Genomic DNA, 57,671 nt, shown 5'->3' with positions numbered 1-57,671 from the left:
AAATCGATTTCCTCATCGCCACTACCCTGCAGGATAATTCTGCGATGGGTTTTACGAAGCTTTTTCCAGGGTTTGTCGAGGTCGAATCCGTAATGTTCGGCGAGGGAGTCGAGCATATGGTAGTAATAGATATTGCGTCGGTCCCAGCCGCGAATGGCGCCCTCGGAGATACTGCTTTCCTGGTCGAGAATCACCTTGTCTTCATCGAAGAACTGCTTGACTCCCAGGCCGTCACAGCTGGGACAAGCACCGGCAGGATTGTTAAAGGAGAACAGGCGTGGCTCCAGCTCATCCAGTGAGTAGTCACATACTGGACAGGCATGGCGGGCTGAAAAGAGGCGGTCTTCCTGGTCACCATCCATAAAGCTGATGGAAGCGATACCATCAGTGAGATTTAAAGCGGTCTCGAAGGATTCAGCCAGGCGCAATTGCAGGTCTTCACGTACCTTAAAGCGATCTACCACCACCTCAATGGTGTGCTTGCGGCGCTTATCCAGCTTGGGGGTATCGTCCAGGTCGCAGATAAGCCCATCGATACGTGCACGTACAAATCCGTCTCGACGCAGCTGCTCGAACACATGTTGATGCTCGCCTTTGCGATCGCGAACCACAGGTGCCAATAACATGATCTTGCTGCCTTCTGGCAGGGCTAATACCTGGTCCACCATCTGGCTAACAGTTTGGGCCTGGAGTGGCTCATTGTGCTCCGGGCAGCGAGGCTCACCTACCCGGGCAAATAATAGCCTTAGATAGTCGTAAATTTCAGTGATGGTACCCACTGTAGAGCGCGGATTGTGGGAGGTGGACTTCTGCTCAATGGAGATGGCAGGAGACAGGCCCTCTACGGTATCCACGTCGGGCTTTTCCATCATCGATAGGAACTGACGCGCATAAGTGGAGAGAGACTCAACATAACGGCGCTGGCCCTCTGCGTAGAGAGTATCAAATGCCAGGGAGGATTTACCGGAACCAGACAGTCCGGTTATCACGATCAGCTTGTCGCGGGGAATGTCGAGATCGATATTCTTCAGGTTGTGGGTGCGCGCACCCCTTACATAAATCGTGTCCACGCTCTACCTATCTACTGATAATACTGGGCCGGACTTCGAACTTGTTACGCTCAGGGCGATCACAACTGCGGTGCCGGAAAAACAGCCAAGTATAAACTCGCTACCCGATGTGCCAAAATCGTCTGCCGCAAATATCCAACAGCCAAGCAGATTGAATTGATGATTCCCGTAATTCTCTGTGGCGGCACAGGTTCTCGTCTGTGGCCGCTCTCCCGTGAAGCCTACCCAAAGCAATTTTTACCTTTAATTGGTAGCGAGACCATGTTGCAGGCTACGGTGCGGCGCTTGGAGGGAATACAGCAGCTGCAGGCCCCCATTTTGGTGTGCAATGAGGAGCACCGCTTTGCAGCTGCAGAGCAATTACAGGAGATCGGCCATGGAACTCAGTCTATCCTGCTGGAGCCCTGTGCGCGCAATACGGCGCCGGCTATCGCTCTTGCGGCTTTAGCGGCTCTGGAGGGTGGTGATGACCCGTTGCTATTAGTATTGCCGGCGGATCATGCTGTGGCTGATGTCACGACTTTCCAAGAGGCTGTGCAATCGGCAAGTGCTTTGGCGGAGCAAGGGCACCTGGTAACATTTGGAATTGTGCCAACACGTGCTGAAACGGGATATGGCTATATTCGCCGTGGAGAGCTCTTGACAGCAAAGGCCTGGAAAGTGGCGGAATTTGTCGAGAAGCCTGACTCCGAGACGGCTGAGTCTTATCTGGCAGGAGGTGAGCATTGCTGGAACAGTGGCATGTTCTTATTTCGCGCTTCCCGTTACCTGGAAGAGCTGGGGCAGCACCGTGGAGATATACTCACCGCCTGCCGAGAAGCCTATAAAGGTGCTGTTAGGGATTTAGACTTTACACGTGTGAATAAAGTCGCTTTTGCTGCCTGTGCTGATGAGTCCGTGGATTATGCGGTGATGGAGCTCACTGAATCTGCCGCGGTGGTGCCAATGGATGCGGGCTGGAGCGACGTAGGTTCTTGGCTCGGACTCTGGGAACTGGCAGAACGGGATACCGATGACAATCTGCTACATGGAGATATCCTGCTGGAAGAGAGTGAGGGTTGCCTGGTGCGATCAGAGAGCCGTTTGGTAAGCCTGTTGGGAGTGAAGGATCTGATAGTTGTAGACACTGATGATGCTTTGCTGATCGCTGAAAAACAGCGGGTTCAGGAGGTTAAGAAGCTGGTTAACAGTCTCAAGCGCTCTGGCCGCAGCGAGGCCCAGCGCCATCGCAAAGTCTATCGTCCCTGGGGCTATTACGACTCTATTGATGCCGGACCGCGCTTCCAGGTCAAGCGTATTGTAGTTAAGCCGGGACAGCAGTTGTCCTTGCAGATGCACCACCACCGCGCCGAGCATTGGATCGTAGTGCGGGGTACCGCCAAGGTAACTCGTGGTGAAGAAGAGCTGTTGATCACAGAAAATCAGTCCACTTATATCCCCTTGGGGGTGGTGCACAGATTGGAAAACCCTGGAACCATTCCCCTGGAATTAATTGAAGTCCAATCCGGCAGTTATCTTGGAGAGGACGATATAGTCCGCTTTGATGATGACTATGGTCGCGGTTAGAAAAGCCCGAAAGTTGTACGCCTTCCACTACAGCCTGGCGGCTGCTCGCTGTACAATGCGCGCCCAATTTAACGCTGTTCCGGGAACTGCATGAATTCCACTGAGCGCCGGGCCCTGGGCGGGCTGGCTTCCCTTTATGTCTTTCGCATGCTCGGCCTGTTTATGGTATTGCCGGTTCTCACAATTTACGGTGAGGGTTATCGCGATAGCACACCGATGCTATTGGGATTGGCGATGGGTGCCTATGGGCTGAGCCAGGCACTGTTACAGATTCCTTTGGGCCTTCTGTCCGACCGCTGGGGACGTAAGCCGGTTATTTATACTGGCCTCGCGGTTTTTGCCTTAGGCAGTGTTATTGCCGCGCAGACAGACTCTGTTTATGGCCTGATTGTGGGTAGGATTCTACAGGGATGTGGAGCGATTGCCGCAGCAGTGATGGCGCTGGTTGCTGATCTCACCCGGGATGAGAAGCGAGGCATTGCCATGGCTATCATAGGGGCCTCTATAGGGGTGGCATTTATGCTGGCGGTAATATTGGGCCCTGCTCTCGCGGGAGCAGGGGGACTCCCGGTTATCTTCTGGGTGACAGCAGGGCTGGCAATTCTGGGGATGTTGCTGGTCTGGCGAGTGGTGCCCACTCCCCAGGTGGCAAGGCGCCCAGCGGTTTTCAGCGGTGGTTTTCGTAAGGTTTTGGTTAGTGGCCTTACCTGGAGATTGGTTTCAGGAGCGTTTTTTTCTCATCTCTTATTAACAGCTATGTTTGTCGCCCTTCCATTGGTGTTGGTCGACAGGCTTGGCTGGCCGGCGGGAGAGCATTGGAAACTATATGGCCCGCTGATGCTGGGTACTTTTATCCTGATGCTGCCTCTGATGCGGGCGGCAGAGCGCAGCGATAGAGTGGGGCTCGCTTTGAATTTTGCCTGTGTTGCCCTGGTGGGGGGGAGCGCGGCATTGCTGCCTATAAATGGCCCCGTAGCTGTTGTGCTGCTGCTAGGTATTTTCTTTACTGGTTTTAACCTGCTTGAAGCTCTGTTGCCAGCCCAGCTGACTCGCAAAGCTCCTGAGAATGCCCGTGGCGCAGCTTCAGGGCTCTATGCCACACTGCAGTTTTTCGGCACTTTTGTAGGCGGTAGTCTGGGGGGATACCTTTTTGGCCTTGGGGGTGCCAGTGCCGTAGCATGGCTCGGTTTTTCCGTTCTGTCTGTTTGGATTCTGCTTTGGTGGTTGTTGCGGGAGCGGGAGCCAAAAGCTCGAGAGGGTAGTGCTTACTAACTGGTAGTGTCTGTTGTATGCTGCTGGATAAAAATACACTGGTCGCCAATCTGGGCGGTCGCGCATTGTTGGTGTGAGTCATCTCACATCTTAAATATTGAATGATTATTGCCTGGGTAGGACCTGGGTCGAAGAGAGGAGAGGGCCATGGCCAGGGGGATCAACAAAGTAATTCTGATTGGTAATTTGGGTAATGATCCAGAGACCAAATATATGCCGAGTGGCGGTGCGGTCACTAATGTGAGCTTGGCAACCAGTGAGAGCTGGAAGGACAAGCAGACCGGTCAGCAGCAGGAGCGCACTGAGTGGCACCGGGTGGTATTCTTTAACCGCCTGGCCGAGATTGCCGGTGAGTACCTGCGCAAAGGCTCTAAGGTGTACATTGAGGGCTCTCTGCGCACCCGCAAATGGCAAGATAAGAATACTGGTCAGGACCGTTACACTACCGAGATTGTTGCCAGTGAAATGCAGATGCTCGACGGCCGTGGGGAGCAAGGAGGTTTCGGACAGGGTATGGGAGGTGCCGGAATGGGTGCTGCTGGCATGAGCGGCCAATCTATGGGCGGTAGCCAGGGTGGCTACGAGCAACAACAGAGTGGTTTCCAGGGCGGTTATCAGCAGGGAGGTCAGGATTCCTTTGCTCAGGGGCGCACAGCGCCATCACCAATGGCACCGTCCAGCAAACCGCAGCCGCAGCCTAACCAGGGGCCAGCGGGTGGTTTCGATAACAGCTTTGACGACGATATTCCCTTCTAAGCCCATCCAGTGTCTGATCTACATACCGGTTATAAGCCGGACACGGTAGCGGTCATTACTGCTGGTAACGATATCGACAGCGCTCTGCAGAAACGCCTGCAGCGCGCTGGCTTTCGTGTTCAACAGCTTTTACCCGCAGAGCTCGACCAGCTGCGATCAAGCTCGATTGTTATCAATGCCTCGGCCTGCGCAGACAGCCAGGGCATGCCAGAGTCTCTGCAGGTGGCTAAGCAGCTCGCGAGAGGACTCTGTCAACATGTTATTCACCTTTCCTCTTATCAGGTATTCGCTGGAGGTGAACAGCGGAGATATGATGAGGATGAAGTGGCGGATCCACAGGCTCGAAGTGGTCGCCAGTGGTTGGCTTGTGAGCGTGCCCTGAGTGGATTAGAAAACCTGACTATCCTGCGATTTGGCTGGATGGTGGATAGCAACCTGGAAGCCCTGCTTGCGCGGGTATTACGGGGCTTTATAACTGGTGAACCGCTCGAACTGGATGGTATCAATAACGGTAATCCGGTTACTGTTCTCGATTTGTCTCGTGTGACGGTAGCGATAGCACAACAGCTAGCCAGTGGTGCCTTTGCTCCAGGGGTTTATCATTACGGAAGTTCAGACAGCTGCACCGCTATAGAGTTTGCGTTAGAGGTTGTGGAGCGGGCACAGTCATTTCACGATGAAGAGCGGTTTGTGCAACTCAGTGCATTAGAGGATTCTGGTCAAAAGGATCGCAGTGTTGTGCTGGCCTGTGGAAAATTGAGGGATGTGTTTGGCATTCAGCAGCACAGCTGGCGCCAGGGGCTCACCCGACAGGTAGAGCTTTGGTTAGAACGTTTGGGTGCAGAAAAGTCTGGTTAGGTTTCTATCAGCAAAGATAAAAAAGGCGCCTATATGGCGCCTTTTTTTGTTTAGATCTTGTCGAATACTAGGCAGGCGTTAGTACCACCAAATCCAAAACTATTAGACATGGCCCGCTTGATCTCACTGTCGCGAACTTCGGTCACCAGATCCATACCCACAGCTGCAGGGTCCAGATTCTCTACATTGGCAGATGCAGCGATAAAGTTGTTTTGCATCATCAGTAGACTGTAAATCGCCTCTTGTACGCCAGCGGCGCCGAGGGAGTGGCCTGTAAGGGACTTGGTAGAGGCAAATGCTGGAACTGTGTCACCAAAGACTTCACGCATAGCCTTCAATTCAGCCACGTCTCCAACTGGGGTTGAGGTGCCGTGGGTATTAATGTAATCCACGTTACCTCTCAGTCCTTTGCCGTCCATTCCCGCTAACGCTTGTTGCATACAGCGGGTTGCACCCTCACCACTGGGGGCGACCATATCGTAACCATCAGAGGTTGCGCCGTAGCCGGTCAGCTCGGCATAGATGGTGGCTCCACGGGCTACAGCGTGTTCCATTTCTTCCAATATCAGGCAGCCGCCGCCACCGGCGATAACGAAGCCATCCCGGTCGGCATCGTAGGGACGTGAGGCCTTCGTTGGGGTATCGTTATATTTGCTCGATAGGGCGCCCATTGCATCAAAAAGGTGAGTCAAACTCCAGGCTAGCTCCTCACCACCACCTGCAAAGACAATGTCTTGCTTACCCATCTGGATCAGCTCGGCTCCATTCCCTATACAGTGCGCACTGGTGGCACAAGCGGAGGAAATGCTGTAGTTCACTCCCTTGATCTTAAATGGGGTGGCTAAACAAGCGGAAACGGTACTGTTCATTACCTGAGGCACCCGGTAGGCGCCCACGCGCCTTACGCCCTTTTCCTTGAGGGTATGGGCCGCATCAATAATTTGCTGGGTGGATGTGCCGCCTGAGCCCATCACAATACCTGTGCGCGGGTTGGATATCTGATCCTCCTGCAGGCCTGACATATCAATGGCCTCTTGCATGGCTATATATGCGTAGGCGGCTGCATCACCCATAAAGCGGAGCTGCTTTCTATCGATATGTTCCTTGAAGTCGATATCGACCTGGCCCGCTACCTGGCTGCGCAGGCCGAGCTCCCGGTACTCATCCTGAAAGCGGATTCCGCTGCGTCCTTCTCTCAACGAGGCGGTGACTTCTTTTGTATTGGTGCCGATACAGGATGTAATACCCATTCCGGTAATGACTACCCGACGCATAGTGGTCTCCAGCATAGCTTGTCGGTAGAGGACTACATGATTTCTACCGACAATGGTTTACGGTGTGTTTAAAAATTATCGGTACGGGTAAATAAGCCTACGCGAAGATCCTTAGCTGTGTAAATTTCACGGCCGTCTACAGCAACGGTACCATCGCCAATTCCCATAACAAGCCTGCGCTCAACAATGCGGCTCATCTGGATGTGATAGGTGACTTTCTTGCTGGTGGGCAAAATCTGACCGGTAAATTTGACCTCGCCACAGCCGAGTGCGCGACCGCGTCCAGGGTTACCTTTCCAGGCCAAAAAGTAGCCGAGTAGCTGCCACATTGCATCTAACCCGAGACAACCGGGCATTACCGGATCGCCTGGAAAGTGACAATCGAAAAACCAAAGGTCGGGGTGAATGTCCAGTTCCGCAATCAGTTCTCCCTTACCGAAGGCTCCGCCTTCCTTTGAGATATGTGTGATGCGATCCAGCATCAGCATATTGGGAGCGGGCAGTTGTGCATTGCCAGGGCCAAACATCTCGCCCCGGGAGCAGGTCAGTAGCTCCTCTCTGCTATAGGTGCTTTTTTGAACAAAATTACTCATTTTTTCCCCGTTGGTGGGTGGTTACGCAATCCATACTGGGCGTTTTTGTAAGAGCGGGCATTCTAAGGGCTCTGTGTCGCTTGTCTAGTCGGTCAGGGCTGTTTTTGTGACTGGCGCTGGAATTGCTTTCACAATCTTAGAGCATTCAGTAGTAGATTTTATGGTCCAATAGGGGATTTTAGCGTCATTATCTGTAAGTGAATGGCCCTAACAACTATGATAAGTTGCCGGCCAAGCACTGGGTGCGCTCGTTTCAAAATTATGGGGGAGCATAATGCTCAAGAAATGTTTATTCCCGGTTGCCGGTTACGGCACCCGCTTCTTACCTGCTACGAAAGCCATGCCCAAAGAGATGCTGCCTCTGGTGAATAAGCCACTGGTGCAGTATGGCGTAGAGGAAGCGATAGAAGCCGGGCTGACGGAAATCGGCTTTGTCACTGGTCGGGGCAAGCGCGCCATCGAAGATCATTTCGACACCAATTTTGAGTTGGAACACCAGATAGCGGGTACTGGTAAGGAACGATACCTTGATTCCGTTCGCAAAGTCATTGATAGCGCCAGTTTTTCCTATACGCGCCAGGGAGAAATGCGCGGTTTGGGGGACGCAATTCTTCAGGGGCGCCGCTTGGTAGGGGACGAACCATTCGCTGTAGTGCTGGCAGATGACCTGTGCCTGAATGAGGAGTTAGGCGTACTTGCGCAGATGGTGCAGTTATACAAGCAGTTTCGCTGCAGTATTGTTGCTGTCGAAGAGGTGCCTACTGAACATATCCACAAATTTGGTGTGATTGCGGGCAATGAGATCAAGCCCGGTTTGTACCAGGTTACCGATATGGTGGAAAAGCCGACGGCCGAAGAGGCGCCAAGCAATAATGCGATTATTGGTCGCTATATTCTGACTCCAGATATCTTTGACCTGATACGCGATACTCCTCCCGGCAAGAATGGAGAGGTACAGATTACCGATGCGCTGCTAGCCCAGGCCCGTCAGGGCTGCGTTTTGGCCTACGCATTTAAGGGGCGCCGATTTGATTGTGGTTCGGTTGAAGGCTTTATCGAAGCTACGAACCATGTCTATGAGAATGTTTACCTGCCCAAGCAGGCTGCCCAGGAGAAGAAGTAAGTGGCTGAGCTTACCTGTTTTAAGGCCTATGATTTACGCGGTCGTGTGCCGGAAGAGTTAAATCCAGATGTTGCGTATCGTGTGGGGCGTGCTTTTGCCCAATTCCTCGGAGCGCGACGGGTTGTAGTTGGGCATGATATTCGTTTGACCAGCCCTGAACTGACCGATGCTCTGGCGAATGGTTTACGCGATGCCGGTGCTGACGTATTTCATATTGGCGAGTGTGGCACTGAAGAAGTTTATTTTGCCACTTCCCATGGGGATTTTGATGGCGGCATCTGTGTAACCGCGAGTCATAACCCTATGGATTACAATGGTATGAAATTTGTCCGTGCAGGAAGTAGTCCAATTAGTGGCGATACTGGTCTGTTGGATATCAAGCGATTGGCAGAGCAAAATAACTTTGCCTCAGCACCAAGGCGAGGTGATCTATATCGCTTTGAACACCGTGTCGATTTTGTAAAACATTTGCTGTCTTATATCGATAGCACGGCTTTGAAGCCACTCAAGCTAGTGGTAAATGCTGGTAATGGCGGCGCTGGTGCAGTGGTTGATGCCTTGGCACCGCATCTGCCATTTGAATTTGTACGAGTACACCATCAGCCGGATGGTAACTTCCCCAATGGTATTCCCAATCCAATTTTGCCGGAAAACCGTGCAGCGACTGCGGAAGCTGTGAGAGAGTGTGGTGCCGATTTCGGGATTGCCTGGGATGGCGATTTCGACCGCTGTTTCTTCTTCGATGAAAAAGGTGAATTTATCGAAGGTTATTATGTGGTAGGCCTGCTTGCAGAGGCATTTTTGCTCAAAAATGATGGTGCGAAAATTGTTCATGATCCACGCCTGCTGTGGAATACCGAGGACATTGTCCATGCCGCTGGCGGGGAGCCCGTGCAGAGCAAGACCGGTCATGCATTTATCAAAGAGCGCATGCGTAAAGAAGACGCTATCTATGGCGGTGAAATGAGTGCGCACCACTATTTCCGTGACTTTGCTTACTGTGACAGCGGTATGATCCCCTGGCTTTTAGTGGCAGAGCTGGTAAGTCGCAGTGGTAAATCTTTGTCTCAGTTGGTGAGTGAGCGTATGGCTGCTTTCCCCTGTTCTGGGGAAATTAATTCTAAGGTGAAGGATGCCGCTGAATTACTAAAAATGGCCGAAGCAAAGTATGCTCCGGGAGCTGAGAGCGTTGAGCATGTAGATGGCTTGAGTGTGGCTTATCCCGATTGGCGCTTTAACTTGCGTATGTCCAATACCGAGCCCGTAGTACGCTTAAATGTTGAGTCCCGTGGGAATGAGGCGCTAATGCGTGAAAAAACTCAAGAGCTTCTTGATTTAATTCGCGCTTGAAAAAGATAGAGTAAATACAGTAGTTAAAATTTAAGAGACCTGTTTAAGGTCAGTCAAAAATTTGGCTGGCCTTCCCTGCCTAAATTAATAATATAATTACTAGTAAATAAAATTTCATATTTTAATCTGTTGTCCCGTAAGTCTAAAGCGGGCGGATATTTCTGGTAATAGAGTTTTGCATGGTATTTAAATATTGTGCATAAATTTTCCACCGTTCATGGACGCATGCAACAATTGCTGTCGCATAGACCAAATATTCATACTGATGCCTGTTCAATTTGAACCGTCCAAATGACCTTCTGACTTTACCAAAAAACCAAAGCTTCCTTTGTTGATTACAACTGTATCCAGTATTTTTTTGCAGCTATAGGGTCCTTAGTATACATAGAGGAATATTGTGTATTTGCAAAATTAAAAATTCCAGCTTATTGCTGCAAGGATTGTTGTCATGCAGGAATTTGTAATCCACTACGTATGATGAAGTTAATTCACCTCTAGTGATCACAAGGTTATTTTGTGGGAATATTTCAGGTGCTAATCTAAATTGATATAGGGCAGTGGATGGCCTCATAATTTTTCTTCTGGGTATTTTCCATTGGAGGAAACTTTGAAGCTGTTTTCCTTCAAACTGATGGTGCTAAAGTTTCGTTTGGTATTTATGGGCCAAAAATAATAAATGCCTAAATCTTTGATATGGCTAAGTTTTTGGTCCTGCTTATTTAATTTTTCGGATAAGTAGTGCAATAGCTTGGCTACAAATGGCGGTGTTGCATTTATAGGGAAGTAACCTGGCTCGATTTTTGTAAAACTGTGATTAAGAGTTATAGAGGCTGCAATTTGGAGGATGACTCTTTAATTCGCAACGTATTGTTACAAATATTGCCCACCTTGTAAGTGAGGGGAGTGCACTCAGGTATGGGGAGTACTTATGTTCCTGGAGGCGTATTTGAGTGATAGGGCCACTAACTAATATAGTTGGTGGCCCGGCTGCTGTGGCTAAAAGTGCTATACGCTTCTCTCTACGGCAAAGCTGGCCAGTTGTTGCAGAGCCAGCTTTTGTTCGCAGTTGGGTAGGAACTCCAGCTGCTCTTTAGCGTTGTTAACAGCGGCACGTGCACGCTCCATGGTGTAGTCCAGGGCGCCGCAGGCTTCAATCGCGTCGACTATCTCGGATAGTTTTTCCGCGCTGCGTTGCTCTATCGCTTCTTTTACCAATTGGGCCTGATCTTTGCTGCCATTGGCCATGGTATAGATTAGTGGCAGGGTTGGTTTGCCCTCCGCCAGGTCGTCACCTACATTTTTCCCAAGTTCTTCTGGGTTGCCACGATAGTCGAGAGCATCATCCACAAGTTGGAAGGCAAGGCCCAAGTGGCGGCCATAGAGTTTCAGGGCCGTTTGTTCCCCGTTGGTGCAGTTAGCCATTACGGCGGCAGTTTCACAGGCGGCTTCAAACAGGGCGCCGGTCTTCTTGTGGATAACCGTAAAGTAATTGTCCTCGCCCACCGCGGGATCACCAGCATTTACCAGCTGCTGAACCTCACCCTCAGCAATAGTATTGGTGGTGTCGGAGAGGATTGCCATGATATCCATATCCCTGAGGGCTACCATCATCTGGAAGGCGCGGGAATAGAGGAAGTCCCCCACTAGCACGCTAGGAGCATTGCCCCATTTTGCGTTAGCTGTGAGGCGGCCACGACGCATGTCGGATGTGTCCACCACATCATCGTGCAGTAATGTGGCGGTATGGATGAACTCGATGATAGTCGCGAGGTCAATGTGGCTCTCCCCCTTATAACCACAGGCACGTGCACAGAGAAGCACCAGAAGAGGGCGCAAGCGCTTGCCGCCGGCTTCGACCAGATAGTGCCCTATGTTTTCCACCAGAGGAACGTCCGAGTGCAGTTGATCGAGAATGCGCTGGTTGACCGCGGCAAAGTCTTCGGCGGCGACCCGGTGAAAAGGCAGCATGTGAGAGTTCCTTATACGACTAGACTGGCGCCCCCCGGGGCCCGGGCAGCAAAGGGGCGCTATTGTATCAACCCGACGAATTGATTAGAATCTGCGCCCCGTCAATTGCGGGCTTCATGTGGCTATTCAGCTGCTTTGGGGTCGTTTGGCGAATATAGATGTTAAACAACACGGCGCAAGCTCCCGAAATGCGGAGCAGTGACTCAATAGTCCTCCCGCTGCTTCGTGTCGTCCATATCGGAGCATAGAAATATGTACGCTGTTTTTGAGAGCGGTGGTAAGCAACACCGTGTAGAAGAGGGCGAAGTTCTTCGCCTGGAAAAGCTGGAAGTAGCTACCGGCGAAACCATTGATTTCGACAAAGTGCTGATGGTCGTTAATGGCGACAAGATTAACATCGGCGCTCCCGTTGTAGAGGGCGCTAAAGTATCGGCTGAAGTAGTGAGCCACGGCCGCGGCGAGAAGGTGAAAATCATCAAATTCCGTCGTCGCAAGCACTCCATGAAGCGCCAAGGCCACCGTCAGTGGTATACCGAAGTCAAAATCACTGGCATTAAGGCATAACAGAGGAGTAACGACTCATGGCACATAAGAAAGCTGGCGGTAGTACGCGAAATGGTCGCGATTCCGAGAGTAAACGCCTGGGCGTGAAGCGCTTTGGCGGCCAGTCTGTAGCAGCAGGCAATATCATCGTTCGTCAGCGTGGCACCAAATTCCACGCAGGTATTAACGTTGGTATGGGCAAAGACCACACCCTGTTCGCCACTGCGGACGGCGTTGTGAAGTTTGAAGTTAAGGGCCCCAACAACCGCAAGTTTGTTTCTATCGAAACTGCTTAAGCGGTCATTAGCCCAAGCTTCATAAAAAGCCCCGCTATTGCGGGGCTTTTTTGTTGGAAAAGTCGCAGAAAAGCGGCGGCGGGAAGTTAGGGTGGCAGGTGCCCACAGGGGGCGGCTTGTCGGCTGGTATGATGATAGGGGTGCGCGGATGCGCGTACCGGATAAGGCAACCGCTATAGCGGTGGAGAGATTATGAAGTTTGTCGATGAGGCGCCCATCGTTGTCCAGGCAGGTAAAGGCGGTAACGGTTGCTTGAGCTTCCGTCGGGAGAAGTTTGTAGAAAAAGGAGGCCCGGATGGCGGCGATGGCGGCGATGGCGGTTCCGTTTACCTGGAAGCCGATGATTCCCTCAATACCCTGGTAGATTACCGCTATCAACCTCGCTATGCAGCTGAAAGTGGACAGCCGGGCCGCGGGCGCAACTGTACGGGGGCCAAGGGAGAAGACCTGGTACTGAAAGTCCCCGTGGGAACCACTGTGATTGATGTGGATAGTGGCGAAGCGGTCGGCGACATGACTGAGGCCGGCGAGCGCCTTCTGGTTGCCCAGGGCGGCTTTCACGGTCTGGGTAATACTCGCTTTAAGTCCAGTACCAACCGCGCTCCCAGGCAGACAACAAATGGTACTGAGGGGGAGGTGCGCAGTCTCAAGCTGGAGCTGAAGGTTCTCGCCGATGTAGGCATGCTTGGACTCCCCAATGCGGGTAAATCCACCTTTATTCGTGCAGTTTCCGCAGCCAAGCCCAAAGTGGCCAATTATCCCTTTACTACCCTGGTACCTAACCTCGGTGTGGTACAGGTGCAGAAGCACCGAAGCTTCGTGATTGCCGATATTCCCGGCCTGATTGAGGGGGCAGCAGAGGGGGCGGGTCTTGGGATTCGCTTCCTCAAGCACTTGACCCGCTGTCGTGTGCTGTTGCACTTGGTGGATTTGGCACCATTTGATGGTTCTGATCCGGTGGAAAATGCCCGAGCTATTGAGCATGAGCTCTCCAGCTTCAGTAAGACACTGGCTGGACGTGAACGCTGGTTAGTACTGAACAAAACTGACTTGGTACCGGCGATAGAATTGGAGGAGCGTTGCCAGGCAATTGTAGATGCGCTGGGTTGGACCGGTCCTGTTTTCCGTGTGGCAGCAATCCGCAAAGAGGGCACTGATATCCTCAGTGGTCGTCTAATGGATTACCTCGAGGAGCGTCAGGAAGATGAGGACCGTGACCCTGAGTTGGCGCAGGCAGAACTGGAGTCTCAGCGCCAGATGCAGCGTGAGGCCCGTGAGCGTATTGAGGAGTTGCGTGAGAGCCATAGGGCTAAGCGCAAGGCAGCCAGGGAGCATGTGGATGATGATGAGGATTGGGATGACGATGAACACGATGTCGATATTGAGTATCGCCCCTGAGTTATCTCATTTGGCAAAGTCCCTCCTGAGCTGCCCCAGGTTCTAATTATTGTGGGCTTCTGAATAATTAAAATGGTTTAAATGACCCTTAGGGGCGATATCCAGGGGGGAGCATGGGCTCTAAATCAGATTCCCGTCGTGAGCTGGCGAATAGCCAGCGCTGGGTTGTCAAGATTGGTAGTGCCCTTTTGACCGATAACGGTCGAGGTGTAAATAGCGTGGCTATCTCTGCCTGGGTTGAGCAGATAGCCGAACTGCGACAGCGTGGTATTGAGGTGGTACTTGTATCTTCTGGCGCCGTCGCTGCAGGTATGGATCGTTTAGGTTGGGGGCGAAGACCGGAGTCTATTCATCAGTTGCAGGCCGCTGCGGCGGTGGGGCAAAGCCATTTGGTGCAGGTTTATGAGCAGGCTTTTGGGCGCTTTGATTTACGCAGTGCACAGATTCTGCTGGACCATGATGACCTTTCCAACCGTACCCGCTACCTCAATGCACGTAGCACCCTGAAAACCCTGCTTTCTTTGGGTGCCGTGCCCATTGTCAACGAAAACGATACGGTGGTCACCGATGAGATTCGTTTTGGTGATAACGATACGCTTGCTGCACTAGTCGCCAATCTAGTGGAGGCTGATACGCTGCTGATTCTGACGGATGCGGATGGGCTGTTTACTGAGGACCCCCGTGATAATCCCCAGGCGGAATTAATCGAGAAGGCCTCTGCCCTGGATCCTAGCTTGCTGGCTATGGCGGGGGATTCGCGCAGTGGGCTTGGGCGCGGTGGCATGACTACCAAGGTGCGCGCTGCGCAATTGGCGGCTCGCTCCGGTGCCTGTACCGTGATAGCTGGTGGGGCACAGGAAAAAGTAATCATGCGTACATGGGCAGGGGAGTCTCTGGGTACCCTGTTGTTGCCAGACGCTGATCCTTTAACAGCTCGCAAACGCTGGCTCGCCGGCCAGCTGCAGGTGCGCGGTACCCTGGTGCTCGACAGCGGGGCGGAAAAAGCTCTTTGTGAGAGTGGCGGCAGCTTACTGGCGGTGGGGGTGACTGAAGTGGAAGGGCGTTTCCAGCGGGGGGATCTGGTTTCCTGTCGCAGTGGTGAAGGGCGGGAAGTTGCCCGCGGGCTGGTCAATTACGATAGCAGTGAGAGTGCCAGGATTCTTGGCCGGGCATCGGAGAAGTTTGTTGAGTTACTCGGTTACCGCGATGATGATGAGTTAATTCACCGGGATAATCTGATCTTGCTTTAGAGTTAAATGGCAGACACAAAAAAGCCCCGCAACGCGGGGCTTTTTTGTGTCTGTTGCCTAAAGAATTAGGCTGCCAGAGCTTTAACCTGTGCGTTCAGGCGGCTCTTATGGCGAGCGGCTTTATTCTTGTGAATAATGCCTTTGTCTGCCATGCGGTCGATAACAGGTACCGCTTCTGCATATGCAGTTTTTGCTTTTTCAGCGTCGCCTGCATCGATGGCCGCAACTACCTTCTTGATGTAGGTGCGCACCATGGAGCGCAGACTGGCGTTATGCATGCGGCGCTTGTCGTTTTGGCGCGCGCGTTTCTTCGCTTGAGGTGAGTTGGCCACCGGTTGCTCCTGTCTGGAATCTGTAAATCTGTAACTAACAGGCCCTGGGGCCCGATCGGGACGCGACATTATCCCCACAGTTGGTTGTTTGTCAACCATAGCCGGTTGCGTCTTGTGGATATGGCTAGAAACTCTGATATGTGTCAGCGGTTTGGTAGCTTAAGGCTGAACTCTACGCCGCTGTTATCGGTGCGGTTGCGAGCCTGCAAGCGACCGCAATGATAGTCAGCGATTAGCTTGGCGATATGTAATCCGAGACCAAGGTGGCCTGCATTATCACCATCCTTGCGCACAGACACGAGGGAATCGAATAGTTTGTGTGCATAGCCGCTGGGTAGCAGTGGGCCATCATTGCTCACCGTGATCAGATAACTGTCATCATATGTGTGAGCGGACAAGTGGATATCACTGCCTTCCGGGGCGAAGCTACAGGCATTGTCTACCAGTTTGTCCAGTAGTTGCGCAAGTAACTCCGGGGCGCCGTGACAGTGTAACTCTCCCGGGGGCTTATCCAGCGTGAAGTGGTGTTTAGGGTGAGCATCGCCATAACACTGGACCATAACTTCAAGGAGGTCGGCGAGATCAAACGTTTCGCGCTCAGCTTGATGGATACTGGCCTCGAGGTTGCTCGCGGCAGAGAGGCTGTTGAGGATGCTGGAAAGGCGTTCACTGCCGTCTAATGCGCGCTCAGCGTAGCGGCGGCTGTGGGAATCCAGTTCGCCAGCAGTAAGGTTATCCAGGGAAGAGCGAACTACAGCCAGGGGTGTGCGCAGCTCATGTGAGAGCTTGCTGGCTAATGTGCGCAGGTACTGATGATATTGGTCCAGTTCACCGAGCAGGCTGGCAAAGGCGCGATTTAGGGCGCCCAGCTCATCGCTGGCCTTTGAATGAGGGAAGTTACCGCGCAACTTGCCGCTTGCGTCTACGGCGTGGCGTGCGGCGCGGTTCAGTTTGCGTATACGCCAGGATAGCCAGCTGGCATAGCCAAGTAGAAACATCAATGCAGTGGCTGCGGCAGCACAGCTAATCAGCCAAAGCCGGTGGGCAGCGCCCTCTGTCATGGACTGTATGGCTTCGCCGGATTGAAGCACCAATACCCGACCTAGCATTGGTCGCTCGATTACTTCGTCGGCTCGAGTGACAACCGGGACGCTGACAACACCAATGCGTGACTGTAGGGGACCGCCAAACCACTGCTCTTCGATATCGCGGTTAGGTGCATGACTCAATGGCAACCTATCCACAGGTAGTGGCGGTAAAGTTTCCCGCGCCAATAACTTGCGGTAAATCCAGCTGCGCAACCAGGGAGTGGTGGTTACCTTCTCGGAGGGCTCTGGCTGCAGCTGCCCGCTGCTTGCGAGAAGGAATCCTTCGTTATCCACTACGGCTAGGCGCAGACTCGGGCGGGCAAAATGATCCAGCTCGGCCTGTAGTTGAGGCAGGGGGGCTGTCAGGCGACCGGGCTGTCCATCGGAGGGCAATGTGCTGGAACTGCGAACAGGCGCTACACCGTCACTGCGGTTGCGATCCAGGATGCGAATTGAAAGGCCTCCCTGAGTTAGATCGTAGGGAAGGGTTAATTCGAGCTGGTAGCCATCAGGAGAGGAGGTCCAGCGTCCGCGCAGGCGCAGCTCACGTTCGTATCGCCCCTCTCTTGGATTATGCCACATGGCGCTTGTGGTGCCCCGGCTTGCCACTGGCAATATGTAATGCCGGCCACCAGTGAATAGTTCGACAGTATCACCACCGGCCAGCAGGCCGGTTCGGGGGTCGCGGTAAGCCGGCGTGGAGTCACTGACAGTCAGAAGCATGAAAACCTGTTCGCTATATTGCCCGAAGGTTACCTGTGCCAGCGGGTTAAGCTTTTCGTCGAGTAGCTCTCTGGGTTTCAGGCCCAAGGGGCGCCAGTCATCGCCATAGCCATCGACCATAGGGGGCTGTGAAAGCGGGTTTAGGTAGAGTTGAGCGCCAGGAGGGCGAGCGTGGCGCAGGGGATCAGGGGCAATCAACTGCGGTGCACTGGCTAAACGGGCGGCAATTGCCGCGGCGGTCGCTTCTAGTGCCTGTAACTGTCCCTGCGCCAGGGCCGCATCCACTTGGCGCAGATACTGGCAGCCGGCCCATGGAAGGGCCAGGGCGACAAGGCTGACAAGCAGGAGTTGGCGGCGAAGCTTCATGGGCGGTGCTCTTTAAATCTTATGCGCCGAGGCCAAAATTATTAAAGTTGCCAGCGATAACCCATACCGTAGGCAGTGCCAATGGAGTTGAACTCTCCGTCCAGGGTCTGGAACTTGCGGCGAATACGCTTCACATGAGACGTGATGGTGTTGTCATCCAGAACCACTCGCGCAGCTTCCATAAGTTGGTTGCGCGACTTGACGTGCCCGGGTCTCTTAGCCAGTGCATGGACTATCCAGAATTCAGTAACGGTCAGGTCTACTGGCTGTCCATCCCAGTGGCAGTGAAGCCTGGATATATCCAGATCCAATTTACCTTGGGTCAGGCTCTCCCCTTGATCACCTTGGTCTCGCAGAACACTCACCCGGCGTAGCAGCGCGTTGATGCGTGCCTGCATGTGCGGCAGAGAAATATCCTTGGTCAGGTAATCGTCGGCACCGAGGCGCAGCCCGGAGATAATATCCAGCTCCGAATCTCTGGCTGTAAGAAACAGGATTGGCAGGCTAGGTGCCATGGCTCGTAACTCGCGGCACAGTTCGAACCCACCCTCCACTTCGCTGCCTAGGCCGACATCGATCACAGCGAGGTCCGGCAAACGCTGGCGAAAGGCATCCATAGCCTCAGCTCTCGCACTATAGAGATCGACCCGATAACCGCTGCGGCGCAGAGCGTCGCGATAATTTTCGGCGATAACGCGTTCGTCTTCGACAATGGCGATAGTTGCACTCATGGCTGATTCCGGCTGCTTCCTTTTTATGGTTGAGAATCATGCACGAAATTGCGGGTTATTGGCAAAAAGGCGGGCGTAGATCGCCCGCAAGCACAACAGGGTTTCTTTGGAGGGGGGGCAGGTGAGCGTATTTGTAATCCGCCCACCTGATACCAGTGCATTTTATATCTTGACTTACGATAGCGGATTTACAGTCCGCTAGGGCCCGCCGATGCAGGTTCAGAAACTGCCGGCAACAGATTCCGGCATAGAGAAACGGATGTCTACCCGGCGTTCCATCGCATAGGCATCTACATCGCCACGAGTCGCCTGGGAATAAGTGGAGCCCATAGCGCGGCGATTTATACGGGAGGCGTCGATACCCAGAGATACCAGAGCCTGTTCCACACTCAGGGCGCGCTGGTCTGACAGCACGTTGTTGTAGCCATCACTACCCCGAGGGTCGGCATGGCCCTCCAGTTGAATTTGCAGGTGCGGGTGGCGCTTGAGGAAATCGGCCATGGCACCCAATTGTTGGAGTTGGCCCTCCTGAAGCTCGTCTTCTCCGGTGGTAAACAGCATTTGGAATTGGAGGGAATCCAGTGCCAGTTGGCTGGCATCGTTCGCGGACAGTCGAGCCGCATCCAATTGCTGTGCCAGGTTGCTGAGCCCTGCACGGCTCTCTGTCAGTTGTGTTGCCAGCATATCTGCCTCGTCTGCTTGCTTGATCTGCTCGCCGAGCCAAGCCCCGCCGAGTGCTCCAGCGATAAATCCAACCGGTCCACCAACGGCTGCGCCGGCAACCGCTGCTGAAGTAAAGACCGTGGCCTGTTTGGCCGGGGTCAGATTTGATTCATTGTGTTCCTTTGCCTGGGCACCGGAAGCGATCAGGGAAGTCAGGGCTGCTACCAATAACGCTTTTTTCATTGCTTTTCTCCTTGGGGGCTTTTTTTCTTACTCGTTGGGGTCGGGGTGTTCCCGGCCCGTTTGAGTGTTATTAAAAAGCCTCATGGAGGCGCTGGCGTGGCGCTGCAGTGGCAAACTGCAGAGCAAATATGGCGAAATGTGGCAGGTGGCCAAGTGGCCAGTTACAGCAGGCGACGGTAGCGCCGGTCGCGAGGTGAATCCACTCGAACTCGGACTCGCCGGGGACGGGGACCGCGCATCACTGCTATATAGAGCACAATCGCCAGTGCCAGAGCAATAATTAAAGCGTTAATGGTCATCCTTTATCTCCCCGCGCCACCTGATCCGTGGGACGCGTGACTAGCTCATTGCTAGTATAGGCTCGCAGGCACTATGTCGTAGGGCCGCGGACTCCTCCTGATCTTCCAAAGTTACTGTTGAATTGCGGTAGACTTGCCGTCCAAATGATCCTACCTATTGCCAGGAGTTGAAGTTTTGTCCCAGCAGCCCCCTGTTCAGCAGCAACCCGTTGAAAAATCTGGCGCCTCGCGACTGCTGCGTGGTAGCTCAGTGGTTGGCGCTGCGACAATGCTGTCACGGATTGCCGGTCTGGCGCGGGATATGGCTCTGGCCCGCTTTGCTGGGGCGGGAGATGCCGCCGATGCCTTCTTTGTCGCTTTCAAAATTCCCAACTTCTTTCGTCGCCTGTTTGCTGAGGGGGCATTTGCCCAGGCGTTTGTGCCAGTACTAGCTGAATACCGCCAAAAAGGGGGAGTAGCGGCGGCAAGGGAGCTGAACGACAGGGTTGCCGGTGCTCTGGGTGGAGTGCTGCTGCTAGTGACCCTGTTTGGGGTGCTGTTCGCGCCAATAGTGACGGGTATTTTTGCTTTTGGTTGGTGGTGGGACGGCAGTGAACGGGAGAAGTTCGATCTAGCTGCAGATATGTTACAGATTACTTTTCCCTACCTGATGCTGATTTCCCTCGCCGGATTTACCGGCGCAATCCTGAATACCTTTGACCGTTTTGCGATTCCAGCACTGACTCCGGTAATGTTGAATTTGGTATTGATCGGGGCTGCGACGGTGGCCACTTCCTGGTTTGATCCGCAAATCTTGGCGCTTGCCTGGGGGGTGTTTGTGGCTGGAGTTGTGCAACTACTGTTCCAGTTGCCTTTTCTGGCCCGAGAGGGTTTGCTGCCAAGACCCAAATGGGGTTGGAGTCATCCCGGGGTGCGCAAGGTCCTGCGCCTAATGGCTCCGGCCATATTTGGGGTTTCGGTTACCCAGATCAGTTTGGTTTTGGATACACTGCTGGCGTCATTCCTTCCCAGTGGCAGTGTATCCTGGTTGTACTTTTCTGACCGCCTTACAGAATTGCCTCTAGGAGTATTTGGGGTTGCCGTGGCCACGGTGATACTGCCGAATCTCTCTCGCCAGCACAGTGATGGGGACCCTCGCCGTTTTCGACACACCCTCGACTGGGCATTACGCAGCGTCACTCTGATCTCCCTGCCTGCGGCAGTAGCCCTGATTGTACTGGCTGAGCCCTTGCTGACCACGCTGTTCCAATACGGAGAGATGCAACCGCGAGATATGCAGATGGCGGCTTGGTCCCTGCGCGCCTATGCCATGGGGCTCTTGGCCTTTATGTTGATTAAAGTTTTGGCACCCGGCTACTTTGCACGCCAGGATACTTATACTCCAGTTCGTTTTGGGTTAATTGCGATTTCGGCCAAGATGGTTTTGAGCCTCTTATTTGTCATTCCGCTGAATCACTATTTCAAGCTGGGTCATATGGGGCTGGCTCTTGCCACTGCCTGCCAGGCGGCTATTAATGCTTGGCTATTGTACAAGGGGCTGCGCAGGGATGACGTCTATACCCCTGAAGCCGGTTGGGTGGGTTATTTGTTGCGCCTTGTAGTAGCGAATCTGCTCATGGTGGCAGTATTGCTCGGGGTGCTGCATTTCTGGAGCGATTGGAGTGAGTGGGGTTGGTTTACTAGGGCTTGGCGTATGGGCCTGCTGGTTGCGGCTGGAGGCCTGACTTACCTCCTGGTGCTGCTTGCATCGGGCTTGCGCCCGCGCCATTTCCGCGCGACGAGTTAAGGTCTTCAGGCGTAAATGTCTTTGTCCGGCGGTAAATATGAGCGACCACTGGCCGCCAAGTGGGAATCCGCTATACTGTGCGGCTCGATTTTGTGAGGATGGGAAGATCGTTTTGGCCCAGGAGCGCGAACTAATCCGCGGGTTGCACAACCTGCGCCCCCGCCACCGGGGAAGCGTGGCGACGATCGGCTCGTTCGACGGTGTGCATCTCGGTCACCAGGCAATAATTTCGCAGTTAGGGCAGCGTGCGCTGGAACAAGGTCTGCCCTCAGTGGCGATTATTTTCGAGCCTCAACCCCACGAATTTTTTTCTAGCGATAAAGCCCCCGCGCGACTGATGCGTTTTAAGGAAAAAGTGCTGGCGCTATTCGAGGCTGGTGTCGACCGAGTTTTGTGTCTTCAGTTTAATGAAACCCTGCGCAACCTCAGCGCCGAGGCATTTGTCCGGCGTATACTGCTCGACGGACTGGACATTCGCCACCTGGTAGTTGGCGATGATTTCCGTTTTGGCTGCGATCGCAGTGGCGATTATGTTCTGTTACAAAAAATGGGGGAGCAGCACGGGTTTACCGTTGAAGATACGGCAACCTTGGAAATACGTGGGGCCCGGGTTAGCAGCACCCGCATCCGTGAGGCCCTGCAGCGGGGGGATTTTGAGCTGGCACAGGCACTACTGGGCAAACCCTACCGGATTACCGGCCGGGTTGCCCCAGGTCGCGCCCTGGGACGTCAGTTGGGCGCGCCTACAGCCAATGTCCGCTTGCGCCGCTACCGCTCCCCATTGGTGGGAGTTTATACGGTTCGTACCACTGCCACTGACGGTAGAGATATGGCCTGTGGATATACGGAACTGGATGGCGTAGCGAACGTAGGCTTCCGCCCGACAGTCGAAGGTGAAGGTGCCAGGCCGCTACTGGAGGTTAACCTGTTCGACTTTAGTGGCGATCTATATGGTCGTGAATTGGCGGTAGAGTTCTGCCATAAATTGCGCGATGAGGAAAAATTTGCCTCTCTGGATATCCTCAAGGCCCGCATTGCCGAGGATATTGATAATGCCAAGTGTTGGTTCGAGCAAAACCCCCGAAAAACTGACAAGAAATAATTTATTTTCTACTAGAGCTGAAGTAGACACCCAATGACTGATTATAAAGCGACCCTGAATTTGCCTGAGACCGACTTTCCCATGCGTGGCAACCTGCCGCAGCGTGAGCCGGCAATTCTGAAAAAATGGCAGGACAATAAGCTCTATGAAAAAATTCGCGAGGCACGTGCCGGGCGTGAACAGTTTATTCTGCACGATGGCCCTCCCTATGCGAATGGTGACATCCATATTGGTCACTCAGTCAACAAAATTCTCAAAGACATTATTATCAAGTCGAAAACCTTGAGTGGTTTTGATGCTCCCTATGTTCCGGGGTGGGATTGTCACGGCCTGCCGATCGAGCACAGGGTAGAGAAAAAAATTGGTAAGGCCGGCACCAAGGTAGACTTTAAGACTTTCCGCCAAAAGTGCCGCGAGTACGCTGCCAAACAGGTGGAAGGGCAGAGGAAAGATTTCATTCGCCTGGGGGTGTTCGGCGAGTGGGATAACCCCTACCGCACTATGGATTTTCAATTTGAGGGCGATATTATCCGCGCCCTCGGACGTGTGGTGAAGAACGGCCATTTGGCACGCGGCTTCAAACCTGTCTACTGGAGTGTTGTGGGTGGCTCAGCCCTGGCAGAAGCGGAAGTGGAATACCAGGATAAAACTTCCTACTCCATTGATGTTTGCTACCCAGTGAGTGAGGAGGCCGCCCTGGCTATTGCGGACGCCGCCGGTGGCCATGCCGGTGACGGTCCTTTATCTGTGGTTATCTGGACAACGACACCTTGGACCCTGCCTTCGAGCCAGGCTGTTTCTGTGAATGGTGAGCTGGAATACGTGGTTGTTCAGACTGGCGATCGCCGTCTGCTGGTTGCTGAAGCCCTTCAGGAAACTGTACTGAGCCGTGCCGGTTTGAAGGGTGAGGTGGTTGGTCGTATCCGCGGTGCGGCTCTGGAGCACTTGAAAGTACATCACCCCTTTTACGATAAGTTACTGCCGATCGTCCTTGGTGATCATGTTACAACGGATGCCGGTACCGGCTGTGTACACACGGCACCGGATCACGGGCCGGACGACTTCCAGGTGGGTAAGCGCTATGGTATCGAGACTCTTAATTACATCGATAATAACGGTGTATATCGCGATAGTGTGCCGTTGTTTGCCGGTGAGCATGTCTACAAGGTTGACGATAAAATTGTCGCCCTTCTAAAGGAGCGTGGTGTACTACTACACCAGGATAAATTGGAGCACAGCTATCCGCACTGTTGGCGTACCAAGACCCCACTGATCTACCGCGCGACGCCCCAGTGGTTTATCAGTATGCAGCAAAACGATCTACTGGAGCAGGCACAAAAAGCGGCTGATGACGTGCAGTGGATACCCGGTTGGGGTAAAGCCCGTATAGACGCCATGCTGGACGGTAGCCCGGATTGGTGTATTTCCCGCCAGCGCACCTGGGGTGTGCCGATCGCGTTGTTTGTGAATAAAGAAACCCATGAGCTGCACCCAGATACCCCAGCACTAATGGACAAAGTCGCTGAGAAGGTAGATGTTGCAGGTATGGATGTCTGGTTTGACCTGGATCCCAGTGAACTGCTGGGTGATGACGCCGATCAATATGAGAAAGTGACAGACACTCTCGATGTGTGGTTCGATTCAGGTGTAACTCACTACGCTGTTTTGGAGCGCCGTGAAGGACTGCGTTTCCCTGCTGATCTGTATCTGGAGGGCTCTGACCAGCATCGCGGATGGTTCCAGTCCTCCCTCAAGACCTCTATCGCCATCAGCGATTGCGCCCCCTACAAGCAGGTGTTGACTCATGGTTTCACCGTGGATGCCCAGGGACGCAAAATGTCAAAATCTATTGGCAATACCGTTGCGCCCCTGGATGTGATTAACAAGCTGGGTGCTGATGTTCTACGACTGTGGGTGTCGGCCACGGATTTTAGTGGTGAAATGGCTGTCTCCGATGAGATTTTAAAACGCACAGCTGATTCCTATCGCCGTTTGCGCAATACGGCGCGCTTTTTCCTATCCAATCTGGCAGGTTTTGATCCGGCAAAAGATTTACTCCCTGAGGAAGAGCTATTGGCTCTGGACCGCTGGGCTCTCGACAAGGCAGCGCGCCTGCAGGATGAGATCCTGGTTGCCTATGACAACTACCAGTTCCACCAGATTTATCAGAAGTTGCATAACTTCTGCGTAGTGGATATGGGCGGTTTCTATCTGGATATCATCAAGGATCGCCAGTACACCACCAAGGAAGACAGTGCCGCGCGCCGCTCTGCTCAAACAGCCCTTTATCATATTGTGCAGGCTTTTGTACGTTGGATAGCCCCTATCCTTAGCTTTACTGCAGAAGAGCTTTGGCAATTCATTCCTGGTGCCAATGCCGATAGCGTATTTATCGAAGAGTGGTACCCATTGCCTAAACTGCCGGCTGAGGCAGGTAAGAGGGCGGATTATTGGGCTGCTATTGCCGAGGTAAAAACAGCGGTTAACAAGGTGCTGGAGGAACAGCGTGGGGCTGGCGCCATAGGTGGGTCCCTGCAGGCAGCGGTGACCCTCTATGCGAGTGATGACCTGCGCGAGAAATTACTGGAGTTGGAGAATGAGCTGCGTTTTGTGCTGATTTGTTCCTCTACTTCGGTTCAGCCTCTCAGTGATGCGGCCGGTGCTGAAGCCACCGAAATGGAGAGTTTAAAGGTTAGCGTAAGTAAGGTTGATCACCCCAAGTGTGCGCGCTGCTGGCATTACCGTGCTGATGTGGGCGGAAACAGTGATTACCCGGATATTTGTGGGCGCTGCGTGGAAAACGTAGCTGGCGAAGGTGAGGTGAGGCACTATGCCTAAGTCCAATCTTCTTCTAGGGCACCCCTGGCGTTGGTATTGGCTGGCGCTGGTGGTGGTGGCTCTGGATGTGGTTACTAAAGTATGGGCTGTGGATATGTTTATGCACGGCCCGGCGATGCAGATAATCCCGGGCTTACTGCAATTTACCTATGCAGAAAACTACGGTGCAGCTTTCAGTTTATTGGCTGACGCTGGAGGTTGGCAGCGCTGGTTCTTTGGCATTATCGCTTTGGGCTTTAGTGTTGTGGTTACTATCTGGTTATGGCGACTGCCCTCTAGGAAACGTTGGGAACCCTGTGCCCTAGCGCTGATCCTTGGCGGTGCTCTGGGTAATCTGTGGGACCGTATTTTATTGGGCTATGTGCGAGACTTTATTTCCGTTTATTACGGCAACTGGCACTTCCCAGTATTTAATGTAGCGGATATGGGTATCAGTATCGGCGCGGCCATGCTGGTTATCGAGCTGCTTTTTTTTGCGGAAAAAGACAGCGATAAAGCAAAAAATAATGCGGAAATTTAATAAACTATGAGCAATAGCGTTATCGGCGAACATAGCCGGGTAACCCTACATTTCAGCCTGAAGCTGGATGATGGCACCGAAGTGGACTCTACGTTTAAAGGCGATCCTGCTTCCTTTAGCGTTGGGGATGGGAGTCTTCTACCGGGTTTTGAGAAAGCCCTATTTGGCCTCAAGGAAGGCGATGAAGCTGAAATTGAGATTCCACCCGAGTTAGGGTTTGGCCAGCGTAACCCCGCGAATATGCAAAAGGTGCGTCGTGATAGCTTTTCCCCAGATATTGAGCTTGAAGCGGGTTTGGTTGTGTCTTTTGACAATGGCAGTGGTGAACTCCCCGGCGTTATTCGTGAGATTGGTGAAGACGAAGTGACAGTTGATTTTAATCATCCACTGGCAGGACAGACCCTTAATTTCCACGTAAAAATTATTGCGGTGGACTCAATCCAATAAATATTGGGCCGGGTTTCACGCTGAGCTGATTATCTAGAGAGTATTGAAGTAAAGATGCAAATCCGACTGGCTAATCCCCGCGGTTTCTGTGCCGGAGTCGATCGTGCGATAGATATCGTCAATCGAGCCCTGGATGTTTTTGGTGCGCCCATTTATGTTCGCCATGAAGTCGTACATAACAAGTTTGTGGTTGAAAGCCTGCGCGAGCGCGGTGCCGTGTTTGTGGATGAGCTGTCGGAAGTACCGGACGATGTTATCGTTATCTTCAGTGCCCATGGAGTATCCAAAGCGGTGCAGGGGGAAGCGGAAAGCCGTGGACTTCGCGTCTTTGACGCCACCTGCCCACTGGTTACTAAGGTGCATATTGAAGTCAGCAAGTTCAGCAGTGACGGTGCTGAGTGCATATTGATTGGCCATGCCGGACACCCGGAAGTTGAGGGCACCATGGGCCAGTATGATAATACGACCGGGGGTGCAATTTATTTGGTCGAAGATGAAGAGGATGTGGCCAGATTGCAGGTTAAAGATGAAAACAATCTTACCTATGTTACCCAAACAACACTCTCGATGGACGATACCGCAAGAGTAATTAACGCCCTGAGACTACGCTTCCCCAACATTCGTGGCCCACGTAAAGACGATATTTGCTATGCAACACAGAACCGCCAGGATGCAGTCAAACAACTGGCTCTGGAAAGTGACTTGGTGTTGGTGGTAGGAAGTCCCAACAGTTCTAATTCTAATCGCTTGCGTGAATTGGCTGAGCGATGTGGTGCTACTGCTAAGTTGATTGATGGAGCGGCAGATGTCGATGCCAATTGGCTTGTTGGTAAGCAATCCATTGGTATCACTGCCGGCGCCTCCGCTCCAGAGGTATTGGTACAAGAAGTGATCACGAGGCTGCAAGAACTTGGGGCTAATCTGCCCGAAGAGATGGATGGGTGCGAAGAGAACATCCGTTTTTCCCTTCCCAAAGAGCTGCGTTAATACGCAGCTCTTCCATTTCTCAGCCCTCTTGTTTTTAACTGCCCGCCCGTCGCTTTAGTGAAGCCGCCTGTCGGCAACTGACCAAACCCTCGACCCCATCGCTCAAAGCATAATGATAAATTGATATACATACGTTATAGATAGCGTTTAGCGATATTGATATCTGGCCGTCTAGCTTCTAAGCACCCCGTAAGGTAATACATGCCTAGAGTGGTGTAGCCGTGTGTAGTCGATGCGGTTTGTCTTTATTAATTGAAGCGAGCTACTGGTATTGAAATTATCGATTCTACTGGGCCACAAGCCTGTTTTTAAAGGTAAAGCAGCATGAATAATCCTGAAGGAATGCAGGGTTTCACCCTGATTGAGCTGATGGTTGTAGTTACTGTGCTAGGCATAATTGTCGCCGTTGGAGTTCCGTCCTTTAGCACGCTTATAGATAACAATCGTATGTCAACAATGACAAATGACTTGAGTAGTACTTTGCAATATGCACGTTCTGAAGCTGTGCGGCATAGAGGTGCAGTTCAGGTATCGGCAATTGATGGTGATGTAAAAGATGGCCTCAGAGTCTGGATTGATGTTGATGGGAATGGTGCTTTTGGCAGCGGTGACACGGAGTTGCGGGTTTTGGAAGTTGATCCAGCAATGATCACGCTTGCCGCAGAGTTAAATAGCGGTGCGTTGAAAAATGTAGCTTTTTCATTTAATGCCCGAGGTGAGAGTAGCTTGGTAAGCCCATTAATGCTTAGTCTTTGTGATGATCGAAAAGGAGATTATGGTCGCCAATTGGAGCTATTAGCTTCTGGGGCATTACGACTAATAAAGCCTGCTGACTGCAGCGGAGGGTCTGCCAATGCATAAACAAAACGGCGCAACATTAATTGAAGTTCTGGTATCTGTTTTAGTTCTCGCAATTGGTTTGTTGGGATTAGCCTCGACCCAAATGATGAGTCTAAAAAATGGTAATGGTTCGCATCATCGTTATATGGCAGCTCTGGCAGCACAGGAAATTATTGAGCGGATGAGAGCTAATCCCACCGGCTTTAAGTCGGGGGATTATGATAGTTCCGATATAGGTTCGAGTGTTGGTAGTTCCCCAGATTGCAGTAGTGGCTGTCAACCCTCACAGCTGGCAGGCTTGGATTTATATGAGTGGGGATTATTACTTTCCAATAACCTACCCAGCGCGACAGGGGAAATTGTAAGTAACGGGGGGCAAGTTACGGTAACTATCAACTGGAAGGAACAGCATACAGGGGAAGATTATGCTGGTAGTAAAGCTGATTTAGATGATGCGATTTTTGAAATGAGCGTGGAGCTGTAAATTATGAATTTATTTATATCGCAGCGAGGTCTTTCATTGATTGAGCTGATGATTGGTATTTTATTAGGCTCTTTATTACTACTTGGTGTCCTGCAGATCTTCCAGAGCAACAGCGATACATTGCGTATGCAGAATGGCTTTTCAAGAGTACAGGAAAGTGGGCGTTTTGCAGTTGATATGCTCAGCAAAGAAATTCGCCAAGCTGGTTTTTGGGGGTGTGCTGAAAATAAAAATATAGAAAATTTTTCTGCTCCTGCAGATAAATTTTATTCAAGTATTGGTGGGGATGATATTGGCGTGGCTGGTCAGGACAATGTTGCCACTAATACTAAGGTTGAAAAGACCGAAGTTATCGAGGGAACGGACATTTTGACCCTTAGTGGCGCTGAAGATGCATGTGCTGGAAAAGGGCGAATGCTAGATGGTACAGATAAAGGGGATATTGTTGTTAGTGATAGTTGCCCAATTAAAAATAACGATATCGTCATAGTGTCAAACTGTAAATCTGGAAGTGTATTTACTGTTACGAGTACTACTGAAACAGCTGGCCATAAAAAACTGAATTATCCAGCTGGAATAGTTTTCAAAGAAGAGTATGGGGTTGATTCAAAAATTCTTACCCCTTATGAAAAAGTGTTTTTTATCGCCTCAGGTGCTCAGGATACTAATTCTTTATTTATGAAGGATGAGGCTGGAAATGTTCAGGAACTCGTCCCCGGAATAGATGATATGCAGGTATCATATGGTGTAGATACGAATGGTAACGGTATCGTTAATCAGTGGCAGGCTGCTAATAATGTCATAAGCATGGCTGAAGTAACTGCAATAAAAATAGAGTTATTGGTATCTAGTGATAGTGTCGCTGGGGTCGATAAGCAGACTATTACACGCCTGGATGGTAGTAAAAAAGAATACGATGATGGTCTGCTGCGCAAATTGTATGTTGCTACGGTCAAGGTGCGTAATAGAGGAAGCATGTAATGGGGATAATAAAGAATCAGCAAGGTGCAGTGCTGATGGTCAGCCTGATTATTCTTTTAGTTTTAACGTTAATTGGTATTTCTGGAGCTCGTGGGGTTTTGATGGGGGAGCGAATGACCTCGGCTTCACGAGATGCGAAAGTCGCTCTGGAAGTTGCCGAATCCATGGCTCGTTTTGGCGAGCAAGAAATAAACGCGCTTGGTAAAAGTAGCGATTTTGGGGCAGCCGCCTGGCAGCATAATGAGGGTGAGGGCCCTGAAGATATATTTGCAGAGGAAACCTGGGAAAACAGTAATTCCATTGCCAGAGAAGTTTACATGCTTGATTCCAATGGAAAAAAAATGAAAGGGCGGATGTATATCGAAAGGTTCGGGTTGGCCTCAAGTGATAACGTTGGTGATATTAATATTGGTGTGGGGCAAACCGGTGGTGAGGAAACCATTGTCGAAGTATTTAAGATCGTCAGTCGCGGGGTAGGTAACAGCGGTACCGAGAGGATTATTGTTACTTTATATGGAAAAGAGTTTTGAGGACTTTGCTGTGAAAATAAAAAATCAAAAAAAACAATATTTCCCATTGCGTTCATTAAGTGCCGCCTTTTTTATGATATTGGCAACACATTCATCTGCTGCGCCAGGGGAGCTATCTGATGTGCCTTTGTACTCGCGGGGGTCGGCTGAGCCCAATATTATGTTTGTATTAGATTCCTCGGGATCTATGGAAGAAATGGTTCTTCCTGCAGATGGTTACAGCACCAGTAACCCTTCAAGTTTTAATTGTAATAATCCTGTCTCAACAGAATATACATATCGGCATAGTAATGGAAGTTATTCCACTCGACATTATGATGAGGTTGAATATCGTGTAAATGTAAGCAGTGGTAATGTTCAGTTTCGATTAGTAGAGCGATATAACGGTTCTGTAATCGCAACGGGTGATTGGCGTACGTGGGATACTAATGGCGATTGCTTTGATGAAGATGAGCAGTATACCGCATGGCTATATGCAGCTGGAGGAGGAAATAATAGTACTTATTTCAGTGTTGGTGTAGATGCTGCTGACTATAAGATTCCAAATGGGTTTAATAAAGATTATGCGAGTGGCCATTTTTTAAACTGGTTTTTTTCTGAAGACAGAGAAACTGGTGGTTTTACAGCTGCAAAATTTATCACTGATGATGGTGAGGCTAGACGGTCTAAATTAGATATACGCCGTACTGACATAATGAAGACTGCTGCTCAGAATCTAATTTCTGGGTTGGAAGGCGTGCGTATAGGTTTAATGCAGTTTAATGGAAACCATGGTGGAAAATTATTAATGGGGCTGACAAGCCTCACCGACGATAATAGCCAAGATATTCTTGATGTTGTGGCAGATGTTGGGGCGAGTGGGAATACACCTCTTGCCGAGACTTTTACGGGTGTGGGGCGATATTTTATATCTGGTTACGAAGGATCTGAATTATCTTATGAAGCTTCACCTGGTAATGTGAAGACAGCGTCGGCCTCAGATATTTTTTCTGGATCAACAAGTAATAATGGGAACACGAGTACGATTATAAACTGGAATGGAGTGGATAAACCTACTAATCAAGTAGAGAGTTCTGCTATCCAATACTATTGTCAAAAAAGTTTTATGGTCGCCCTTACTGATGGGGCACCGACTTCAGACAATAGTATTAGCTCTCATTTAAAAGATTATGATACAACTTGTACAGCTGAGACTTGTACAACATCGCAGCAAATGGATGACGTGGTCAAAGCCCTCTATGATATTGATCTGCGTCCGGATTTGATAAAGCCTGATGGCAAACCAGAGATAAATAATATCACAAGTTACTTGATAGGGTTTGCTAACCAAGGCTTGGATGACTCCAAAGAAATGATTAATTCAGGAAAATTAGGGAAAGGAGGGAAAGGAAAAGTCTACTCTGCAGATAATGCCGCCGAATTGCAACTTACATTTAACCAAATATTTAAAGATGTCCGCTCTATAGTTGGTAGCTCAAGTGCAGTAGCTTTGAATTCCACAGTTATTGAAAGTGGGTCCGCAGTATTTGGGGCTAAATATAATAGTGGAAAATGGAATGGAGAACTATCAGCCTGGGATATAGATACTTCTGGTAACTTATCAGATGATCCTATTTGGGAAGCCAGTTCCATTCTCGATTCGATTTCAGATATTAATACTAGAGTAATACTGACTTACCGAGACAACAAGGGTGTGCCTTTTACTGCTGCGGGAGTTGGCACCTCTGGTACAGATCACGCACTGGATCTAACCCTCAATAGTTACATTAGTGATGCTGTGGATGATGGCAGAGTCTCAGATAGAATTGATTACCTGCGTGGAGACCGCTCTAAGGAAGGTGTTGGGGAAGGAGACTTTAGAGAGCGAGATAGCCGCCTGGGGGATATTGTGAATTCCACCCCGGTTTATGTAGGGGCTCCTGATGGAAAGTGGTCCTATGCATCCTTCCCCGGAAAATCGGCTTATTCAGCATTTATTGCGGCCCATAAAAATCGTACACCAGTGGTATATGTAGGCGCTAATGATGGCTTTCTCCATGGCTTCAATGCTAGTGTGGATACTGTGAATATACCGGATGCAGGCAAGGAACTTATTGCATATTCTCCGTCAATTTTATTGAGTACAGATGATAATGAGGGCCTTCATCCGCTGACCTCTCAATATTATAACCACCGGTTTTATGTCGATGGCACTCCGACTGTTTCGGATGTATATATCAGTGACGGCGCTAGTGAGAGTTGGCAGACGGTCTTAGTAGGGGGCCTAGGCGCCGGTGGCAAAGGTTATTATGCGCTAAATGTAACTGACCCAAGTGCTTTCACAGAGCAAAATGCTGAGAAAATAGTGATGTGGGAGTTCTCAGATGAGGATGATAGTAATCTTGGCTATACCTATAGCCGTGCTCAAATAGGCAGGATGCCTAACGGTGAGTGGGCAGCTATATTTGGTAATGGTTACAATAGTGCGACAGGAGATGCGGGAATCTTTATTGTTTACCTTGATGGCCTAGATGGCCCTGGTAGCACAACCAGTAAATATGCTTACCTTTCTACGGGCTCAGGCTCAGTATCCGATATAAATGGTATGTCTACTCCAGCAATAATAGACACAAATTTGGACGGTACTGTAGACCGAATTTATGCCGGCGATCTACATGGGAATCTGTGGGCTTTTGACGTTTCAAGTTCAAATGAAAATTCGTGGTCAGTAGAAAAGGAGGGGGGAACACCAAAGCCACTATTTAGTGTAGCCCCTAGTACTAATGATCAACGAGAGGCGATAACCACTACACCGGTTGTGGCTAGAAACATCAAAGATGAGACAGGACCGGGATTACTGGTGGCATTCGGCACAGGACAATATTTGGTGGATACCGATACTGCTGACATTAATCCGGGTGGTTTTTATGCGGTGTCGGACAATGGTAAATATGGTCTTACCAAGTCAAATTTAATTGATCGTACTCTAAAAGAAGAGACTTTTGGTGGTATTCGTCAGCGTAAAATAGTTGGCGATGAAATTGACTGGGATAAAACATCAGGCTGGTACATTTCACTTGAGACTGGAAATAGTTTAGAAGGCGGGGAGCGAGTAATTGCCCAGCCCGCATTGCTGGGGCATGTAATCTTTTTCAATACGATGATTCCCAGCGGCCAAGTTTGTGCGGCGGGTGGTAGTGGCTGGTTGATGTCGGTTGACCTCTGGGGAGGCTTGGTCCCCCCTGAGGCGGTTTACGATGCTAATAATGATGGCGTTATTGACAAGAATGATTATGGGTACGCTGGTGAGTTCAGATCTAATGCGGCTCCTAATACATCTAGCTACATCCCAACTGGCGATGGGGTCCTTGAAATTACTCCGGATAGTAATGGTGACAATTATGTCCGACCAGTTGTGGCCTTGGGTGGTGGCCGCATTGGACGCTTGTCCTGGGAAGAAGTTACTCCCTTTTAAGGCTAATGACCAATTATGAGTGCGCCCCAGTACTGCCGGGAAAATTTAAATTATTATGGTAACTTGAAACTATGAAGAGACAGTCAGGGTTTACTCTTATTGAGTTGATGATTGTAGTGGCAATAATCGCGATATTAGCTGGAATTGCCTGGCCTTCTTATGTCGACCATGTTCGCACGGCCAGCAGGGCAGATGCGCAGGGTGCATTGATGGGGTTGGCACAGGCGATGGAGAAACACTATACCCAGAATGGAAGTTATGCCGGAGCTGCAAATGGTGGAGGAGATGATGGTACTCCAGGGATATTTCCCGCACAGGTACCTTTGGATGGGGGGAGCCCAAAGTATAACCTGACAATTACAGTTGGGACTGATCCGAGTACTTATATCCTTACGGCCACTCCCATATCTGGTCAAGCCGATGATGGAGTTCTATTGCTTAGCTCAAGTGGTCAAAGGACTTGGGATCGAGATAATGATGGGATTGACTCGAAAGATTCATGCTGGAGCAAAACCTGCTGATCAGTTTTGAGGGCAGGTCAGATTTTTCCTACTGCCATTTTCCACTATGCCATCGCCGTCCCTATCTTTTGCAAAATAGGGGCGGCCGATAGTATTGAGGATAATGATCCATCCATATTCTGCTCCACCGACGGCGGGGCAATAGGAGAAGTTTCCACTTTGAGAGGGTGTTTCGCCATTTGGTTTAAAGATTAGGTAGCCTTTATTGTTAAAGGCATTCCAGTTGAGCGAAGCTCCATTTTCTATAGGCTCATATCTCCTTTCAATGCTTTCCCCCTGATCTATGGAGCCATTGCCATTATGATCAGGAAACAATAACGCACCATTAGACCAATTATCGCCACATTCTTTACTTTGCCCAAGTGGGCAGAGCGTGTAGCTGATTTTCTCATAGTAGGCTTTAGAGCGCATTAATATCAATAGTTCAAATAATTCAAATTGTTTGGTTTTACTTTTATAGCGTTTTATAAAATCAGTAAATGAGGGGAGCGCCATTGTGGTAACAATAGCTAATATAGTCAGGGTAATGAGTAACTCTGAGAGGGTAAATCCCGCGGCCTTTTTCATGGTGCAAGCTTCTCGCTCTTGAGCTTGCACTAGAATACCGTGGAATAGATAAAAACCAATTACATTTGATTACAGCACGACCATTTAACTATTGAGAATTTAACTTTCAAGTCCGAGCTTTTTTAAACGATAGCGTAGAGATCTAAAGCTAATACCGAGTTTTTTTGCAGCAGCAGTCCGGTTCCAGCGAGTTTTTATCAAAGCTGTTTCAATAGCCTCTTTTTCAATGTTTTGAAGAAACTCATCTAGAGATGAGTAAAGACTAGGATTAAAGTATCCTGCGTTTTGAGGGGTGCCTGAGTTTTTAGGTGTCTCTAAATTGGCAGTGAAATCTTCATGTTTAGAGGCTTTTTTATCGTGTTCTAGGAATAAGTCACGGCTACAGATTTCCTGTTCATCACATAGTGCAAAAGCCCGTTCCAAGATATTTTCCAGTTGACGAACATTCCCAGGGAAGGTGTAACTCTGTAATAAAGCTATTGCTTCAGGGGCTACTTTTGGTTGGCGGATTCCAGAATCACTAGCAATGCGCTGCATTGTTACGTCTACTAGCAGCGGGATATCTTCTAAACGTTCTCTCAGGGGTGGCGTTGAGATTTCAATTACATTGATGCGATAGTATAAGTCGTTACGAAATCTTCCTTCATTTACTTCTTTGCCAAGGTCTTTATGAGTTGCACTGAGAATACGTACATCAATGGGAACTTCCTGGCTTGCACCAATAGGTCGAATGCGCTTTTCTTGTATCGCGCGCAGTAGTTTGACCTGCATTTCAAGTGGTAAGTCTGCAACCTCATCTAAAAATAAAGTACCACCTTGAGCACTTTGTAGTAGACCTAATTTATCTTTATGGGCTCCGGTGAAGCTGCCCTTCTTATGACCGAAAAACTCGCTCTCCATCAATTCTTTAGGTACAGCGCCACAGTTGATGGGTACAAACGGCTTATCTGCTCGAGCTCCTTGGGCATGAATTGCACGAGCAACCAGCTCTTTACCAGAACCAGATTCGCCACTGATGTAGACCGGTGCATCGCTACGAGCTACTTTAGCGATTTGCTCTCGTAGTCTACGCATATTCTCAGCTTCACCCAAAAGCAAGTGCTCGCTGACGTTATTTTGATTGGTGTTTCGTACCTGGTCCTGATTCAGTCGTAGGGCCAGTTGGGCGAGGTTACGCAGTCGTTCAAGGTCTACGGGCTTACTGACAAAGTCGAATGCCCCGAGTTTTAGTGCCTTGATTGCAGTATCCATGTTGCCATGTGCGGTGATAACGGCTACGGGCAATTCGCAGTGTATCCCAGTTTGAATATGCTCAACCAACTGTAGACCGTCACCGTCAGGTAGGCGAAGGTCTGTAAGGCAAAAATCGTAACGATTTTCTGTAAGTAATTTCTTTGCTTGCACGAGATTGGCTGCGGTATGGCAGTCCACGTTCATGCGCTGCAAAGTGAGGGTGAGCAGCTTGCAAATATCCGGTTCGTCATCGACAACCAGGGCCAGAGGTAGCATCAATTCCCTGTCTTTTCTTGTTTTGTTGATATTAGAGGCAAGGGCGCCGGTTCTGATTATGGCAGAAATTCTTTGCGAATAATCGTCGAAACTTTGGGAAAAAATTCTGAGTAAGATCAAGTCACACTTATTTAGTGAGCAAATTCAACTCTAAAGCAGCTCTTGTCGTCATCGCTGCGGCAATGATACAAGCTCGCCTTATTTGTCTCACACAGTTCTTTCGCAATATATAGTCCCAGTCCACTACCACCACTACCGTTGGTGAAGAATGGCTCGTAAATCTTTGATTTATGTTCTTCGGGCACACCTGGGCCACTGTCCTTAACATCTATTTGGGTACAGGCACGTTCTTGGTTGTATTGAGCACTGACTACTGCGAATCGCTTGCCGGTGGCTATTTGGGAGTGGTGAAGGGCATTATCTGTGAGGTTGGTCATCACCTGAGTAAGTTGAGCCGCGTCAAACCGCGCTGAAAGTGCTTGCTCAGGAAGCTCCAGCTGTACTTGGTCTCCACTTTTGGTACCGGCACTAAAGTCCTGGATAAACTGTTGCAACCAGGTAGCCAAGTTATGTTCTTGCGGTGCCCCTGCTTGCCTGCGTGATAGCTGCATTACATTTTCGATGATTTGGTTTACTCGCTGACTTTGCCGGCAAATGATGTCGGTCAGGTAATGGTCCTCTTCGCGCAATTGTGGGGACTCTGATAGCAACTGTGCTGCATGGCTGATGGCGGAGAGGGGGTTGCGCACCTCGTGAGCGATAGAAGCTGTAAGGTGTCCTAGAGAAGCGAGTTTGAGTTTTTGGGCAGCCTCGGCCAATTTGCGGTTGTCTTCAACGAATACCAGCGTACTGCAACCGCTGTCATGCTGAAGGTTGGTAAAATTGAGTTGTACTTCATTACCAGTTTCTGACTGCAGTAAAGTGCTACTGGTACTGCCATTGTTACGCCAGTCTCGGATCGCTTGGCGTAATGCATCAGATTTTTCCTTCTCTGAATGTAGGTGGCAGCCCAAAAGTTGACGTGCAGCCCTGTTAATAAGTTCGGGTTGGCTGGTGGGGCCCATCACCAGCACCCCTGTCCCCATGCGTTCGATAATCTGTTGTGCCAGCCGTTGCAGGTGTGCTGCTTGTCGGCTTTGCTGATCAGCGCGCAGATTGGCACTGCGTATGCGCGCGGAGAGATATTGGAGTGCGCTAACAGTCGCAAAAAGCAGTATGCCGAGGCCTCCCGCGGCGACAATATCTTTGGTTGTGCCTTGCCCGGACATTAGGTTGTAGAGTTGTAAACCCAATACCCCTAGGCTGGCGATTGCGGCGAAGAAGGCGCTCATTCGGCGGTCGAGAAGAATAGAGCCGATGGAGCAATTAACGAGTAGTAGATAACCGAGACCGGAGCTGAGACCGCCACTGGCCTCGATGAGCAACAAAAATACCAGGATATCGCAGCCAAGGATCATCTCAATCTGACCGACCCCTACTTGATAGGCTTTCTGGCGTAAGAAGACCAGCCAGCTGAAGTTGAGAAGGGTGTAGATCGCTATTGTGTAAAGAAATAGGCCTGGCAGATGAGCACCCAGCGCTCCGGCGCCAATATCAGAGTAGAAAACCCCCAGCAGCACAAGTGCAATTGCCAGGCGATAAATAGCGCAGATACGCAATAGCTCATGGTGCTGGAGGGTGAGAGTATTGCTGACGGAGGAGGGACTACTCAAAGTGATTTCCCGGTATTGTTGTTGTGTTGAGCCGCTGCTGTTGCTCCGCTACAGAGGTTACAATGGCGGCCTGTATTGTCCGAGGTTTAATAATGTCTACTTTGCAGCTAGTGCTGGCACAAATCAATTCTCTCGTAGGGGATATTCCCGGCAACACCGCAAATGTGATTGAGGTGGCACGTAAGGCTCATCGAGAGCTTGGGGCCGATCTGGTCCTATTTCCGGAGCTGACCTTATGCGGCTATTCACCAGAGGATTTACTTCTGCGCCCCAGCATGCAGATACGCATTGAGGCTGCGCTGGAACAACTGAAAACGGCCCAGCTGCCCTGTGCCATCTTGGTAGGTTATCCGCGATACCGGGATGGAAAGATATTTAATATGGCGGGCCTGGTTAGTCAGGGCGAAATTGTTGCGGAATATGCCAAGCAAAAGTTACCCAACTACCAAGTATTTGATGAGAAACGCTATTTCACCAAGGGCGATAAGCCATGTGTCGTTGAAATTGAGGGTATACCTGTTGGGGTCAGTATCTGTGAGGATATTTGGCACCCTGAACCGATTCAGCAGGCTGTTGAGGCAGGTGCAAAAGTGATGCTGAATATCAATGCGTCTCCTTTTCATCGTGGCAAAGCCCAGCAACGCTTGGAGTTGCTTTCCAAACAGGCGCGTGTGGCGCAGGTCCCAATCGTATACGTGAACTGGTGCGGTGGCCAGGATGAACTGGTGTTTGATGGTGGCTCAATAGCTATAGATTGTCGGGGAGAAGTCTGCGCCAGGGCTGAGGAGTTTGCGGAGCAGCTATTGCCGGTGTCGGTCTCCGAACAAAGTGGAAGGGTTACATTACTACCAGGAGATAATGCCCCCCCCCTGGATGATCTGGCAGCAGTCTATCAGGCCTTGGTACTTGGAGTGCGGGATTACGTCAATAAAAATGGCTTTAATGGCGTGGTACTGGGGCTCTCGGGGGGGATTGATTCAGCGCTGACTCTGGCGGTGGCAGTGGATGCCTTAGGTAAAGAGCGAGTGGAAGCGGTTATGATGCCTTTCCATTACACTTCTGATCTCAGTAAGAATGATGCTGCCGATCAGGCCCAGCGCCTTGGGGTGCATTACCGAGAGATCGGTATTGAGCCTATTTTCGACGCGTTTATGGGGGCTTTATCGGAAGAGTTTGCCGGTAGTGAGAGAGATACCACGGAGGAAAACCTGCAGGCTCGCTCCCGCGGTGTGCTGCTGATGGCCATTTCCAATAAGAAGGGGGCCATGGTGCTGACTACCGGCAATAAGAGTGAGATGGCCGTTGGGTATGCGACGCTGTATGGCGATATGGTTGGGGGCTTTAATGCCCTTAAAGACGTGCCCAAGGTGCTGGTATTTGAGCTTTCTCGCTATCGAAATACGGTATCAGAGGTGATACCAGAGACAGTGATCACGCGCCCACCCAGTGCAGAGCTGGCACCAGATCAGATAGACTCAGACAGCCTACCTCCTTATGAAGTCCTGGATCAGATTCTCAATCTGTATGTCGATCAGGATTTGAGTGCTGAGGAAATCATCCGTCGTGGTTTCCAACGGAGTGAAGTTGAGCGGGTTGTGCGCCTTGTAGCACGCAATGAGTACAAGCGCCGTCAGGCTGCTGTGGGGGTACGGATCTCGGAGCGAGGCTTTGGGCGGGATCGTCGCTATCCAATCACGAATGGCTGGAAGGCCGGCGAATAACTTGTTTTAGAAAGTAAAACGGCGCCGATTGGCGCCGTTCTTAGTTGTGGAGCATACCTACAGCAGCTCTGGAGGTAGGGGGGCCTCTCCACGATTGTATTCGGGGTTGTACATTTCGCGGCTATCAAAGCCCTCTGGGTCTGATTTCTCGAAAAGGCCCAGGGTTACCCGATGCACCAAGCTACGGCCACTAGCACCCTTGTAGAAGTTGTAGTTAAAGGAGCCATCTTCATTAAAGGCTGGGTGATCTGGGTAGTTGTTGCGCATAACGCTCAAGGCGTTGGCCTCTAACTCCGGCATCTCCATGAGGTTATACCCCTGTACCATCACCGCAAGGGCGTCCGGTACCGCAGGGGTCTGCTGGAAGTTTTCCACTACATAGCGGCCGCGGTTGGCGGCTGCGAGGTAGGCTCCACGCTTGAAATAATAGTTGGCTACATGGATTTCATAGCGAGCCAGCAGATTGCGCAGATGGATCATGCGTTTTTGCGCATCTGCGGCGTAGCGGCTCTCCGGATAACGGGCCATCAGCTGTGAGAAATAGGCGAAGGACTCACGTGCAGAGCCGGGGTCGCGATTGGTCAGGTCTGTCGGCATAAAGCGCTCGAACAGTCCGGTGCCCTCGGTAAAGGAAGATAGCCCCTTCATATAGTAGGCGTAATCGACATTGCGATGCTGGGGATGAAGGCGGATAAAGCGATCTGCGGCGGCGATAGCCGCATCGTTCTCATAATTGCGGTAGTAGGCGTAGATTAGCTCCAACTGGGCCTGTTCCGCATAGTTGCCGAAAGGGAAGTTATCTTCCAGGGCGCGCAGGTTCTTGATCGCCAGGTCCCACTGGCTGGTGCGCAGCTGCCGCTGCGCTGCCTCGTAGAAGGCCTGCTCTGTACGGTTGCCGCTAGGCAAGCCCTCTTCTGAGTCGTCAGTGCTGGCGCAGGCAACCAATATTGCGGACACCAAGGCCAGCCACAGCATTTTCCAGGTCTGCATAGCCCTTCGCTCTATCATTCTTACACTCTACCTTATTAAACTACCCGCCAAGATTAATCTGGCGCGTCGGACATTTAACCACAGTCGCGGTGCTGCCCAAAGTATTTGCAATTGTTTAATGAATGACCACCTAAACCTCGATATTGAAGTTCCGGCCAATTTGGCTGGTCGAAGATTAGACCAGATAGCAGCCGAATTAATTCCCGATTACTCCCGTGCGCGTTTGCAATCTTGGATTAAGGGCGGTCAACTCACCGTAAATGGTGCCCCTGCCAAGCCCAAGGATAAGCTATTTGGCGGTGAGCGGCTTAGTCTTCACGCTGAACTTGAGGTTCAAGGCGCCTGGAGCGCCGAACCCATGGATCTGAGCATTGTTTATGAAGATGACAGCCTTATGGTCATCAATAAGCCTGCAGGGATGGTAGTACATCCGGCTGCCGGAAATCCCGATGGCACCCTGTTAAACGGTCTTTTGCATCACTGTCCCTCTCAGGAGAGGATTCCCCGGGCGGGGATCGTGCATCGTCTCGACAAGGACACTAGTGGCTTGATGGTCGTGGCCAAGACCCTGTTGGCGCAAGCTAGCCTTGTAGACCAGCTAAAACAAAGAACGGTCAGTCGTCAATATGATGCTTTGGTGCAAGGAATAATTACCGGTGCGGGGCGTGTCGATGCTGCAATAGGACGCCACCGGCAAAACCGCCTGAAAATGGCTGTGCTGGACTTTGGTGGCAAGGAGGCCATTACCCATTACCAAATTCAGCAACGTTTCCGAGTGCATACACTATTGCGTTGCAAGCTGGAAACTGGACGCACCCATCAAATCCGGGTGCATATGGCTCATATTCGTCACCCACTGGTGGGTGACCCGCTATATGGGGGTAGGCCAAAGTTGCCACCAGAGGCGCCCACTGAGCTGATTGGCGCCTTACAGGGCTTTCCCCGACAGGCCCTGCACGCGGCGGAGCTCGCACTCATCCATCCCCAGTCGGGTGAGGAAATGCACTGGCGCGCCTCTATGCCTGAGGATATGCTGGCCCTACTCGACCTACTTGGACAGAATACTTACTAGGTCAGTAGCAGCACAAACTTCCACTAGAAAAGGAGTCGGGGCTTTAGAGTTCGGCTCCTATTGCCCAGGCAGAGCAGATATACCATGTCCAGTGATCATTACCTGAGTCCAGTATGGCCGGCCCCTGCCAGGGTGAGAGCATTCTCTACCTTGCGATCAGGTGGGTACAGTTCGGGGCCCCATACCTCTTTTAATCTTGCAGCGCATGTTGGTGACAGTGAGTCAGCAGTTTTGGCTAACCGCGGGCTACTGTGTGATCAGCTGGAGTTGCCGGGTGAACCACAATGGCTTGAACAAATCCACAGCGACAGGGTGGTAGACGCTCAGGGGGATGGGCTTGTGCGGACTGCCGATGCCAGCTTTAGCCTGAAAAGTGAAATTGTTTGTGCGGTGCTCACCGCCGACTGCCTTCCCGTACTTATCTGTGACAAAGCAGGCACCCGAGTGGCAGCGGCCCATGCAGGTTGGCGCGGGCTGGCTGGGGGCATTTTACGCAATACGATAACTGCCTTGGATTGCGATCCAGCAGAGCTATTGGTGTGGCTGGGGCCTGCGATTGGTCCTGAGGCCTTTGAGACTGGGGTGGATGTCCTGGAGGCCTTTTTTGAAAATGCCCAGGGTGGTGAGCATACCGAGGCTATTGCCCGCTGCTTTCAACCTCATGTAAAAAAGCCATTACATTTTCTTGCGGATATTTATGGTTTGGCTCGGGCTGAGCTAAAGGGGCTTGGTGTCGGGCATATCTACGGTGGTGAGCGCTGCACGGTGAAAGAACCTGAATACTTCTATTCCTATCGTAGGGAGAAGACTACCGGGCGTATGGCCTCACTAATCTGGCTGGCGGATAATTAATGCTGCTCATAACCTAAGGTGCAGCTAATTATTGGGCTGGCTAATATGAGGGTGCGCTTGGTTCTTTTCAAGGGATACCGACTGACAAATGCCGAGCTTACAAAGAAATAATTACTCCCCCTTAGGAAATGAATCGAAACTTCTTGCTGTTTGATTTAAATCATTGAAAACCTTTCCCTCGCCCCTATTTTAATAGCCAACACTACACTGAATGCGTAACGCCAAGCGGGCGTTATTGACGCAAAGCTATATAAGATCCCTAAGTAGGAGAGGTTGTATTCATGCGAATTGATCGGATGACAAACCCACTGCAAGCAGCTTTTGCTGATGCACAATCCATGGCTGTGGGACGGGACCACAACCAGATTTATCCGGAACATTTAATTCTTGCACTACTCAACCAGAATAATGGCAGTGTCCCGGCATTTTTATCCCAGGCCGGTTTTAACTTAAATGGCCTGCGCAATGACTTGGCCAAGAGACTGGATAATCTGCCAACTATCAGCTCCCCAACTGGGGATGTGGGCATGTCTCAGGAACTGATGCGCCTGATGAACCTAACCGATAAAAAGGCGCAACAAAATGGCGATACATTTATATCCAGTGAAACGGTCTTACTTGCAGCTTTCGACTCCGCTGCAGGGGAAATTTCTAAAATTCTCAATGCTAATGGCGACAAGAAACAGTTAGAGGCGGCGATTCAGAAAGTGCGCGGCGATGAAAAAGTGGATGATCCCAATGCGGAGGAGGCGCGCCAAGCGCTGGATAAATATACTCTCGACCTGACGGAGCGTGCACTGGCTGGCAAGCTTGATCCAGTAATTGGGCGCGATGATGAAATTCGTCGAACTATCCAGGTGTTACAGCGCCGCACCAAGAACAACCCGGTATTGATTGGTGAGCCTGGAGTAGGGAAAACGGCCATTGTGGAGGGGCTTGCACAGCGTATTGTAAATGGCGAAGTACCTGAGGGCCTGAAGGACAAGCGCCTGCTTTCCCTGGACTTGGGTGCACTGCTTGCGGGAGCCAAATTTCGCGGGGAGTTTGAGGAACGCCTCAAGGCCGTCCTGAATGAGCTATCCAAGCAGGAAGGGCGTATTATTTTATTTATTGATGAGTTGCACACCATGGTTGGCGCTGGAAAGGCAGAGGGCGCCATGGATGCCGGTAATATGCTCAAGCCGGCACTGGCTCGTGGTGAGCTGCATTGTGTCGGCGCCACCACCCTGGATGAATACCGTCAATACATTGAAAAAGATGCGGCGCTTGAGCGCCGTTTCCAGAAAGTATTGGTGGATGAGCCTACAGAGGAAGATACCATTGCAATTCTTCGTGGCCTGAAAGAACGCTATGAGGTGCATCACGGTGTCGATATTACTGACTCTGCAATTATTGCCGCGACCAAATTATCCCAGCGCTATATCACCGATCGCCAGTTACCAGACAAGGCGATCGATTTAGTAGATGAAGCGGCAAGTCGTATACGTATGGAAATTGATTCCAAGCCGGAGGCGATGGATAAGCTTGAGCGCCGTCTGATCCAGCTTAAGATTGAGCGTGAGGCGGTCAAAAAAGACAAGGGCGATGAGGCCACTAAAAAGCGCCTGGCAAAGCTGGAGGAAGAAATTCTTCAACTGGAGAAAGAATACTCCGACTTGGAGGAGGTGTGGAAAGCGGAAAAAGCCCAGCTCGCAGGTAGTCACGACCTTAAGGAAAAGCTAGAGCAGGCCAAGCAGGATATGGAGTCTGCACGACGTGCCGGTGATTTAACACGTATGTCGGAATTGCAGTACGGCGTGATTCCACAACTTGAACAACAGCTAAAGTCTGCTGCTACTCATGAGGCAGCAGAAGAGCCGCGCCTGCTACGCAACCGGGTTACCGATGAAGAAGTGGCTGAAGTGGTTTCACGCTGGACAGGTATTCCAGTTTCGAAAATGCTGGAGGGCGAACGGGAAAAACTGTTGCGCATGGAGGATGCGCTGCATAAACGGGTTATTGGACAAGCTGAAGCGGTAGATGCTGTCGCCAATGCGGTTCGCCGATCCCGCGCGGGCTTGGCGGATCCCAATCGCCCGAATGGTTCCTTCTTGTTCTTAGGGCCTACCGGGGTGGGTAAAACCGAACTCTGTAAAGCGCTGGCGCAATTTCTATTCGATACAGAGGATGCGATGGTGCGGATTGATATGTCGGAGTTTATGGAGAAACACTCCGTCGCACGCTTGATTGGTGCGCCTCCAGGTTATGTTGGCTATGAAGAGGGCGGTTATTTAACCGAGGCGGTGCGTCGTAAGCCTTATTCGGTGGTTCTGCTAGACGAGGTGGAGAAGGCTCATCCGGATGTATTTAATATTCTTCTTCAGGTCCTTGATGATGGTCGCCTGACCGATGGTCAGGGCCGCACTGTGGATTTTCGTAACACTGTGGTGGTGATGACCTCCAACCTGGGTTCTGACCTAATACAGAAGTATGCAACGGCTGAAAATGGCGACGACCTGGATGCGGAGATTCGCTATCGCCAGATGAAAAATGCAGTGATGGAGGTGGTTAGCAATCATTTCCGCCCAGAGTTCATCAACCGTATCGATGAGGTTGTGGTTTTCCACCCTCTCGATAAAGGGGAAGTACGTTCTATTGCGGAGATTCAGCTGAGGCAACTATGTCGCCGCCTCAGCGAGCGTGACTTGAAGCTGGAGGTATCCGAGGCGCTACTGGATAAACTGGCGGAAGTTGGTTTTGACCCGGTTTACGGTGCGCGTCCACTTAAGCGAGCTATCCAGATGTGGCTGGAAAATCCCCTGGCACAGGATGTATTGGCTGGAAAATTTGCGCCCGGTGCTACCATTCACGCTGATGTTGAGGGTGATAAGGCCGTCTTTCGTTAGTTATTTGATCGCGATGGCGCCAGCGATAGCTGGCGCCACATACTTACCGTGCAGCCTGACGTCTTTTCTCCTCTTTAAATTCTCTTAGGTTGTTTTCGCGTGCCATGAGGCGAGGGCCTAGCGGCACTTATCGTATTTTCTTTATAAACTAAACTTTGTGGTCCGATAAAGATCGGGGTTGTTCTCGCCTGAATTCTCCTGACTCATCGATCTATGGCATTTTCTGTTGAGTGATCGGGGGTACATTATCAGTAAACGCATGGTATTAATGCTGCTGGGATGCTTACTATTGTTTGGCGGTATTTTTGCTTATAAGTTTTTTGGCCGCTACATGATGAATCAGTTTCTCGACACCATGTCTCTACCGGTGGCTACCGTCACCTCCGCCACTGCACAAATCCAGAACTGGCGTGAGGATCTGAGTGGAGTTGGAACAGTTCGCGCGGTAAATGGCGTCGAAGTCACTACTGAGGCTGAGGGTGTCGTCAGCGCCATTCATTTTAAGTCAGGACAATTTGTGCATGGTGGAGATCTTCTGGTAGAAATTTTTGCTGAACCGGAAAAAGCTCAGTTACAGGTGCTGGATGCAGAGTTACGTCTTGCACGGCGTAATTATGTCCGTATTAAAACCTTAACCAAGCGTGGAGTTACTACTGAAGCAGATCTGGATAGTGCTCAGAGTACTTTGGATCAGGTAATTGCCAATATTCAAGTACAGCGAGCTAGGGTTGATCAGCGCCGTGTGGTGGCACCTTTCAGTGGTGTGCTCGGTATTCGCCGTATTGACTTGGGTGAAAATGTCAGTCCCGGTGAGGCGGTAGTTTCCCTGCAACAGCTGAATCCTATCTTTGTGGACTTTTCTCTGCCTGAGCAAAAATATTCAATGGTTAAGGCGGGGTTGCCGATTTACCTGACTACAGATGCATTCCCCGGTAATACCTATCGTGGGAAAATCACCGCTGTTGACCCTCGCGTAGATAATGCCAGCCGTAATTTCCTTATTCAGGCAACCCTAGACAATCCAAAAAAACACTTGCGCCCGGGTATGTTTGCCCAAGTCTCAGTAGAAATTGATGCGAGTCGACGGGTTTTGGCCGTACCGCGAACATCTTTGGTTTTTGCACCTTATGGGGTGTCAGTTTTTGTTTTGGAAAAAGATGATGCAAGCGGAGAGTTAATCGCGAATAAGCGCTTTGTGAAGACGGGTGAGGAGCGCGGAGATATGGTGGAAATTGTGCAGGGACTTCAAGAGGGAGATATTATCGCTAGTAGTGGTTTGCTAAAACTTCGCAATGGTAAACGGGCCAATATTAACAACGAAAATAAACCGCCGGAAAATTTACATCCAAAACCTGGCAACAGTTGATTCCCTCCGAGAGCAGCGGTGAATTTTACTGAGATTTTTATTCGTAAACCGGTACTGGCTTGTGTGGTCAGTCTTTTTATTTTTCTGTTGGGGTTGCGTTCAATTGCCGAGTTGAATGTGCGCCAATACCCCAAACTGGAAAATGCGGTCATCACAGTGACTACCGTATATGTGGGTGCTGATTCCGACCTAGTCCAGGGGTTTATCACCACGCCCTTGGAACAGGAAATTGCCACTGCAGATGGCATTGACTATATGGTGTCTACCAGTGTGCAGGGGCTTTCTACCATCAATGCCTATGTGCGCTTTGATTTTGACCCTAATGAGGTTTTGACCCAGATAGTTGCCAAGGTGAACAAACTGCGTAGCGATCTCCCTGATGAGTCGGAAGACTCCAGTGTGGAGATGCAGCAGGGGGAAACTACGGCGGCAATGTATCTGTCATTTTCCTCAAATATTCTTGCCAATAACCAGATCACCGATTATTTGACTCGGGTAGTGCAGCCAAAGCTGGCCACTATTGCCGGGGTGCAGCGTGCTAGATTACTCGGTGATAGCACTTTTGCCATGCGCGCCTGGCTAAAACCCAGGGAAATGGCAGCACTTGAGGTAACCCCGGCAGATATTGCCAATGCCTTGCGGGATAACAATGTTCTCTCTGCAGTGGGTGCGACTAAGGGTTCGCGGGTTGCCATGGAAATTCGAGCGGATACGGATATAGCCAAACAAATAGACTTTCGTCAGTTGGTGGTACGTGCATCCGGTGACCAGCTGGTGCGCCTTGGGGACGTGGCAGAAATAGAATTAGGTGCAGAATCCTATGACAGTTCGGTGACCTTTAACGGGCAGTCGGCCACCTTTATTGCAGTGGAGGTTGCGCCCAATGCAAACACTCTTGATGTTATTAAGCGAGTTAGAAAGAAGCTTGAAGGTGAGATTTTTCCGCAACTGCCGGAGGGGATGCTAGGAGAAATTCCCTATGACAGCACGGAGTATATTCAGGATTCAATTACTGAAGTGGTGGAGACCATCATTGAGGCTGTCATCATTGTTATCGTGGTGATCTATTTGTTTCTTGGTTCTTTACGCAGTGTTTTGATTCCAGCAGTGGCTCTGCCCCTATCTTTGGTAGGAGCAATGTTTCTCATGTTGTTGATGGGTTTTTCCATCAACTTATTGACGCTTCTCAGTATGGTTCTGGCTATAGGAATAGTGGTGGATGATGCCATTATCGTTCTAGAAAATGTCCACCGGCATATAGAGGAGGGATTATCGCCAAGGGAGGCGGCTATCGTTGGCGCACGTGAACTGGCCTGGCCAGTAGTTGCTATGACCACCACGCTGATTGCTGTTTATATCCCTATAGGTTTTCTTGGAGGGCTGACTGGCACTCTATTTATTGAATTTGCTTTTTCCCTTGCCGGTGCCGTGCTTTTGTCTGGAGTTGTGGCACTCACACTATCACCAATGATGGCTTCGAGAATATTAAAGCCCAGGGATGGAGGTGGGACTCGCTTGGAAGCTTGGTTAGAGCGACAATTTGGGCATTTACAAAAAGGATTTGAAAAGCGTTTGCATAACTCACTGGAAGAACGCGGAGTGATTTTGGTATTTGGCTTAATTGTTTTGGCAAGCTGTTACTTTCTATTCGTTACTTCACCGCGAGAATTGGAGCCAACAGAGGATCGTGGTCTTGTGCTCACTATTTCCACTGCCGATGCCTATGCAACTCTGGATTATGTAGAGCAATTCAGTGGGGAATTGGTGGATATTGCCGAGAGTTACAGTGAGGTCGAGAATATTTTTCTGCTTAATGGGGCCGGCACTTTTAGTAGCGGAGTCAATAATGCCACTGCGGGGTTTGTACTTGGTTCATGGGAAAAGCGCGATAAAGATACTGAGCAGATGCAGGAACTGATTAGTAAGGATGTAGCGCAAATTGCGGGCTTGAAAGTTGCTGTTGTAGTGCCGCCGAGCTTGCCCACTGCGGGGGGGCAATTACCGGTGGAATTCGTGATTGGTGCCACTGAGCCAATGGAAAACCTTGCGTCTGTTGCCAGCGAGATAATGACGCAAGCTCTCGAAAGCAGAAAATTTATTTTTCTCGATTCAGACCTGAAGATAGATAAACCAAAGATTGTGGTTGAAATAGACAGGGATAAGGCTGCCACTATGGGTGTAGAAATGGTGGACCTTGGGCGCGATCTGGGGGCCATGTTATCAGGTGCCTATATCAATCGCTTTTCCTTGGATAATCGCAGTTATAAAGTAATTCCTCAGGTGGAACGGATTGATCGTCTCACTGCAGAACAGCTGGGGCAGTATTATATCCGGGCGGTTAATGGTGACCTGGTTCCGGTTAGTACACTGGTCCGCCTTAAGGAAACAGTAGAGCCACAGCAGCTAAAACGTTTTCAGCAGCTCAATGCTGTGACTATTTCCGGAGTGCCACGCCCGGGGGTCACCCTGGGGGAGGCTTTATCGGTTTTGGATAACGCTGCTCAGGAAATATTACCAGAGGAGTATTCGGTGGATTACTCGGGCCAGTCCCGTCAATTTAAGACAGAGGGCTCGGACTTAGTAGTGACTTTTTTCTTTGCACTCGTTGTTATTTATCTGGTATTGGCAGCACAATTTGAGTCCTGGCGTGACCCACTGATTATGTTGGTTACTGTGCCTATGAGTGTTTGTGGGGCAATGATCTTTGTCAGCCTGGGACTTACTACATTGAATATTTATACCCAGGTGGGCTTGGTCACTTTGATCGGGGTTATTTCCAAGCACGGTATATTAATTGTGGAATTTGCCAATAAATTACAGATGGGGGGGATGGACAAGCGTACGGCTATTGAAGAGGCTACCTCTATTCGACTGCGGCCGGTATTGATGACTACGGCATCATTGGTTCTAGCTATGGTTCCCCTATTAATTGCTTCAGGCCCAGGTGGAGGAGCCCGCTTTGCAATGGGGTTAGTAGTCGCGACCGGAATGACTATCGGTACTCTATTTACCCTATTTGTGGTACCAGCCATGTACCTTTATCTGGGGCGGGATTATCGAGCAAAGGCGGAGGCTGTTGGAGTTATTAAAGGGTAGCTCGATAAATGGTTTCACGCATTAAGCGTGTCCCCTGAAGTATTACTGCGCCTGAACTCGCTGGGAGTAACACCTTCGTGCTTTTTAAAAAACCGGGTAAATACTGCACGTTCGGCAAAGTGCAGTTTAACCGCAATGCTCTCTACTGATTCGCTGCTGGATAACAACAGGCGCTTGGTGAGAGCTAGAGTGACACTATCTTTTAGCTGTTGAAAAGTTACCCCCTGTTCACGCAATCTCCGCTGCAGGGTACGACCGCTGGTACGGAAATGGGCGGCGGCTTGCTTGATCGTGATCTCTTCGCTCAGCAGGTGTTTTTCCAGCCAGGAACGCAGGCTCGCAGCTAGGTTGTAGCTCGACAAAGTACTGTGTAATACGGTTTTCAAAATATTGCGGCTCTGGCTGCGTAGTAGCTTGTGGTAGCTGGGAATAGGAAAGTCCAGGGTTTGAGGTCCCAGGATAATGGAGTTTTCCCTGCTGCCGAATTCGACCGGGCATTGGAAAATACGGGTATAGATAGTGTCGTCTTCTGGTTTTGTCCTGCGCAGTTTTACACCGCGAACTTCAGCGAACTGGGGGTTCAAGGTGCGTAATAACTCCACAGCGCGGGTCATCAACATTTCTGCGATAAATGCATTTACAGAATCACTGAATAACTCTTGGCGCCAGTTCAGGGTAAGAATTTCTGAATCTGTTTCTGTTCGTGTTTCAAAACGCAGTAGGGGGGCCAGGGTTTGTGACAGCACAATTTCGGCGGGACGCAGAATTTCCCGCGGGCGCCGTAGAGATGGCTGTGCCTCAATGATGGTTTCCTCAAGCCACAGAATGATTGGAAATCGGCTAAAGCTGAGTCCCGGTGAGGAGACTGGAGAAAGCGCTACCAGGTTATTCACTAGGGCATTGAATTCGCTATAGCTGAGCCGCTCGCTTTCGCGAGGATTCCAACTGAATGCAAATGGCAGGCGCTTGATCAGGGTCTCGGTTGGAATTCCGAGCCTGGCGGCAGCGACTACAAAGTAGGGGGCAAATATTTTGGGCACGCCGGCATGGCCGGACTTATTTTTATTTTGGTCTCTCATGACTCTTTGCCGTCCGGGTGGCGTTGGCAGGATCATAGCAAAGGCGTCCTAAACAACGAAAATAAAAATGCGGAATATGACGAGTCGGTCGCGTCAGGTGGCGTGCTTGGTCATCTTCTGGCGCCATTAATCCTATTACCAGCCCAGCGTCTGCGGCTAACGTGCAGGGGTCTGCAGCGAAAAGTAGAGAAAAATTCACGAAACCCTGCAGTCATAAATTTCTACTTATAAAACTATAAAGGCTAATAACAATGACACTGTCTAAACGACTGGGCGCAGGCCTGTCTGTTTTTTTCGCTGCGATGATGGGCGCTTCTTCAGCGGTAGCTGAGAACTGCTATATCCTGGTCCACGGACATGGAGTTGAAGGGCACACAACCAGCGTCAAAGCTGATGGGAGTTTAGTGCAGCCAGCACTGGACTATTGGAGTGAAACCTACTTTGACGAGTATAAAAACAGCAGTTTTATAGACCAGCTGGTAGCGAATGGCGGTAATTACGGTGTGGTAGGCTACAACTCCACCGATGAAGGTGAATTGCCTTATTGGCACGATCAGACTTCCGGGGAAATTGCCCGTCAAATTATTCAGATACGTAATGGGGAAGGTGATCGCTTCGAGCACGGTAACCAATGTGCTGCCAATGATACTTTCTGGATTGTTTCCCATAGCCAGGGCGCTGCACAAATGATGTATATAGCCGGGAATGCTGTGGTGGGCTCTCCTTACTACAATCGTGCTTATAAGCAGTACGATACCAACACTGAGATGCAAGAGGTTAAAAAATGCTCGACCACCTGGTATGGCAGCACCAGCTGTAAAAAGGTGACTGAAGAAGTACGAGTGGCCGGACTCAATGATAGTAATGCGATTGAAGTTGATTTCGACACTGCGATTAGTGGTGTAGCGGCGATTTTCACCACCGGAGGTGCGATCACCGGCACTGAGGGTGTGGATCGTATTTGTAATGGCTCCTGGTATGACGATGTTATCAATGATCTTTTCCTAGGCCGGGAGTGTTCTGCAGTACGCTATATGCAGACCAATGACATCTATACAGTGCGTAACTACGTGGGCACTAACCTGGGAGCACCTGTTTATACGATTGGTGGCTACGCCACTTTCCCAGGCGTAGAGAGTGCTTCCTCAGCCCTGCTGAATGGTGAAGATGATGGTTATATTAACCTTGCTTCGCAGATGAACTGCGCTGGCTCTGGTAAACGTAATCTCTGGTCCAACCTGAAGCAATACGACACCTTTATGGGTATTGCCTATGGTAGTGCGACTTTCTCATGCAATAACGACAACAAAGGTACTGCGCGCTCCTATAACCTCGCCAGCATTCATGTTGACCATGACGCCCAGCGCAATGGCGGTATCATGTCTCCAGGCTACGATGGTATCCCCGATGGCCTGGATTGTGGTGTGGGTAAAAATAGTGCCGGTCGTATCGCAGCTTGTACTCAATAAATATTTGTCAGGAGCGAGTAGATGTCCGTCAGCAGTAAACAACGTAACAAGAGGCGTACAGCCTTAGTTGTCAGTGTCCTATTTATTGCCGCTGCCATTTTTTTCTGGCGAGTGGGGAATAGTGGGGACCTGCCCACCGCGGTTGCTGCTGAAGCTAAAACAGTTTTTCCGTCCCTTCCCAAACAGGTGGAGATAAAAGAGTCTCAGGTGGAAAAGGAAGAGCTGGTTGATGATGAGTCCATCAAAGTTTGGCAAGAAATTCAGGCGCGTCCAGTAAAAACTGAATTACATCAGTCCCTGCTATCTGATCTAGCAAAGTTCCACCGTTACCCACCGGAGAACCGCGCTATCAAGAACCCCTCTCAGGATCCAATCACCCAGACCCATGCGCCAGATCAGCGCACCACTCATAGTGACAATGGTGATGCATTAACACTGTGGACTGAAAGAAAATTCTATTCCTATGGTGAAGTGCTGAGAGCTTATGCCTTCCAGACTGACAGCGACGGGGCTAAGGTGCCCGCAGATCTGACCGCGCTAATGGTTCTGGACGATCAGCAGGTAGTGGGAACCCTGACATTTAGCGATACAAATGGTGATTTAATTTACGAGGTGGAAATGGAGGCTGGCTCCTATCAGGGGCAGCCTCTGCCAGCTGGCATCTACAAAATCATTGTGGATACGGATATTGACGGTCTGCGTGATGCAGCCGCTTTTACTCTGTCGGAGGATACCGGGAGCTATACCGGGAACCTAAGGGATTCATTGACCTCCGAGGGCAATCTGCTTATCGAGGCTGAGGTGGAAATCCTTGAGCAGGGCCGCTTTTATTTCCGCGCCTCCCTTTATAATGATGAGCAGTCATCTATTGGCACAACCCAGAACGCCCTGCAGCTTCCTCCAGGACGCCACTGGATACCCTTCGACTTTTATGGCCTCATGATCCGCGATGCCGATCAGGATGGCCCCTACCTCGTGAAGCAGTTAAGTATTTCCAGAGTCACAGTGCCTCGAACGGAAAGGCTTTTCGAGCCAGGATACTACACCGAACGCTACAGCCTGGAGCAGTTCAACGATACTCCCTATAAAGAGCTGTAGCGGCAATTATTCGCGGGAATTAGCAGTTCTCGCGAATGCTCTTTTGTTCTTGGTTAATACGTTGCTGCCTCTCATCCTCACCGAGCACGCGGTGATTGCCGTTCTCGTCGACTTCCCTAACGCGTGCATGGCTGGTCAGCGCCTTTAAGTTATCCTGCGAATTTTGACAGCGTTGCGCGCGTGCGGCTGCTTGGGCACGGGCAACCTGCTCGTCTACTTCTGAAGGTTGTTGAGGAGTGGGCTGGCCTTGAGGCTGAGTTTCAATTGCAGGTTTGGTGGTTTTTGCTTCTTTCGCAGCTCGGGTCGCTTGTTGCTCCGCTTCCCACTGCTTGTAACGCTCTGATTTAGGTTTCTTGATTACCTCTACTTCGGTACTGCTAGGTGGCTGCTCGCCGAAATGCACGACCCCATTTTCGTCCACCCATTTGTAGATGCCGCTGGCCTGTGCTGTTAGCGCCAGGCTGGAAATTAGCATTGCGAGAGCGATGCGCATTGGAGTACCCCTCTTGGTCTTATCTTTCCTTACTGGCCACATTGTAACTGCGTCAGGGGTTTTTCCTGCAACCCTCTTAACACTTTCAGTCACGCCTATTGACAGCAAGGGAGCAGTTGGCACAATCGAAAGTTTCCTCGGCGAGTAGTAGTCACCGCAGACTCGCGGTCCAGACGCTGATTTTCAGGTGGATTACCCTTCCATCACATTTCCGTCGAGAGGCTCTCCCTACCCCTGGAGGCCTGCTAGCCTGCAACTTGGACACGGTTGTGTCTGGTTTCGGCTGGGTGTTTTGCTGTGCGCGATGATTTCATCCTAAAAATCGGCATGCAAACACGCAACAGGCTGATATTTGTCACCATTTTCTTTTATAATCGCCATTTAGCATTCTCGTTATATGGTGGATTCATGGCTTCTTGGTGATGTCTGTCCTACCAAGCAAGAAAACTGAGGAGACTCAAGTGGAATTACTTTCCGGCGGCGATATGTTGGTTCGCGCGCTGCAGGATGAAGGGGTAGATCTGATTTTCGGCTACCCAGGCGGCTCGGCACTGCATATATATGATGCTATTTTCAGGCAGAAGTCGATAAAGCACATTCTGGTGCGCCACGAGCAGGGTGCGACTCATGCCGCGGATGGCTACGCCCGCTCGACAGGCAAGGTGGGTGTGGTACTTGTGACTTCTGGTCCGGGTGCAACCAATGCGATCACCGGGATTGCGACCGCCTATATGGATTCAATTCCCATGGTGGTGATTTCAGGTCAGGTTACATCTGACAAGATCGGCGAAGATGCGTTTCAGGAAACTGATATGGTCGGCTGTTCGCGTCCGATTGTGAAACATAGTTTCCTGGTTAAGAACGCTGAAAACATTCCCGAAATTATCAAGAAGGCCTTTTATATTGCCAATACAGGTCGCCCTGGCCCCGTCGTGGTTGATGTGCCCAAGGATGTGACTAACCCGGCAGAACGATACCCTTATCAGTATCCTGAAAAGTTGCGCATGCGCTCCTATACCCCGGCAGGCAAAGGACATGGTGGGCAGATACGCAAAGCGGTGGCGCTGCTGTTGTCGGCGCGTCGACCGGTGATCTATGCCGGTGGTGGCGTAGTTCAGGGCGGAGGTTCGGAGCTGCTTACTGAATTGGCCCGTCGATTGAATTTTCCCGTGACCAACACATTGATGGGGCTGGGAGCTTACCCAGGTAGTGATAAGCGCTTCCTGGGCATGCTGGGAATGCACGGCACTTTTGAAGCCAATACCGCTATGCACCATGCAGATGTGATCCTGGCGGTGGGAGCGCGCTTCGATGATCGCGTCACCAATACCCCGAGTAAATTCTGTCCCGGTGCCAAGATTATTCATATCGATGTTGATCCGGCCTCCATTTCAAAGACCATCGTTGCCGATATTCCTATTGTTGGCACTGTGCAATCGGTGCTGTCCGAGATGCTGGACACCCTTAAATCTGGCGATGAGCAACCGGACCAGTCGGCAATAGTGGACTGGTGGCGCCAGATCGACGATTGGCGTGAGCGTCACGGTCTCTACACGGCGCCGCGTTACCAAACCGACGGTGCACTGATTATGCCGCAAGACGTAATTCGCGCGGTATACGATATTACCGAGGGCGATGCTTACGTTACCTCGGATGTAGGCCAGCACCAGATGTTTGCTGCCCAGTATTATCACTTCGATAAGCCGCGCCGATGGATTAATTCCGGTGGTCTCGGCACCATGGGTTTTGGTTTGCCCGCAGCTCTGGGGGTGAAAATTGCCCACCCGGATAAAGAGGTAGTGTGCGTAACAGGGGAGGGCAGTATCCAGATGTGTATCCAGGAGCTGTCCACCGCTACTCAATACCATTTACCGGTCAAAATCCTCTGCCTTAACAACCAGGCCCTCGGCATGGTGAAGCAGTGGCAGGAAATGCAGTACGAGGGACGCCTCTCCAACAGCGTCTACGAGGAATCTCTTCCGGACTTTGTAAAGCTTGCCGAAGCTTACGGTCACCTCGGGGTCAAGATTGAGCACCGAGATGAACTGCATGGAAAACTGCAGGAAGCTTTTGCAGAAAAAAATCGCACGGTATTTATCGATGTCTATGTCGACCCATCTGAGCACGTGTACCCGATGCAGGTCATGCCAAACGGCTCTATGCGTGACATGTGGCTGAGCAAAACCGAGCGGACCTAGGGGGCAGGGAAATGCGAAGAATTATTTCGGTACTGATGGAAAATGAACCGGGCGCCTTGTCTCGTGTAGTAGGGCTGTTTTCCCAACGTGGCTACAACATTGAAAGCCTAACGGTGGCACCGACAGAAGATGCCACCCTATCGCGCCTTACCATGGTGACCATTGGTGATGATCACAAGATTGAGCAGATAACCAAAAACCTGAACAAGTTGATTGATGTGGTGAAACTGGTGGACCTGACGGAGGGGTCTCACATTGAGCGTGAATTACTGATGGTGAAGGTGCGTGCGAATGGCGCCCAGCGCGATGAGGTAAAGCGCAGTGTGGATATCTTCCGCGGCCAGATTGTGGACGTCACCAGCAATATGTACACCGTACAGGTGGCCGGTACCAGTGAAAAGCTCGATGCATTTCTTCAGGCACTTGGCGAGCACACGATTATGGAAGTTGTCCGCTCAGGAGTATCCGGAATCGCCCGGGGTGAAAAAGTTTTAAGTGTATAGATGGCAGGAAACAGGAATTTAGCAATGCATGTTTATTACGATAAAGATTGTGATCTCTCTTTAATTCGCGAAAAAAATGTAGCGATTATCGGTTATGGTTCCCAGGGCCACGCTCACGCCAATAATCTTCAGGATTCCGGCGTGACCAATGTAGTTGTAGGTCTGCGTGCGGGTTCCGGTTCTTGGGCTAAGGCAGAAAGTGCCGGGCTGCGTGTAGCTGAAGTGGCAGATGCGGTTAGAGATGCAGACGTGGTTATGATTCTGGCACCGGATGAGTACCAGGCCAACATCTATAAAGAGCAAGTGGCTCCAAACCTTAAGTCGGGTGCCGCTCTCGCTTTTGCGCACGGTTTTAATGTGCATTTTGAACTCATTGAACCGCCGGCGGATGTCGATGTAATTATGGTTGCCCCCAAGGGCCCGGGCCACACCGTGCGTTCTACCTATCTTGAAGGCGGCGGCGTTCCGACCTTAATTGCTGTATATCAGGATGCATCGGGTAAAGCCAAAGAGCTCGCCCTTTCCTATGCGTCTGCAAATGGTGGTGGCCGCTCAGGGATTATTGAAACCAACTTCCGCGAGGAGACCGAAACGGATCTGTTTGGTGAACAGGCTGTGCTCTGTGGAGGTGTTTCTGCTTTGGTAACTGCAGGTTTTGAAACTCTGGTTGAAGCGGGTTATGCGCCTGAAATGGCCTATTTTGAATGCCTGCATGAACTCAAGTTGATCGTTGACCTGATGTATCAGGGCGGAATAGCGGACATGCGCTATTCTATTTCGAATACCGCTGAGTATGGTGATTATGTAAC

General features: G+C 50.7%; 48 protein-coding genes (2 of these 48 only partly in view). 33 read left to right on the top strand and 15 right to left on the bottom strand.

The annotated features are described in order from the left end of the window. Positions 1 to 1,070: the 5' end (the start) of an excinuclease ABC subunit UvrA gene (gene uvrA, locus ACJJIP_RS18085; RefSeq protein ID WP_353377125.1), read on the bottom strand. It extends 1,756 nt beyond the left edge of the window; the window shows 1,070 of its 2,826 coding nt (coding positions 1–1,070); it begins with the start codon at positions 1,068 to 1,070; the stop codon falls past the left edge of the window. Positions 1,071 to 1,229: 159 nt separating this feature from the next. Here uvrA and ACJJIP_RS18080 point away from each other — a divergent pair, with 159 nt between their 5' ends. The 4 genes from ACJJIP_RS18080 to ACJJIP_RS18065 all read left to right on the top strand — a co-directional run bounded on the left by ACJJIP_RS18080 (position 1,230) and on the right by ACJJIP_RS18065 (position 5,522). Further along, positions 1,230 to 2,636 (top strand): mannose-1-phosphate guanylyltransferase/mannose-6-phosphate isomerase, encoded by a 1,407-nt coding sequence (locus ACJJIP_RS18080; protein ID WP_353377126.1) that lies wholly within the window; start codon positions 1,230 to 1,232, stop codon positions 2,634 to 2,636. Between the two features lie 90 nt (positions 2,637 to 2,726). Beyond that, positions 2,727 to 3,908, top strand: coding sequence for an MFS transporter (locus tag ACJJIP_RS18075; RefSeq protein WP_353377127.1), 1,182 nt, complete (start codon positions 2,727 to 2,729; stop codon positions 3,906 to 3,908). Between the two features lie 147 nt (positions 3,909 to 4,055). Then, positions 4,056 to 4,664, top strand: coding sequence for a single-stranded DNA-binding protein (gene ssb / locus ACJJIP_RS18070; protein WP_020411420.1), 609 nt, complete (start codon positions 4,056 to 4,058; stop codon positions 4,662 to 4,664). 9 nt (positions 4,665 to 4,673) lie between these two features. Then, positions 4,674 to 5,522 carry a sugar nucleotide-binding protein gene (locus ACJJIP_RS18065; RefSeq protein ID WP_020411421.1) on the top strand — a complete coding sequence of 283 codons (849 nt, stop codon included), beginning with the start codon at positions 4,674 to 4,676 and terminating at the stop codon, positions 5,520 to 5,522. Between the two features lie 50 nt (positions 5,523 to 5,572). On the opposite strand, the gene fabB is transcribed toward ACJJIP_RS18065, so the two are convergent. Together fabB and fabA are read right to left on the bottom strand one after the other, a co-directional pair. After that, a complete protein-coding gene (gene fabB / locus ACJJIP_RS18060) occupies positions 5,573 to 6,796 on the bottom strand; it encodes a beta-ketoacyl-ACP synthase I (RefSeq protein WP_444945748.1) in 1,224 nt (407 codons plus the stop codon). Between the two features lie 68 nt (positions 6,797 to 6,864). Beyond that, complete coding sequence (gene fabA / locus ACJJIP_RS18055; protein WP_020411423.1) at positions 6,865 to 7,389, bottom strand: 3-hydroxyacyl-[acyl-carrier-protein] dehydratase FabA; 525 nt, start codon at positions 7,387 to 7,389, stop codon at positions 6,865 to 6,867. Between the two features lie 274 nt (positions 7,390 to 7,663). Here fabA and galU point away from each other — a divergent pair, with 274 nt between their 5' ends. Both galU and ACJJIP_RS18045 read left to right on the top strand, forming a co-directional pair. Further along, the gene (galU, locus tag ACJJIP_RS18050; protein ID WP_020411424.1) at positions 7,664 to 8,512 is read left to right on the top strand and encodes a UTP--glucose-1-phosphate uridylyltransferase GalU; all 849 of its coding nucleotides are present in this window, start codon (positions 7,664 to 7,666) and stop codon (positions 8,510 to 8,512) included. Continuing rightward, positions 8,513 to 9,862 (top strand): phosphohexomutase domain-containing protein, encoded by a 1,350-nt coding sequence (locus tag ACJJIP_RS18045; protein ID WP_020411425.1) that lies wholly within the window; start codon positions 8,513 to 8,515, stop codon positions 9,860 to 9,862. It abuts the gene before it with no gap. Between the two features lie 1,005 nt (positions 9,863 to 10,867). Here ACJJIP_RS18045 and ACJJIP_RS18040 read toward each other — a convergent pair. Next, on the bottom strand, positions 10,868 to 11,830 hold the full coding sequence (locus ACJJIP_RS18040; protein WP_020411426.1) for a polyprenyl synthetase family protein: 963 nt from the start codon (positions 11,828 to 11,830) through the stop codon (positions 10,868 to 10,870). A gap of 252 nt (positions 11,831 to 12,082) precedes the next feature. Here ACJJIP_RS18040 and rplU point away from each other — a divergent pair, with 252 nt between their 5' ends. From rplU to proB, 4 genes are all read left to right on the top strand, one after another. Further along, positions 12,083 to 12,394 carry a 50S ribosomal protein L21 gene (gene rplU / locus ACJJIP_RS18035; protein ID WP_020411427.1) on the top strand — a complete coding sequence of 104 codons (312 nt, stop codon included), beginning with the start codon at positions 12,083 to 12,085 and terminating at the stop codon, positions 12,392 to 12,394. A gap of 17 nt (positions 12,395 to 12,411) precedes the next feature. Continuing rightward, on the top strand, positions 12,412 to 12,669 hold the full coding sequence (gene rpmA / locus ACJJIP_RS18030; protein ID WP_020411428.1) for a 50S ribosomal protein L27: 258 nt from the start codon (positions 12,412 to 12,414) through the stop codon (positions 12,667 to 12,669). A gap of 192 nt (positions 12,670 to 12,861) precedes the next feature. Beyond that, a complete protein-coding gene (gene cgtA / locus ACJJIP_RS18025) occupies positions 12,862 to 14,067 on the top strand; it encodes an Obg family GTPase CgtA (protein WP_444902272.1) in 1,206 nt (401 codons plus the stop codon). A gap of 113 nt (positions 14,068 to 14,180) precedes the next feature. Continuing rightward, positions 14,181 to 15,317, top strand: a complete 1,137-nt coding sequence (proB, locus tag ACJJIP_RS18020; protein WP_444945747.1) for a glutamate 5-kinase — start codon at positions 14,181 to 14,183, stop codon at positions 15,315 to 15,317. 65 nt (positions 15,318 to 15,382) lie between these two features. On the opposite strand, the gene rpsT is transcribed toward proB, so the two are convergent. The 5 genes from rpsT to ACJJIP_RS17995 all read right to left on the bottom strand — a co-directional run bounded on the left by rpsT (position 15,383) and on the right by ACJJIP_RS17995 (position 19,762). Beyond that, entirely contained in the window at positions 15,383 to 15,649 is a 267-nt protein-coding gene (rpsT, locus tag ACJJIP_RS18015; protein WP_020411431.1) for a 30S ribosomal protein S20, read from the bottom strand. Between the two features lie 143 nt (positions 15,650 to 15,792). Beyond that, on the bottom strand, positions 15,793 to 17,826 hold the full coding sequence (locus ACJJIP_RS18010; protein WP_444945746.1) for an ATP-binding protein: 2,034 nt from the start codon (positions 17,824 to 17,826) through the stop codon (positions 15,793 to 15,795). Positions 17,827 to 17,867: 41 nt separating this feature from the next. Further along, a complete protein-coding gene (gene pdsR / locus ACJJIP_RS18005; protein WP_020411433.1) occupies positions 17,868 to 18,557 on the bottom strand; it encodes a proteobacterial dedicated sortase system response regulator in 690 nt (229 codons plus the stop codon). Between the two features lie 219 nt (positions 18,558 to 18,776). After that, positions 18,777 to 19,463, bottom strand: coding sequence for an OmpA family protein (locus tag ACJJIP_RS18000; protein WP_020411435.1), 687 nt, complete (start codon positions 19,461 to 19,463; stop codon positions 18,777 to 18,779). 161 nt (positions 19,464 to 19,624) lie between these two features. Next, positions 19,625 to 19,762 (bottom strand): hypothetical protein, encoded by a 138-nt coding sequence (locus tag ACJJIP_RS17995; protein WP_157533299.1) that lies wholly within the window; start codon positions 19,760 to 19,762, stop codon positions 19,625 to 19,627. Positions 19,763 to 19,937: 175 nt separating this feature from the next. Between ACJJIP_RS17995 and murJ the strand changes: the two genes are divergently transcribed. From murJ to ACJJIP_RS17935, 12 genes are all read left to right on the top strand, one after another. Next, on the top strand, positions 19,938 to 21,548 hold the full coding sequence (murJ, locus tag ACJJIP_RS17990; RefSeq protein WP_444945745.1) for a murein biosynthesis integral membrane protein MurJ: 1,611 nt from the start codon (positions 19,938 to 19,940) through the stop codon (positions 21,546 to 21,548). 37 nt (positions 21,549 to 21,585) lie between these two features. Continuing rightward, positions 21,586 to 22,650, top strand: a complete 1,065-nt coding sequence (gene ribF, locus ACJJIP_RS17985) for a bifunctional riboflavin kinase/FAD synthetase (protein ID WP_444945744.1) — start codon at positions 21,586 to 21,588, stop codon at positions 22,648 to 22,650. Between the two features lie 33 nt (positions 22,651 to 22,683). Then, on the top strand, positions 22,684 to 25,488 hold the full coding sequence (ileS, locus tag ACJJIP_RS17980) for an isoleucine--tRNA ligase (RefSeq protein ID WP_444945743.1): 2,805 nt from the start codon (positions 22,684 to 22,686) through the stop codon (positions 25,486 to 25,488). Next, positions 25,481 to 26,008, top strand: a complete 528-nt coding sequence (gene lspA / locus ACJJIP_RS17975) for a signal peptidase II (protein ID WP_020411440.1) — start codon at positions 25,481 to 25,483, stop codon at positions 26,006 to 26,008. Before ileS ends, lspA begins: the two co-directional genes overlap by 8 nt. Positions 26,009 to 26,014: 6 nt before the next feature. Then, positions 26,015 to 26,455, top strand: a complete 441-nt coding sequence (gene fkpB, locus ACJJIP_RS17970; protein WP_020411441.1) for an FKBP-type peptidyl-prolyl cis-trans isomerase — start codon at positions 26,015 to 26,017, stop codon at positions 26,453 to 26,455. A 54-nt stretch (positions 26,456 to 26,509) separates the two neighbouring features. After that, on the top strand, positions 26,510 to 27,442 hold the full coding sequence (gene ispH / locus ACJJIP_RS17965) for a 4-hydroxy-3-methylbut-2-enyl diphosphate reductase (RefSeq protein WP_353377132.1): 933 nt from the start codon (positions 26,510 to 26,512) through the stop codon (positions 27,440 to 27,442). Between the two features lie 324 nt (positions 27,443 to 27,766). After that, positions 27,767 to 28,303, top strand: a complete 537-nt coding sequence (locus ACJJIP_RS17960) for a GspH/FimT family pseudopilin (protein ID WP_444945742.1) — start codon at positions 27,767 to 27,769, stop codon at positions 28,301 to 28,303. Next, complete coding sequence (pilV, locus tag ACJJIP_RS17955) at positions 28,296 to 28,766, top strand: type IV pilus modification protein PilV (protein ID WP_353377134.1); 471 nt, start codon at positions 28,296 to 28,298, stop codon at positions 28,764 to 28,766. Before ACJJIP_RS17960 ends, pilV begins: the two co-directional genes overlap by 8 nt. A gap of 3 nt (positions 28,767 to 28,769) precedes the next feature. Beyond that, a complete protein-coding gene (locus ACJJIP_RS17950; RefSeq protein ID WP_444945741.1) occupies positions 28,770 to 29,747 on the top strand; it encodes a PilW family protein in 978 nt (325 codons plus the stop codon). After that, entirely contained in the window at positions 29,747 to 30,277 is a 531-nt protein-coding gene (locus tag ACJJIP_RS17945; RefSeq protein WP_353377136.1) for a pilus assembly PilX family protein, read from the top strand. The genes ACJJIP_RS17950 and ACJJIP_RS17945 overlap by 1 nt, the downstream gene beginning before the upstream one ends. After that, positions 30,261 to 33,731 (top strand): pilus assembly protein, encoded by a 3,471-nt coding sequence (locus ACJJIP_RS17940; RefSeq protein ID WP_444945740.1) that lies wholly within the window; start codon positions 30,261 to 30,263, stop codon positions 33,729 to 33,731. Before ACJJIP_RS17945 ends, ACJJIP_RS17940 begins: the two co-directional genes overlap by 17 nt. Positions 33,732 to 33,802: 71 nt before the next feature. After that, positions 33,803 to 34,252 carry a type IV pilin protein gene (locus ACJJIP_RS17935; RefSeq protein WP_020411448.1) on the top strand — a complete coding sequence of 150 codons (450 nt, stop codon included), beginning with the start codon at positions 33,803 to 33,805 and terminating at the stop codon, positions 34,250 to 34,252. Here ACJJIP_RS17935 and ACJJIP_RS17930 read toward each other — a convergent pair whose 3' ends face one another. The 3 genes from ACJJIP_RS17930 to ACJJIP_RS17920 form a co-directional block, all read right to left on the bottom strand. Beyond that, entirely contained in the window at positions 34,253 to 34,819 is a 567-nt protein-coding gene (locus tag ACJJIP_RS17930; protein WP_444945739.1) for a GspH/FimT family pseudopilin, read from the bottom strand. It lies immediately after the preceding gene. A 99-nt stretch (positions 34,820 to 34,918) separates the two neighbouring features. Continuing rightward, the gene (locus ACJJIP_RS17925; protein ID WP_444945738.1) at positions 34,919 to 36,328 is read right to left on the bottom strand and encodes a sigma-54-dependent transcriptional regulator; all 1,410 of its coding nucleotides are present in this window, start codon (positions 36,326 to 36,328) and stop codon (positions 34,919 to 34,921) included. Between the two features lie 131 nt (positions 36,329 to 36,459). Continuing rightward, positions 36,460 to 38,040 (bottom strand): two-component system sensor histidine kinase NtrB, encoded by a 1,581-nt coding sequence (locus ACJJIP_RS17920; RefSeq protein ID WP_020411451.1) that lies wholly within the window; start codon positions 38,038 to 38,040, stop codon positions 36,460 to 36,462. Between the two features lie 92 nt (positions 38,041 to 38,132). Here ACJJIP_RS17920 and ACJJIP_RS17915 point away from each other — a divergent pair, with 92 nt between their 5' ends. Next, positions 38,133 to 39,761, top strand: a complete 1,629-nt coding sequence (locus ACJJIP_RS17915) for an NAD+ synthase (RefSeq protein ID WP_444945737.1) — start codon at positions 38,133 to 38,135, stop codon at positions 39,759 to 39,761. A 57-nt stretch (positions 39,762 to 39,818) separates the two neighbouring features. Here the strand turns inward: ACJJIP_RS17915 and ACJJIP_RS17910 are convergent, their stop codons facing one another. Next, positions 39,819 to 40,769 (bottom strand): outer membrane protein assembly factor BamD, encoded by a 951-nt coding sequence (locus tag ACJJIP_RS17910; RefSeq protein ID WP_051089458.1) that lies wholly within the window; start codon positions 40,767 to 40,769, stop codon positions 39,819 to 39,821. A 100-nt stretch (positions 40,770 to 40,869) separates the two neighbouring features. Between ACJJIP_RS17910 and rluD the strand changes: the two genes are divergently transcribed. From rluD to ACJJIP_RS17885, 5 genes are all read left to right on the top strand, one after another. Next, a complete protein-coding gene (gene rluD, locus ACJJIP_RS17905) occupies positions 40,870 to 41,823 on the top strand; it encodes a 23S rRNA pseudouridine(1911/1915/1917) synthase RluD (protein WP_353377140.1) in 954 nt (317 codons plus the stop codon). Between the two features lie 84 nt (positions 41,824 to 41,907). Continuing rightward, positions 41,908 to 42,675 carry a peptidoglycan editing factor PgeF gene (gene pgeF / locus ACJJIP_RS17900; RefSeq protein WP_020411455.1) on the top strand — a complete coding sequence of 256 codons (768 nt, stop codon included), beginning with the start codon at positions 41,908 to 41,910 and terminating at the stop codon, positions 42,673 to 42,675. 281 nt (positions 42,676 to 42,956) lie between these two features. After that, positions 42,957 to 45,560, top strand: a complete 2,604-nt coding sequence (gene clpB / locus ACJJIP_RS17895) for an ATP-dependent chaperone ClpB (RefSeq protein ID WP_444945736.1) — start codon at positions 42,957 to 42,959, stop codon at positions 45,558 to 45,560. 226 nt (positions 45,561 to 45,786) lie between these two features. After that, positions 45,787 to 46,926, top strand: coding sequence for an efflux RND transporter periplasmic adaptor subunit (locus tag ACJJIP_RS17890; protein ID WP_245556641.1), 1,140 nt, complete (start codon positions 45,787 to 45,789; stop codon positions 46,924 to 46,926). Between the two features lie 18 nt (positions 46,927 to 46,944). Next, a complete protein-coding gene (locus tag ACJJIP_RS17885) occupies positions 46,945 to 50,022 on the top strand; it encodes an efflux RND transporter permease subunit (protein WP_020411458.1) in 3,078 nt (1,025 codons plus the stop codon). A 14-nt stretch (positions 50,023 to 50,036) separates the two neighbouring features. On the opposite strand, the gene ACJJIP_RS17880 is transcribed toward ACJJIP_RS17885, so the two are convergent. Then, complete coding sequence (locus ACJJIP_RS17880) at positions 50,037 to 51,101, bottom strand: AraC family transcriptional regulator (RefSeq protein WP_444945735.1); 1,065 nt, start codon at positions 51,099 to 51,101, stop codon at positions 50,037 to 50,039. A 251-nt stretch (positions 51,102 to 51,352) separates the two neighbouring features. Between ACJJIP_RS17880 and ACJJIP_RS17875 the strand changes: the two genes are divergently transcribed. Both ACJJIP_RS17875 and ACJJIP_RS17870 read left to right on the top strand, forming a co-directional pair. Next, positions 51,353 to 52,570 (top strand): hypothetical protein, encoded by a 1,218-nt coding sequence (locus ACJJIP_RS17875; RefSeq protein WP_444945734.1) that lies wholly within the window; start codon positions 51,353 to 51,355, stop codon positions 52,568 to 52,570. 21 nt (positions 52,571 to 52,591) lie between these two features. Then, positions 52,592 to 53,668, top strand: a complete 1,077-nt coding sequence (locus ACJJIP_RS17870) for a hypothetical protein (protein ID WP_282951709.1) — start codon at positions 52,592 to 52,594, stop codon at positions 53,666 to 53,668. A gap of 19 nt (positions 53,669 to 53,687) precedes the next feature. Here the strand turns inward: ACJJIP_RS17870 and ACJJIP_RS17865 are convergent, their stop codons facing one another. Continuing rightward, complete coding sequence (locus tag ACJJIP_RS17865) at positions 53,688 to 54,203, bottom strand: DUF4124 domain-containing protein (RefSeq protein WP_444902264.1); 516 nt, start codon at positions 54,201 to 54,203, stop codon at positions 53,688 to 53,690. 419 nt (positions 54,204 to 54,622) lie between these two features. Between ACJJIP_RS17865 and ACJJIP_RS17860 the strand changes: the two genes are divergently transcribed. The 3 genes in view from ACJJIP_RS17860 to ilvC are tightly spaced (at most 24 nt apart) and all read left to right on the top strand, a layout consistent with a single transcriptional unit that may run on beyond the window. Next, complete coding sequence (locus ACJJIP_RS17860) at positions 54,623 to 56,359, top strand: acetolactate synthase 3 large subunit (RefSeq protein WP_282951707.1); 1,737 nt, start codon at positions 54,623 to 54,625, stop codon at positions 56,357 to 56,359. A gap of 11 nt (positions 56,360 to 56,370) precedes the next feature. Then, positions 56,371 to 56,862 carry an acetolactate synthase small subunit gene (ilvN, locus tag ACJJIP_RS17855; protein ID WP_020411464.1) on the top strand — a complete coding sequence of 164 codons (492 nt, stop codon included), beginning with the start codon at positions 56,371 to 56,373 and terminating at the stop codon, positions 56,860 to 56,862. 24 nt (positions 56,863 to 56,886) lie between these two features. Further along, positions 56,887 to 57,671, top strand: partial view of a ketol-acid reductoisomerase gene (gene ilvC / locus ACJJIP_RS17850; RefSeq protein ID WP_282951706.1) — the 5' portion only. The gene runs 241 nt beyond the window's last position; only the first 785 of its 1,026 coding nucleotides appear in the window; the start codon lies at positions 56,887 to 56,889; the stop codon falls past the right edge of the window.

It is taken from the genome of Microbulbifer variabilis, from assembly GCF_052467165.1.
The sequence above is the reverse complement of the archived record's forward strand: the minus strand, read 5'-3'. Positions and strand labels throughout refer to the sequence as shown.

Bases quoted from the DNA above. Each gene is read 5' to 3' on its own strand.
- ACJJIP_RS18080 (WP_353377126.1), top strand. From the start codon at position 1,230: ATGATTCCCGTAATTCTCTGTGGCGGCACAGGTTCTCGTCTGTGGCCG.
- ACJJIP_RS18075 (WP_353377127.1), top strand. From the start codon at position 2,727: ATGAATTCCACTGAGCGCCGGGCCCTGGGCGGGCTGGCTTCCCTTTAT.
- ssb (WP_020411420.1), top strand. From the start codon at position 4,056: ATGGCCAGGGGGATCAACAAAGTAATTCTGATTGGTAATTTGGGTAAT.
- fabB (WP_444945748.1), bottom strand. From the start codon at position 6,796: ATGCGTCGGGTAGTCATTACCGGAATGGGTATTACATCCTGTATCGGC.
- fabA (WP_020411423.1), bottom strand. From the start codon at position 7,389: ATGAGTAATTTTGTTCAAAAAAGCACCTATAGCAGAGAGGAGCTACTG.
- galU (WP_020411424.1), top strand. From the start codon at position 7,664: ATGCTCAAGAAATGTTTATTCCCGGTTGCCGGTTACGGCACCCGCTTC.
- ACJJIP_RS18040 (WP_020411426.1), bottom strand. From the start codon at position 11,830: ATGCTGCCTTTTCACCGGGTCGCCGCCGAAGACTTTGCCGCGGTCAAC.
- rplU (WP_020411427.1), top strand. From the start codon at position 12,083: ATGTACGCTGTTTTTGAGAGCGGTGGTAAGCAACACCGTGTAGAAGAG.
- rpmA (WP_020411428.1), top strand. From the start codon at position 12,412: ATGGCACATAAGAAAGCTGGCGGTAGTACGCGAAATGGTCGCGATTCC.
- cgtA (WP_444902272.1), top strand. From the start codon at position 12,862: ATGAAGTTTGTCGATGAGGCGCCCATCGTTGTCCAGGCAGGTAAAGGC.
- proB (WP_444945747.1), top strand. From the start codon at position 14,181: ATGGGCTCTAAATCAGATTCCCGTCGTGAGCTGGCGAATAGCCAGCGC.
- ACJJIP_RS18010 (WP_444945746.1), bottom strand. From the start codon at position 17,826: ATGAAGCTTCGCCGCCAACTCCTGCTTGTCAGCCTTGTCGCCCTGGCC.
- pdsR (WP_020411433.1), bottom strand. From the start codon at position 18,557: ATGAGTGCAACTATCGCCATTGTCGAAGACGAACGCGTTATCGCCGAA.
- ACJJIP_RS18000 (WP_020411435.1), bottom strand. From the start codon at position 19,463: ATGAAAAAAGCGTTATTGGTAGCAGCCCTGACTTCCCTGATCGCTTCC.
- ACJJIP_RS17995 (WP_157533299.1), bottom strand. From the start codon at position 19,762: ATGACCATTAACGCTTTAATTATTGCTCTGGCACTGGCGATTGTGCTC.
- ribF (WP_444945744.1), top strand. From the start codon at position 21,586: ATGAGCGACCACTGGCCGCCAAGTGGGAATCCGCTATACTGTGCGGCT.
- ileS (WP_444945743.1), top strand. From the start codon at position 22,684: ATGACTGATTATAAAGCGACCCTGAATTTGCCTGAGACCGACTTTCCC.
- lspA (WP_020411440.1), top strand. From the start codon at position 25,481: ATGCCTAAGTCCAATCTTCTTCTAGGGCACCCCTGGCGTTGGTATTGG.
- fkpB (WP_020411441.1), top strand. From the start codon at position 26,015: ATGAGCAATAGCGTTATCGGCGAACATAGCCGGGTAACCCTACATTTC.
- ispH (WP_353377132.1), top strand. From the start codon at position 26,510: ATGCAAATCCGACTGGCTAATCCCCGCGGTTTCTGTGCCGGAGTCGAT.
- ACJJIP_RS17960 (WP_444945742.1), top strand. From the start codon at position 27,767: ATGAATAATCCTGAAGGAATGCAGGGTTTCACCCTGATTGAGCTGATG.
- pilV (WP_353377134.1), top strand. From the start codon at position 28,296: ATGCATAAACAAAACGGCGCAACATTAATTGAAGTTCTGGTATCTGTT.
- ACJJIP_RS17950 (WP_444945741.1), top strand. From the start codon at position 28,770: ATGAATTTATTTATATCGCAGCGAGGTCTTTCATTGATTGAGCTGATG.
- ACJJIP_RS17945 (WP_353377136.1), top strand. From the start codon at position 29,747: ATGGGGATAATAAAGAATCAGCAAGGTGCAGTGCTGATGGTCAGCCTG.
- ACJJIP_RS17940 (WP_444945740.1), top strand. From the start codon at position 30,261: ATGGAAAAGAGTTTTGAGGACTTTGCTGTGAAAATAAAAAATCAAAAA.
- ACJJIP_RS17935 (WP_020411448.1), top strand. From the start codon at position 33,803: ATGAAGAGACAGTCAGGGTTTACTCTTATTGAGTTGATGATTGTAGTG.
- ACJJIP_RS17930 (WP_444945739.1), bottom strand. From the start codon at position 34,819: ATGAAAAAGGCCGCGGGATTTACCCTCTCAGAGTTACTCATTACCCTG.
- ACJJIP_RS17925 (WP_444945738.1), bottom strand. From the start codon at position 36,328: ATGCTACCTCTGGCCCTGGTTGTCGATGACGAACCGGATATTTGCAAG.
- ACJJIP_RS17915 (WP_444945737.1), top strand. From the start codon at position 38,133: ATGTCTACTTTGCAGCTAGTGCTGGCACAAATCAATTCTCTCGTAGGG.
- ACJJIP_RS17910 (WP_051089458.1), bottom strand. From the start codon at position 40,769: ATGATAGAGCGAAGGGCTATGCAGACCTGGAAAATGCTGTGGCTGGCC.
- rluD (WP_353377140.1), top strand. From the start codon at position 40,870: ATGAATGACCACCTAAACCTCGATATTGAAGTTCCGGCCAATTTGGCT.
- pgeF (WP_020411455.1), top strand. From the start codon at position 41,908: ATGTCCAGTGATCATTACCTGAGTCCAGTATGGCCGGCCCCTGCCAGG.
- clpB (WP_444945736.1), top strand. From the start codon at position 42,957: ATGCGAATTGATCGGATGACAAACCCACTGCAAGCAGCTTTTGCTGAT.
- ACJJIP_RS17880 (WP_444945735.1), bottom strand. From the start codon at position 51,101: ATGAGAGACCAAAATAAAAATAAGTCCGGCCATGCCGGCGTGCCCAAA.
- ACJJIP_RS17875 (WP_444945734.1), top strand. From the start codon at position 51,353: ATGACACTGTCTAAACGACTGGGCGCAGGCCTGTCTGTTTTTTTCGCT.
- ACJJIP_RS17870 (WP_282951709.1), top strand. From the start codon at position 52,592: ATGTCCGTCAGCAGTAAACAACGTAACAAGAGGCGTACAGCCTTAGTT.
- ACJJIP_RS17865 (WP_444902264.1), bottom strand. From the start codon at position 54,203: ATGTGGCCAGTAAGGAAAGATAAGACCAAGAGGGGTACTCCAATGCGC.
- ilvN (WP_020411464.1), top strand. From the start codon at position 56,371: ATGCGAAGAATTATTTCGGTACTGATGGAAAATGAACCGGGCGCCTTG.